The 51,479-nt window shown below is 66.4% G+C and carries 34 protein-coding genes, 1 tRNA gene and 1 pseudogene; 19 read left to right on the forward strand and 17 right to left on the reverse strand.

Annotation, left to right across the window (positions count from 1 at the left end):
- Positions 1-589, forward strand: a 589-nt coding sequence (locus MKW15_RS20840; RefSeq protein WP_240861652.1) for a YybH family protein, incomplete at its 5' end; no start/stop codon positions are given.
- Between the two features lie 3 nt (positions 590-592).
- On the opposite strand, the gene MKW15_RS20845 is transcribed toward MKW15_RS20840, so the two are convergent.
- Both MKW15_RS20845 and MKW15_RS20850 read right to left on the reverse strand, forming a co-directional pair.
- A complete protein-coding gene (locus MKW15_RS20845) occupies positions 593-1,036 on the reverse strand; it encodes an SRPBCC family protein (RefSeq protein ID WP_240861654.1) in 444 nt (147 codons plus the stop codon).
- Between the two features lie 12 nt (positions 1,037-1,048).
- On the reverse strand, positions 1,049-1,660 hold the full coding sequence (locus MKW15_RS20850; RefSeq protein ID WP_240861656.1) for a thymidine kinase: 612 nt from the start codon (positions 1,658-1,660) through the stop codon (positions 1,049-1,051).
- Between the two features lie 179 nt (positions 1,661-1,839).
- On the opposite strand from MKW15_RS20850, the gene MKW15_RS20855 reads away from it, so the two are divergent.
- Complete coding sequence (locus MKW15_RS20855) at positions 1,840-3,543, forward strand: hypothetical protein (RefSeq protein ID WP_240861657.1); 1,704 nt, start codon at positions 1,840-1,842, stop codon at positions 3,541-3,543.
- 1 nt (position 3,544) lies between these two features.
- Here MKW15_RS20855 and MKW15_RS20860 read toward each other — a convergent pair whose 3' ends face one another.
- The gene (locus MKW15_RS20860) at positions 3,545-4,387 is read right to left on the reverse strand and encodes an SDR family oxidoreductase (protein WP_240861659.1); all 843 of its coding nucleotides are present in this window, start codon (positions 4,385-4,387) and stop codon (positions 3,545-3,547) included.
- Positions 4,388-4,589: 202 nt separating this feature from the next.
- Between MKW15_RS20860 and MKW15_RS20865 the strand changes: the two genes are divergently transcribed.
- From MKW15_RS20865 to MKW15_RS20875, 3 genes are read left to right on the forward strand one after another with little or no spacing between them, the layout of a single operon-like run.
- Positions 4,590-6,065, forward strand: a complete 1,476-nt coding sequence (locus MKW15_RS20865) for a flavin monoamine oxidase family protein (protein WP_240861662.1) — start codon at positions 4,590-4,592, stop codon at positions 6,063-6,065.
- Between the two features lie 16 nt (positions 6,066-6,081).
- Positions 6,082-6,735, forward strand: coding sequence for a TetR/AcrR family transcriptional regulator (locus MKW15_RS20870; RefSeq protein ID WP_240861664.1), 654 nt, complete (start codon positions 6,082-6,084; stop codon positions 6,733-6,735).
- Positions 6,719-8,770, forward strand: coding sequence for a neutral/alkaline ceramidase (locus MKW15_RS20875; protein ID WP_240861667.1), 2,052 nt, complete (start codon positions 6,719-6,721; stop codon positions 8,768-8,770). The genes MKW15_RS20870 and MKW15_RS20875 overlap by 17 nt, the downstream gene beginning before the upstream one ends.
- A gap of 94 nt (positions 8,771-8,864) precedes the next feature.
- Here the strand turns inward: MKW15_RS20875 and MKW15_RS20880 are convergent, their stop codons facing one another.
- The 6 genes from MKW15_RS20880 to MKW15_RS20905 form a co-directional block, all read right to left on the reverse strand.
- Positions 8,865-10,370 carry a DUF4185 domain-containing protein gene (locus MKW15_RS20880; RefSeq protein WP_240861669.1) on the reverse strand — a complete coding sequence of 502 codons (1,506 nt, stop codon included), beginning with the start codon at positions 10,368-10,370 and terminating at the stop codon, positions 8,865-8,867.
- A 61-nt stretch (positions 10,371-10,431) separates the two neighbouring features.
- A complete protein-coding gene (locus MKW15_RS20885; protein ID WP_240861671.1) occupies positions 10,432-11,580 on the reverse strand; it encodes an acyl-CoA dehydrogenase family protein in 1,149 nt (382 codons plus the stop codon).
- A 185-nt stretch (positions 11,581-11,765) separates the two neighbouring features.
- Positions 11,766-12,983, reverse strand: a complete 1,218-nt coding sequence (locus MKW15_RS20890; protein ID WP_240861673.1) for a L,D-transpeptidase — start codon at positions 12,981-12,983, stop codon at positions 11,766-11,768.
- Between the two features lie 211 nt (positions 12,984-13,194).
- A tRNA-Lys gene (locus tag MKW15_RS20895) sits at positions 13,195-13,267 on the reverse strand.
- Between the two features lie 65 nt (positions 13,268-13,332).
- Entirely contained in the window at positions 13,333-14,481 is a 1,149-nt protein-coding gene (locus MKW15_RS20900) for a L,D-transpeptidase (protein WP_374247738.1), read from the reverse strand.
- Positions 14,482-14,537: 56 nt separating this feature from the next.
- On the reverse strand, positions 14,538-14,762 hold the full coding sequence (locus MKW15_RS20905; protein ID WP_240861677.1) for a DUF3618 domain-containing protein: 225 nt from the start codon (positions 14,760-14,762) through the stop codon (positions 14,538-14,540).
- 271 nt (positions 14,763-15,033) lie between these two features.
- On the opposite strand from MKW15_RS20905, the gene bcp reads away from it, so the two are divergent.
- Both bcp and MKW15_RS20915 read left to right on the forward strand, forming a co-directional pair.
- A complete protein-coding gene (gene bcp, locus MKW15_RS20910) occupies positions 15,034-15,522 on the forward strand; it encodes a thioredoxin-dependent thiol peroxidase (RefSeq protein ID WP_240861679.1) in 489 nt (162 codons plus the stop codon).
- Between the two features lie 80 nt (positions 15,523-15,602).
- On the forward strand, positions 15,603-16,223 hold the full coding sequence (locus tag MKW15_RS20915) for a TetR family transcriptional regulator (RefSeq protein ID WP_240861681.1): 621 nt from the start codon (positions 15,603-15,605) through the stop codon (positions 16,221-16,223).
- Positions 16,224-17,067: 844 nt separating this feature from the next.
- Here the strand turns inward: MKW15_RS20915 and acpS are convergent.
- Together acpS and MKW15_RS20925 are read right to left on the reverse strand one after the other, a co-directional pair.
- Positions 17,068-17,460 carry a holo-ACP synthase AcpS gene (gene acpS / locus MKW15_RS20920; protein WP_240861684.1) on the reverse strand — a complete coding sequence of 131 codons (393 nt, stop codon included), beginning with the start codon at positions 17,458-17,460 and terminating at the stop codon, positions 17,068-17,070.
- Positions 17,457-26,687 carry a type I polyketide synthase gene (locus MKW15_RS20925; RefSeq protein WP_240861686.1) on the reverse strand — a complete coding sequence of 3,077 codons (9,231 nt, stop codon included), beginning with the start codon at positions 26,685-26,687 and terminating at the stop codon, positions 17,457-17,459. The genes acpS and MKW15_RS20925 overlap by 4 nt, the downstream gene beginning before the upstream one ends.
- Before the next feature lie 500 nt (positions 26,688-27,187).
- Here MKW15_RS20925 and MKW15_RS20930 point away from each other — a divergent pair, with 500 nt between their 5' ends.
- Complete coding sequence (locus MKW15_RS20930; RefSeq protein WP_240861687.1) at positions 27,188-27,610, forward strand: HIT family protein; 423 nt, start codon at positions 27,188-27,190, stop codon at positions 27,608-27,610.
- Positions 27,611-27,620: 10 nt separating this feature from the next.
- Positions 27,621-28,424, forward strand: a complete 804-nt coding sequence (locus MKW15_RS20935) for an SIR2 family NAD-dependent protein deacylase (protein ID WP_240861690.1) — start codon at positions 27,621-27,623, stop codon at positions 28,422-28,424.
- A gap of 632 nt (positions 28,425-29,056) precedes the next feature.
- Here MKW15_RS20935 and MKW15_RS20940 read toward each other — a convergent pair.
- From MKW15_RS20940 to MKW15_RS20950, 3 genes are all read right to left on the reverse strand, one after another.
- Complete coding sequence (locus MKW15_RS20940; RefSeq protein ID WP_240861691.1) at positions 29,057-33,214, reverse strand: AAA domain-containing protein; 4,158 nt, start codon at positions 33,212-33,214, stop codon at positions 29,057-29,059.
- A 76-nt stretch (positions 33,215-33,290) separates the two neighbouring features.
- The gene (locus tag MKW15_RS20945; RefSeq protein WP_240861707.1) at positions 33,291-33,623 is read right to left on the reverse strand and encodes a rhodanese-like domain-containing protein; all 333 of its coding nucleotides are present in this window, start codon (positions 33,621-33,623) and stop codon (positions 33,291-33,293) included.
- 175 nt (positions 33,624-33,798) lie between these two features.
- The gene (locus tag MKW15_RS20950; protein WP_240861710.1) at positions 33,799-35,601 is read right to left on the reverse strand and encodes a DEAD/DEAH box helicase; all 1,803 of its coding nucleotides are present in this window, start codon (positions 35,599-35,601) and stop codon (positions 33,799-33,801) included.
- 243 nt (positions 35,602-35,844) lie between these two features.
- Here MKW15_RS20950 and MKW15_RS20955 point away from each other — a divergent pair, with 243 nt between their 5' ends.
- From MKW15_RS20955 to MKW15_RS20965, 3 genes are all read left to right on the forward strand, one after another.
- Positions 35,845-37,632 carry an AMP-dependent synthetase/ligase gene (locus MKW15_RS20955; RefSeq protein ID WP_240861712.1) on the forward strand — a complete coding sequence of 596 codons (1,788 nt, stop codon included), beginning with the start codon at positions 35,845-35,847 and terminating at the stop codon, positions 37,630-37,632.
- 81 nt (positions 37,633-37,713) lie between these two features.
- On the forward strand, positions 37,714-38,835 hold the full coding sequence (gene opgC / locus MKW15_RS20960; protein WP_240861714.1) for an OpgC domain-containing protein: 1,122 nt from the start codon (positions 37,714-37,716) through the stop codon (positions 38,833-38,835).
- Positions 38,832-39,998: a trans-sulfuration enzyme family protein gene (locus MKW15_RS20965; protein WP_240861716.1), complete on the forward strand. Its 1,167-nt coding sequence runs from the start codon at positions 38,832-38,834 to the stop codon at positions 39,996-39,998. Before opgC ends, MKW15_RS20965 begins: the two co-directional genes overlap by 4 nt.
- Before the next feature lie 199 nt (positions 39,999-40,197).
- Here the strand turns inward: MKW15_RS20965 and MKW15_RS20970 are convergent, their stop codons facing one another.
- Together MKW15_RS20970 and MKW15_RS20975 are read right to left on the reverse strand one after the other, a co-directional pair.
- A complete protein-coding gene (locus tag MKW15_RS20970; protein ID WP_240861719.1) occupies positions 40,198-41,736 on the reverse strand; it encodes a DUF7782 domain-containing protein in 1,539 nt (512 codons plus the stop codon).
- Between the two features lie 19 nt (positions 41,737-41,755).
- Positions 41,756-42,805 (reverse strand): LacI family DNA-binding transcriptional regulator, encoded by a 1,050-nt coding sequence (locus MKW15_RS20975; RefSeq protein WP_240861723.1) that lies wholly within the window; start codon positions 42,803-42,805, stop codon positions 41,756-41,758.
- 120 nt (positions 42,806-42,925) lie between these two features.
- Between MKW15_RS20975 and MKW15_RS20980 the strand changes: the two genes are divergently transcribed.
- The 5 genes from MKW15_RS20980 to MKW15_RS21000 all read left to right on the forward strand — a co-directional run bounded on the left by MKW15_RS20980 (position 42,926) and on the right by MKW15_RS21000 (position 48,743).
- A complete protein-coding gene (locus MKW15_RS20980; protein ID WP_240861725.1) occupies positions 42,926-44,107 on the forward strand; it encodes a Gfo/Idh/MocA family protein in 1,182 nt (393 codons plus the stop codon).
- Between the two features lie 5 nt (positions 44,108-44,112).
- On the forward strand, positions 44,113-45,114 hold the full coding sequence (locus tag MKW15_RS20985) for a Gfo/Idh/MocA family protein (RefSeq protein WP_240861736.1): 1,002 nt from the start codon (positions 44,113-44,115) through the stop codon (positions 45,112-45,114).
- Positions 45,115-45,134: 20 nt separating this feature from the next.
- Entirely contained in the window at positions 45,135-46,040 is a 906-nt protein-coding gene (locus tag MKW15_RS20990) for a sugar phosphate isomerase/epimerase family protein (RefSeq protein ID WP_240861727.1), read from the forward strand.
- Positions 46,041-46,050: 10 nt separating this feature from the next.
- Entirely contained in the window at positions 46,051-46,965 is a 915-nt protein-coding gene (locus MKW15_RS20995) for a sugar phosphate isomerase/epimerase family protein (protein WP_240861729.1), read from the forward strand.
- A gap of 182 nt (positions 46,966-47,147) precedes the next feature.
- The gene (locus MKW15_RS21000) at positions 47,148-48,743 is read left to right on the forward strand and encodes a hypothetical protein (RefSeq protein ID WP_240861730.1); all 1,596 of its coding nucleotides are present in this window, start codon (positions 47,148-47,150) and stop codon (positions 48,741-48,743) included.
- Positions 48,744-49,017: 274 nt separating this feature from the next.
- On the opposite strand, the gene MKW15_RS21005 is transcribed toward MKW15_RS21000, so the two are convergent.
- A complete protein-coding gene (locus MKW15_RS21005) occupies positions 49,018-49,365 on the reverse strand; it encodes a hypothetical protein (RefSeq protein WP_240861732.1) in 348 nt (115 codons plus the stop codon).
- Between the two features lie 347 nt (positions 49,366-49,712).
- Here MKW15_RS21005 and MKW15_RS21010 point away from each other — a divergent pair, with 347 nt between their 5' ends.
- Together MKW15_RS21010 and MKW15_RS21015 are read left to right on the forward strand one after the other, a co-directional pair.
- Positions 49,713-50,777: a cupin domain-containing protein gene (locus MKW15_RS21010; RefSeq protein ID WP_240861734.1), complete on the forward strand. Its 1,065-nt coding sequence runs from the start codon at positions 49,713-49,715 to the stop codon at positions 50,775-50,777.
- 486 nt (positions 50,778-51,263) lie between these two features.
- Positions 51,264-51,449 (forward strand): annotated as a pseudogene (locus MKW15_RS21015) (helix-turn-helix domain-containing protein); the annotation flags it as partial.
- Between the last annotated feature and the right edge of the window lie 30 nt (positions 51,450-51,479).

Raw genomic sequence — 51,479 nt, forward strand, 5'->3', positions numbered from 1 at the left:
TAGCAGGTCGGAGGGCGTTTTCGCCCTCCGACCTTCTGCTTTCGCCCACCAATCACGATCTGGGCCGACCGTCGCCGCGGGCGTATATTCACACCATGGCCACCGGCCAGAATCACACCCGATCACCGACGCCGACCTCGCGGAACTCATCGCCCGCGTGGACGAGGCCGCTGGCGCCTTCATTCGCGGCGATTTCCGCACGTACCTGGCCCTGCTCGAGCACTCCGACGACTACACGTTGATGCCGCCGGGTGGCGGTCCGACCATTCACGGCTTCGACGGCACACCGGAAGACATCGACGCGACCAGCGCCTTCTTCGGAGGCCCGGGCGAAGCAACCTGGGTCACGGAAGCCACGTACGTGTCGGGCGACATGGTCGTGCTGGTCGGCGTGGAACGCCAAAGCGGAGTGATCGACGGTCGTGAGCGGCAAGACTGGTCGCTGCGCCTCACGCTGGTGTCCGACGTCACGCCGACGGCTGGCAGATCATCCACCGCCACGCAGACGCTCTCGTGCACCCAATACCGTTCGACCACGTCGCAGAACTCGCCCGCGGCCTCGACAGCTGATCTCCGCAGCCGAAACTGACTGTCACACAGATGCTTCCGCGACCGCGGCCAAGCGGTCCAAAGACGCGCTCAACTTCTCCGACGTGGTCGCCCGTGCACGCGGAAGCCTCTTCTCATCGGTGAGCCGAGTCCAGTCGTAGGTGTGGGTCACCAGCACCTGATCGTTGGCGGGTTCGAGTTCCCATCGCCACAGATGTCCGGGAGGCGGACCGCCCGGCTCCGACGGACGCCACGCAATCAGACGGCCCTCGTCGAATTCCTCGACGTGATTCTCCCGGACGGCACCCGTGGTGAGGGTCATCGCGAACACGTCACCCACCGCGCGCACCCGTTGTTCAGGAGCCGCCGTGGCGAGATTGTCATTGCCGTCCCATTCGGGTTGCCGCGCCGGATCGGCGATCAACTCGAAAATCACCGCCGCGGGTGCATGGATGACACGTTGCGCACTCACGATCCGATCGATCATGCTCCGATCCAATCACCCGAGCCGGCCCTGCCGATGGTGAAGCCGACATAGTGCCTGGTAGTGGACCTGTGTATCGCCTGAAGCAATCTCCCCCACAACCACATCCCCGACGGCCACGCGATCACCCGAGCGCACCACCACACCGTCGGCCACGCGGGCATTGTGCGTGGCCGGGCGACCACACCAGCACAGCACGATCGCCTGCATGCGGTGCACCTCGTCGGCGACTTCGATGAGCCGTGCCGACCCCGGGAACAGCCGCGCCTGAAAGTCCGTGAGCAGACCGAACGCGAGCACATCCACCCCCGCCTCGTCGACGAGACGCACCAGGGCCTCCACCTGTGACGGCGTCAGGAACTGCGCCTCGTCGCACACCACGTAGTCGAGTTCGCCTGCCGATCCGTCGTCCATGGCAGCGGCGAACACGTCATCGCCCGGCCCGACGATGACTGCGGTGGCAGTCAGACCGATCCGGCTCGTCACCATTGGCGCACCCGACCGGTCCAGAGTGCTGACCAGAACGCCACGGCGCCCCTGCCGACTCTGGTTGAAGTGCGTCTGCAGGGCAAAGGTCGACTTGCCCGCACCCATCGGGCCATGAAAGAAGACGAGCCGCGCGATCATCGCACGTCACCACACCACGAACTCATCGTCCGATGATGCCGCACCGCGGCAGCGCTTGCGCATGACGCCGAACCGCGCATCGTGGATCTCCCGGACGAGTAGCCTCTGGCGAAAGTGTCGTCGGTCACAACTTGGGGGGTCATGCGATGGTGGCGCGTCGGAGAAGTGTCGTGGTGGCCATGGTGTTGTCGACAGCGTTGGCGCTGACGTGGACCGGCGCACCGACGTCGGAGGCCGCGCCCGCTCGATCGGAGACCACCTACGCCTCCACGTCCGCGGTGTCGTCGGTCGTCGCGACCGTCGTTCGGGTACGCATACCGTTGCCGCCGACCGCCGGAAGGCACCCCGAGGCGTGTGACTGGTTGTCGTACTTGCGTTTCCGATCCTCCGCCGGCCCAGGACGGTCGGCCGACGCCGATCGCATCGTGGTGGCTCAACCGGGGATCTTCGAGGGCGCAGGCGCATTCGAAAGCGTTGCGCGCAACACGGTGGCCGCCGCTGCGCGGGCCGGATCGTCGATCGAGTTCTGGGCCCTCGACCGTCGGTCCAACTGCATGGAAGACCACACCGGCATCGACGCCGCGCTGAAGTCTGGCTCCTTCGAGACCGCAGCCGGCTACTACGTGTCCGGGAAGACCGTCAATGGTCGCCGATTCGCTGGATTCCCCGACTTCCCGGCGAACGGCCCGCAGTACGCGTGGTTGCGGCACCAGGGTGTCGAGCAGACCCTCCGCGACGAATACGACCTTCTCCGCGCCGAACTCCCCGACCAGCGACTCCGCAAGCAGAAGGTGATCTGCGGCGGCCATTCGCTCGGCGGCTTCATCACCGGCTTCTTCGCCGAATGGGACTTCGACGGCGATCGACGGACCACGCAGGACGCCGGGTTCAATCAGTGCGCGGGATACGTCGCGCTCGACACCGGTATCACCTCCGACCTCACCGCACTCACCGGTGGGCTGAATCTTCCCACCAGCGTTCGCATTCCGGACATCCCCGCACCGGTGGGCACCGTGCTCGACGCCGCACTCGGAATCGTCGACACCGCACTGCCGGTGCTGGCGCTGCCCGCGGTCATCAATCCGGAGACGATGAACCTGCTCGCCCTCACCGGCCTCGCCGCCCGACTCGACCCCGACGGCGTCGACGACGTCATCACCCACTTGCCCAAGAACCTCAACGTCGACATGACGCTGCGCACGCTGCTGGCCAAGGACTACCCGATGTTCCTCACCGGCCAACCCGACATCCACACCCTGCACGCCACCAACACCGCTGTCCTCGGCGCCATCCTCGACGACAACTCACAACCCTTCGGCTTCCTGCAGACCAGTGTCGGGTTCATCGGCTCCGGTCCGGTCGTCCCCAAGTCATTCCCCTTGCCGGACGCCGTGGCGAAGCGGATTCCCCTGTCGCTCACTTCTTTCGGCGACGCACCGAAGTATGCACCGAGCGGGTTCGCGCCCGACATCGTCTATACCTGGCGCGACTACGACCAGATCGATCCATCCCTGTACCGATACACGACGCCCAGCAACGAGGTCACCTCGATCCACGAACTCGCGCGTAACCTGTCCGAACCGCCGCTCGACTTCACCGAGTGGTACTTCCCCACCGCGCTGCCTGCCGAACTGTCGAACCGCAACGGCGGCGCGGCGGCTCGTCACCGGTTCTATCCCGGCGCCGCCAATCGCGCACCGATGGTGACGTTCATCGCCGCGGGCGGTGTGCAACCCACCCCGGCGGCCAATCCGCGTGGCATCGTCGTCCGCTTGCCCGGCTACAACCACATCGACGTCCTGACCGCTGCCGCGCGCCAGAACAACGGCCGCCCGGAACAGGTGTCGACGCGGCTGGCCGCCTTCGCGATCAACGTGCGCTGAGTCAGTTGCCGCGCGCCATCGCGATCATGCCCTTCAGGTCGAGGCCCGCCTTGGTGCCGCCATCCACCAGGATGTCGGTGCCGGTGAGATACCCGGGTTTCGTGCTCGCCACGAAGGCGAGGATCTCCGCGACCTCGTCGGGTTTACCGAATCGCTTGAGCGCCGCGTAGTCGAGGAGCTTGGCCGACCCGCTCTTCTCTTCCAGCCTGCCCATCGCGGTGTCGAAGCTGCCCGGCGACACCGACACGATGCGTGCACCTTTCGCACCGAAGTCGGCGGCCATCTCGCGGGTGTACCAGATCACGAAGGCCTTGCTGGTGCTGTACGCGGCACCAGCGCGCGCGGAGGCAGGCAAGACTCGGGTGCTACCCACCAACTTGCGTTCCATCGCGCCAACGTCCTTGCGTGCCAACCGGAATGCGCGGGTGGGCTGGAGAAGCCGCGGACTCATATGGCCGGCGATCGACGCGACGTTCACGATCGCGTCGCCTTCGCCCGCGACCCGAAGATAGGACTCGACGACGTTGACCGTACCCACCGCGTTGATTCGCGCGATGAACCTGGCGTCGCCCATCTGTGGACTCACCCCCGCGGTGTGGATCAATGCGCGGACGTGACCACCCCGCTCGGCATCGTCGATCAGCGCATCGACCGAGGCACGGTCGGTGATGTCGCACACTGTGCCCGACGCCTCGATACCGGCAGCGGTCAACTCGTCCACGGCGCGATCGAGTCGGCCGCCGTCGACGTCGGCGAGCACGATCCGGTGATCGACGCCGATGATCCTTGCGGTCGCCAATCCCATGCCGCCGGTTCCCCCGGTGATGATCGCCGTCTGCTGCATGCTCGCTCCGTTTCACTCGATCAGATACCCGCCGCCACCGTCATCCTGCCCGACTGTGCGGCTCTGGTCTTCCCCGTTTTCGGCCAATTCGCCCCGCCATCTCGTTACCTTGGCGTAACTTCAGGTCAAATGACCTAAACATGTCGCCGGTAGTTTCGTTTCGTGATCACGACGCAGGGGTGCGTCGACGAACGGGGGTTTCATGAGTAGCAATGTGTCGCGCCGCCAGTTCCTTGCCGGCAGCGCTGCGGTAGCGGGGACCACGGCGGGAGTGCTCGCGCTCGGGCATCACCCGGCCAACGCGGCACCCCGCGACGGCGTGGTCGACGCGATCGTCGTCGGTGCCGGCCTCTCGGGCCTGGCCGCAGCCAAGACACTCAGCGAGGGCGGCGCGTCGGTCGTCGTCCTGGAGGCACGCGATCGGCCGGGCGGCCGCGTCCACAACATCAAGTCGCCTCGACTCGGCGCCACGCTCGACGCAGGTGCGGAATTCATCGGACCGACGCAGAACCACATCGCCGCCCTCGCGCGCGAGTACGACGTCCGCACCCTGCGCACCTACAACGTCGGCGACAGCATCTTCTTCAATGACGGACGCGCACAACGCATGTCCGCAGCGGTGCCGCTTCCCCTCGTTCCGGACATCGGGGAGGCAGGGCCGGCACTCGCGCGGGCGTCGGCCGATGCCCTGGCCGGATTCCCGGTCGGCGAACCGTGGAAACACCCGAACGCCCGCCACCTCGATTCGCTCACCTGGAAGCAGTACACCGACCAGATGGTCAGCACGCAGACCGCTCGCGACCTGATGCAGGTCGCGATGTCGGCGCCGCTGTCCGTCCGTCCCGACGAGGTCTCGGCTCTGTACTTCCTCAACTACATCGCGGCCTCCGGCGACGAGAACAATCCCGGCACCCTGATTCGCCTCCTGAGCACCGATGGCGGCGCGCAGGAGAAACTCTTCGAGGGTGGTGCCGCGCTCATCCCGTTGCGCATGGCCAAGGCACTCGGTCGTCGCATGGTCTACAACGCACCGGTCCGCACGATCGCGACCTCGGGCGGCATCGCGACCGTCACCAGCGACGCGGGCACCTTCCGCGGACGGAAGGTCATCGTCGCGATGTCGCCGGCCATCAGCGACCAGATCGATTACCGCCCAGGTCTTCCCGCGTCCCGCGTGGGATTGACACGCGGCTACCACATGGGTGCGGTGAGCAAGTTCGCGGCGCTGTATCGGCGACCGTTCTGGCGCGAGAAGGGCCTGTCCGGCCAGGTATATGGCGACGGCCGACCGATCGACGTCACGTTCGAGAGCTATGCCGAGGACCGGCACATCCTCATGGGGTTCATCTCCGCGGATGCGATGCGTCGCCTCGACCGTGCACCCGCGCACCAGATCGTACGCGAGTGCATCGGGAACTTCGTCGACTACTTCGGTCCGGAGGCACGCGACTTCATCGACTACGGCATCTTCAAATGGGATCTCGAGCCCTGGTCTCGTGGTGGTCCGGTCGCGGTGAGTTCACCGGGTACCCTCACCCGATTCGGGCCGGCGCTGCGCGCTCCGGTGGGCCCCATCCACTGGGCAGGGACCGAGACCGCCGACTATTGGACCGGATACATGGACGGTGCCGTTCGTTCCGGCAAGCGCGCGGCCCGCGAAGTTCTCGGGGCCCTGTGACCGGAGGACACCAGCAATGAGAATGCCCGTCGAGACCCGACGAGAACTGTTGCTGGACTCTGCCTTTCACGTCATCGCTCGTAACGGCGTCGACGGCGCAACGACGCGTGCAATCTGCGCCGAAGCGGGTGTCACGCTCTCCACCTTCCACTACGTCTTCGACTCGCGCGAGGCATTGCTCGCCGCGCTCGTGCACCGCGGCATCGAGATGGAACTCGAGGCGATGGCATCTGCACTCGGGCAGGGCGCAACCGTCGGGTCGCGTGGGCGACGCGGCGTCGGGCTGATGTTGAGTGGCGCGCTAACGGCCTATATCGACGGTGTGGAAGCCGATCCCGATCGCGAGCAGGCGATGATCGCGCTCAATCAGTACGCGCGCCAGACCGACGGCCTTCGTGCGTTCGGGGCCCAGATGTATCACTCGTACTACGACGCCATCGCGAACGGCCTCGCGGCGGCCGCAGCAATGGCGGGCGTGACGTGGGACCGTCCGGTACGCGAGCTCTCCCCACTGGTGGTTGCCGCCACGGACGGAATCACGCTCGCCTACCTCAACATTCGCGACCGTTCGGTCTGCGACACGATCGCAATGGCGACCACATCACTGTTGATGACACACATCGTCGACGAGGTCGACTCAGGGGGAGATCTACATGGACATCAGCCGTAGAAAACTACTTCAGACCACAGCTGCGTCCGCAGTCGGGGGCGGTGTCGCGCTGGCCGTGGGAACCACAGTCAGCGCGACACCGAGCGGGGCCACACCCGCTCGCGAGGACAGCACGAACTATCTGGTCGGGTGCGGAATCGCCGACATGACCGGCGCCATCGCCGGTCAGGGAATGATGGGCTATTCCGACGCCAATCAGGTCGCCGAGGGGCTGCTCCAACGCTGTTGGGCCCGGGCCTACATCGTCGTCGACCAGTCCACCGGCGAACGCATCGTCTTCCTCACCGCCGACATCGCGTGCCTGTTCCAGTCCCATCACATGGGCCTGATGCCCAAGTTGCGCAAGCGATTCGGCGCGCTGTACACCGAACGAAACGTCAACCTCAATGCGACGCACACCCATGCGTCCTGTGGCGGGACGGCCTGGGACTACGCCTACTCGCTGGCCGCCTACGGGTTCAAGAAGAACTCCTACCAAGCCGAACTCGACGGACTGTTCAACGCGATCGTGCGCGCGCACGAGAACCTCGCGCCCGGCTCCATCGGCCTCGGTCGGTCCGAACTGCACAACGCGAGCGCCAACCGGTCCAAGGTCGCCTTCGACCTCAATCCCCGCGCCGACCGTCGCCACTTCCCGCATGCCATCGACCCCGCCGTCACGGTCCTGCGATTCCGCCAGGGCGCCAAGGACGTCGGAGCGATCACCTGGTTCTCCACCCACGGCACGTCACTGACCGACAAGAATCACTTGATCGCCGGCGACAACAAGGGGTATGCCAGTTATCGCTGGGAGCGCGACGAACCCGGCATCGTCGCAGCGTTCCCACAGACCAACTCGGGCGACATGACGCCCAACCTCAAACTGAGAAAGATGCGTCCGAGCGGGCCCACCGACGACAACCGCCTCAACTGCGCGATCATCGGCGAACGCCAGTATCAAGCGGGCCGTGTCGCGTTCGCCGGAGCGCAGGGTATGCGACGCGGCGGCGTCGATTCGGCGGTGCGCTACGTCGACATGTCGGCAGTCAGCATCAATCCGGCATTCACCCCGGAAGGGCGGCCGGCACGCACCACGCCGGCGATGATGGGCGCCGCCGCTGCCGCGACAAGCACCGAGGACAACTACTACTCGCAGCTGGGATTTCTGAAAGAGGGTGTCACCAATCCGCTCGTGACAGCTTTCGGCGGTGACAAGCACCCACCGATCGCCCCGTGGATGCGCGACATGCAGGCACCCAAGCTGACGCTGTTCCCCCTCGGTCTGCTTCCGCCGTCTCCGTGGATTCCACACGTGGTGCCGCTGCAGATCATGCGCATCGGTGAACTCGTCCTGGTCGCGATTCCCGCCGAGGTGACCATCGTCGCCGGTCTGCGACTACGACGAGTCGTCGCCGACGCTCTGCACGTGGACATCGATGACGTTCTGATCCAAGGCTATTCGAATGCCTACACCCAGTACGTGACCACGCCGGAGGAGTACGACGCCCAGCAGTACGAGGGCGGCGAAACCCAGTACGGCCGGTGGACCCTGTCGGCCTACATGCAAGAGTTCGCCCGTCTCGCCGCGGCCATGGCGTCCGGCCGCACCCTGGGCCGCGGACCCGCGCCGCTGGACAAGGCGGGACTGCAGCCCGACCTTCTGCCTGCGGTACCGCCGGATCGTCCGATTCCCGGACACCGCTACGGCGACGTTCTCACGCAGCCCCGAAATCGATACCGGCCAGGCCAATTGGTGTCGGCCGAGTTCGTCGGAGCTCATCCCAACAACGATTTCCGGCATGGCCGAACATATCTCGAGATCCAACGGCGCGACGGTCTGCGCTGGCAGGTCGTCGCCGACGACAACGACTGGTCCACCGAATTCCATTGGTCGAGGCCGGCGGGCTCGTCGGACACCTCCAAGGTGCGTATCACCTGGAAGAGCCCGGCCGAGGTTTCGGGAACCTACCGCGTGCGCTACTTCGGAAACAGCAAAGACGCGCAGGGAAAGATCCACGAATTCAGTGGCGTGTCAAGAGAGTTCCGCGTCGGCTGACCACCGCATCCCGTTGAGCGTGCGTCCCAAATCGTTGACTGGGCATTTCGACGCACGGTCAACGAATTTCGACGCACGGTCAACGAGGTGGAGATCAGTACACGCGCGCCCGCATGAGCGACACGTTGTACTGCGCCCATGTCGACATGGTGAAGTACAGATCGTTGCCGCGCGACCACGGGTGCAGGAATCCGCCGTAGAGCTGGGCGTAGCGCTGGGAATGCACCAGCTCTGTCGGCTCCGACCACAGCCCCTGCGGCGCACGCGCCTTGCGCAGGACTATGGAGCCGCGAAGCGCGTCGAGGTAGCTCAGCTGCCACCGCTGGGTCTCGTCGTCGAAGCGTGCCGACAACTCACCGGCGACACCGAAGAACAGCACCGACGCGACGTTCCCGTTGCGGGCGGGCACCCAGCGGCCGTCGCGCCAATACTGGTATGCGGTCTTGTTCAGAACGTCCGACTTGAGCACCCGCGCGAGACCGACCGATCCGATCCGCGAGTTGGGCGTGCCGAACATGTAGACGTAGTCGCCGTGCGGAACCATCGAGGAGACCTGGAACTGGCTTGTCCCGAAGATGTTGTCCCACCGCGCATATCGATCCTTGACCCAGGTGGACCCGCCATCGTCGGAGTAGGCCAGCCCGCCGTAGTTGGTGAGCCACACCCCGGGAAGCGGTGCCCACCACCGCACCGACATGTAACTCATGTACTGGCGGTCACCGATGGCGAACCCGGACGTGGGGATCGTCGTCATCTCGTAGTAGTTGATGTGGCGCGAATCGAGCACCTGTACGGCATGGCATCGGCTGTCCTGCACCATCGTGTCGATCGACATACCGTCGGCGAGATGGGTGTCGGAGGAGAATCCGAGCACGTTGCTCCGCCAGTCTCCGCCGTTCGCGCCCGGCGGCTTGAAGCCCTTGCCGAACGTGTCGCCGAACACGATCGCGACCTGCCCCGGCTTGGACTCCCACATGATGCCGAGATCGGTGCCCTGGATCTGCCAGCGCTTGTCCGTGCGACTCGTCGAGCCCTTGCCGGTGAGCGTGGAGACGAAATTCACCCGTGTCACCCGCGGCGGGGTCGGTTTCGGGGCCACCGGTCCGGCTTCGAATCCGGGCGCCTTGGCCGGTGGTGGTGGCGGGAAGGTCGGCGGATTCGGGTTGGGTACGGGAATCGGGATGTTGATCGGGCGCGGGTCGAGCGTGATCTTCGGGAACTCGATACTCAGCGCCGGCCCATTGGGCTTGGGCTTCTTCGGATCGGTGATGTCAGGGCACGGATCCGAACACGGATCGTGCGGCGGCAGCTGCGAGGGAATCCGCACCGGCTTCACCTGCGGCGCCGGCTCCGGGACCGGGAGAATCCGCGGGTACGGAAGCGGTATACCGATGCGGTCGGGCAGTTTGGGGATGAGGCTGCGCGGATCGAACGGACCACCCTTGGGCTTGGGCGGCAGATCGTTCTCACATCCGGAGCTCGGTAGTTGCCGTTCGGGTGCGCCCGACGCCTGGCTTGCACCGACCACCGACGCCGTACCCGCGACCAGCATCGCGGCGCAGATCGGCGCAAGACCGCGGTACACCCAATCGCCGGCCATCGGTCCCCTCCTCGTGATCGCGCACCGCACGCGATCACGAGGAATCTATCATCGCAGCCGCTCAGAGCGTGCGAGCGATGATCTCCTTCATGATCTCGTTGGTACCGGCGTAGATCTTCTGCACGCGGCCGTCGGCCCACATGCGAGAGATCGGGTATTCGTTCATGTAGCCGTATCCACCGAACAGCTGAAGACACTCGTCGGCCACCACCATCGCCCGGTCGCTGGTCCACCACTTCGCCATCGCGACGGTCGGGATGTCGAGCTTGCCCTCGAGGTGCTTGGTGATGCAGTCGTCGACGAACACACGTGCAATGCGGGTCTCGGTAGCTGCCTCGGCAAGTTTGAACTTGGTGTTCTGGAACCCGAAGATGGGGCGACCGAACGCGGTGCGCTCCTTGGTGTAGGTGATCGTCTGGGCAACTGCGGTTTCCATGCCGGCGACGGAGGCGACCGCGATGATGAGCCGTTCCTGCGGGAGTTGCTGCATCAGCTGGACGAATCCCTGGCCCTCCTGCCCATCGGCGGACAACAGGTTCGACACCGGCACCCGCACACCGTCGAAGAAGAGTTCCGAGGTGTCCTGCCCGCGCTGCCCCACCTTGTCGAGCACGCGGCCACGCCGGAATCCCTCACGGTCGGCTTCGACGAGGACCAGCGAGATCCCCTTCGCGCCCTCGGCGGTGTCGGTCTTGGCCACGACGATGATGAGGTCGGCCTGTCCCCCGTTGGTGATGAACGTCTTGGAGCCGTCGATCACGTACTCGTCGCCCTGACGGATCGCCTTGGTCTTGACGTTCTGCAGGTCCGACCCGGTGCCGGGCTCGGTCATCGCAATCGCACCGACCACCTCGCCGCTGGCCATCTTCGGCAGCCAGGTCTTCTTCTGCTCTTCGGTGCCGTATGCGAGCAGGTAGTGCGCGATGATCCCGTTGTGCAGGCTTCCGCCCCACGATGAATCGACGATCCGGGCCTGCTCCTCGATCAACACCGCCTCGTGCGCGAAGGTCCCGCCGCCACCGCCGTACTCCTCGGGGATCGACATACAGAGCAGCCCGAGTTCGCCTGCCTTGTTCCACAGGTCCCGGTCGACGTGATGCTGCTCGATGAACTTCTCGATGTTCGGCTTGATCTCCTTCTCGCAGAAGCTGCGGGCAAGATCACGCAGAGCAGTCAGGTCGTCGGTTTCCCAGGAAGAGCGATCAGCCATGGTTGTACACCCTCATCGTCGGCGTTATTGTCAGCCGCGATCGTAACAGTGATGAGTGGCAGAGTTGCACCGGGCGCCGGGAGCGGGCCGACCCACCCGCCGACGACAGAGACCTCACCTGCAGTCACGGACCGTCGGCAATCCCGACGGTCTCTGACCAGAAGTGAGGTCTCTGTGTGGAGAAATCAGCCGTTGGCGTTACCGGCCTTCCATTCGGCCCACTTGATGTTCCAGTCACCCAGGCCATCCGTCCCGGGCAGGGTGCCGCCGGTGGTGTTCTTCACCAGCACCGGATCACCCTTGAGGGTGTTGTTCATGATCCACAGTGCGTTGTCGGGGCTCAGATTGAGGCAGCCGTGGCTGGTGTTGGTATTGCCCTGCGCCCACACCGACCACGGAGCCGAGTGGAAGAAGATGCCGCTGTAGGACATCCGGGTCGCGTAGTCCACGGGCGTGCGATAGCCGTTCGACGAGTTCACCGGCACACCGTAGGTGGACGAATCCATGATGATGTTGTCGTGCTTGTCGGCGACCAGATACCAGCCGTTGTCGGTCTCGTCGCCGGGCTTACCCATCGAGGTGGGCATCGTCTTGACGACCCGACCGTCGCGCCTGACGACGACCTGCTTGTTGTTGTCGTCGGCGGTGATGATCATCGACCGGCCGATGGTGAACTGACGCTTGACGTTCTGCTGCCCGAACAGTCCGTTGCCGAGGTCGATGCCCTCGGTGTTCACCGCGACCGTCACCTTGGTGCCCGGCTTCCAGAAGTGCTGCGGACGCCAGCGAACCTCGGTGTCGCTGATCCAGTAGAACGCGCCGTCGACGGGCGGATTTGCGGTGACCTTGATGGCACGCTGCGCGGCCATCCGGTCCGGGATCGGCTCGTCGAACTTCACGGAGACCGGCTGACCGATGCCGACCACCCGATCCTCTGCGGTCGGCGTCACGTATGCCTGCGTCAGGTTGCTCGGTGCGCTGGTCGTGAAGGACACCTGCTTGGTGCTGGCGCCGCCCACGCCGGTCGCGTTGGCCTGCAGGGTGTAGGTCCGGTTGAAGCCGAGCACCTCGCCACTGACCCACTCGGTGCGATCCGCGCTGAACTCGCCACGCACCGGCTGGCCGTTGGACTTCTTGATGACCACATTCGTCAGCGTGCCCTCGCTGGAGCGAACGGTGATCGGTGCGCCCGGCTGGATGCCCACGGACTTGTCACCGAGCGGCTTGTCGGCAATCCCGCTGAATGCCAGCCCGGGTACGAGCATGTCCCCGAGCAGACTCGAGCTCGACACGTCGTCGGAGTATGAGGCGTCCTTGGTTGTGCATGACGTCAACAGGGCCACCACTGCGAGCAGCACTCCACTGACCACCAGCGACGTCCGCCGGCTTCGACCGATCCCCATCGTTTACCAACCTGTCTCTACCGACCCGGTGCCCACCCGGAGTCGCCCTGCCAACTGACAAAAACGGCCACCAGCGCCGCTCTCGCACCGATTGTACGAGAAACCCCGGACATCCGAATTGTCCGAGTCGGCCATTCGTCCGATGCGCCGTGTGGGGTACGGCACAGACGCGACAAGACGCCCCGAAATCTTGGGGCGTCTTGTCATGGAGTGCGCCATCAGGGACTCGAACCCCGAACCCGCTGATTAAGAGTCAGCTGCTCTGCCAATTGAGCTAATGGCGCGTGCCGTTGCGAGATGGAACCTTACATGCCCGCGTCGCAGAAGTGAAATCGCCTGCTACGACCGGTCAGCTCGCGTTCCCGCGTTTCCACACCGACCACGGGACGTTCCAGTCACCGAGTCCGTCGTCGCCCGGAAGCGGCGGCCCGACAGTGTTTTTCGCGATCACGATGTCACCCCGGAGCGCGTGGTTCAGGAACCATTCGGCGTTGTCGGGACTGACGTTGAGGCATCCGTTGCTGACGTCCGAGTTGCCCTGGTCACCGAGCGACCACGGCGCCGAGTGAACGTAGATGCCGCTGAAGGAGATACGGGTCGCGTCGTAGACCACCTCACGGTAGCCACCCGGCGAACTGACCGGGACACCGTAGGTCGAGGAGTCCATGATCACGCTCGGGTCCCGTTCGGCGACGATGTAGATGCCGTTGTTGGTGGGCGTCGAGTCCTTGCCCATCGAGGTCGGCATCGTCTTGACGACCTTGTTGTTGACGTACACCGTGATGATCTTGGTCTTGTCGTCGGCGATCGCCACAAAGCGCCGGCCTACCTTGAACGAGGTGTTGAGGTCGTTGCTGCCGAACACACCGCCGCCCAGGTCGATTCCCTTGAGCCGTGCCGAGACCCGCACCTTGGTTCCGGGCGCCCAGAAATGCTCCGGCCGCCACCGCAGCATGCTGTCGTTGACCCAGTAGAACGCACCGTCGACAGGTGGGTTGGTGGTCACCGAGATGGCACGCTGCGCGTTGAGTTTGTTGGTCACCGGGGTATCGAAGTTGATCACCACCGGCTGGCCGACGCCGACGTTCTCACCGTCGCCGGTGATCGTGGACACCGATGCGAAGGAATCGGCCGACGCGGTGCTGAATTTCACCTGCCGGGCGCCATCGCCTTCGACGCCTCTGGCAGCCGCGGTCAGCGTGTACCGAGCGCCGTAGTCGAGTGCCTCGTCGGTGACCCAGTCGATGCCGTTGGGCGCGATGCGGCCGTCGACCTTGCCGTTGGGCCCGGAAACCACGACGGAGGTCAGATTGCCGAAGTGTGGCGTGACCGTGATTCGCGCTCCCGGCATCACGCCGACCGCTTCGTCCTTCATCGGACGCTGCCCCCAACCGGTGACCGAGATGGTCGGATGGCCCAAGGTGGACGCGGCCGGCGCATCGGTGATCGCGTCGGAATACGTGGGATCGCTTGAGCATCCAGACAATACGGACACCAGAGCGATGATGGAGGCTGCGGCGGTCGCGCCGCGGACGGAGCGGCGACGACCGGCGCTCAACTGACGACTACCTTGCGGATCACGAGGACGAGCACGAGTGCGCCGACACCGGCGAGCGTGTACTTGACCGCGGGGCGATTGAGAGTGGCCAAGGCGGTGGTCTTGGCGTCGTCGGCCAGCCGCTGAGGACTTGTCCGCTCGGCCAGCGCGTCCAGGGTGCTGGCCAGGTCTTCGCGAGCCTTCGCGATTTCCTGCTCGATACGTTCGGTATCCCCGGCCACGCGGCCCTCCCGGCAGTGTCTCGACGTCCATGACTGTGGCCGTCGGCGCCGGACAACCCGGCCGCACGAACGACAACGCTTAGATGCTACGGCATCGATCGGCGCGTTGCGCTCGCCCGTGCCGTGTAATCCCCCGTCGCTACGCTCGCCCCGTGCAATCCCCCGTCGCTACGCTCGCCCCGTGCAATCCCCCGTCGCTACGCTCGCCCCGTGCAATCCCCCGTCGCTACGCTCGCCCCGTGTGGCGCTGGTCATCGACTAGCCTGGCCTCATGTCTGCTAGCACCCAAACGGGGAACAACCGGCTGGCCGTGGGCGACAAGGCACCGGCATTCACCTTGCCCGACGCGCAAGAGTCGCCGGTCTCCCTCTCCGACTACGCCGGTCGCAAGGTCATCGTGTACTTCTATCCCGCCGCGTCGACGCCGGGGTGCACCAAGCAGGCGTGTGATTTTCGCGACAACCTCGCCGAACTGGAGGGTTCCGGCATCGCCGTCATCGGCATCTCCCCCGACAAGCCAACGAAACTGCAGAAATTCGTCGACGCCGAGGGTCTGACCTTCCCGTTGCTGAGCGACCCGGACAAGAAGGTCCTCGCCGAGTGGGGCGCGTTCGGCGAGAAGAAGATGTACGGCAAGACAGTCACCGGTGTGATCCGTTCGACCTTCCTGGTCGACGAGGACGGCATCATCGCGCTGGCCCAGTACAACGTTCGGGCAACCGGCCACGTCGCAAAACTCCGGCGCGATCTGTCGGTGTAGACGGCCCCGACATGTCCGAGTTGTCCGCCTCCAAGGTCTCTCGCAAGAGGTCTGTTCACCGAGAGTCCGGACTCAGGGAAATGCCGCAGCCACTAACGCCCCGCAAGCGGCCCACGCAGGAACGCAGCAAACGCAAGTTCGAGGCGATGCTGGTGGCCGCCCGAGATCTACTCATCGACGTGGGTTTCGAATCGCTCACCTGCGAGGAGATCGCGACGCGCGCCGAGGTTCCGATCGGCACTCTCTATCAGTACTTCGCGAACAAGTACGTGATCGTGTGCGAGCTCGACCGGCAGGACACCGTCGACGTGCGTGAGGAGCTGACCGCCTTCTCCACCGAAGTGCCCTCACTCGAGTGGCCGAGTCTGCTGGAGAAGTTCCTCGACCACCTCGCCGCCCTCTGGCGGACCGATCCGTCGCGTCGCGCCGTGTGGCTCGCCGTGCAATCCACTCCGGCCACCCGGGCAACCGCCTCGCTGAACGAACGTGTCCTCGCCGAGCAAGTGGCACGCATCATCGCCCCACTCACCCCGTCGCAGCGCGAACGCCGCGAAATGATGTCGCAGGTTCTGGTGCACACCGCCTATTCGCTGCTCAGCTTCTCGGTCCAAGACGGTCACGACCACGACGAGACGGTCGCCGAACTCAAGCGCATGCTCGCCGGCTACCTCTTACTCGAGGAATCCACCAGCGACGCTTGATGTTCGACGCGAAGTAACCCCGTCGGATATCTCTACGCCTCAACCCGACCACGTGCACTGTGCACGTGGCCAGCCTCCCAGGTACAGATTTCCGCAGGTCGCCGCGGTGGTCACCCAGTTCGTCGGATCAGCGATCCACCCGTCGCCCGCGGCGGCGCTCATGGAAGCGGGAAGAACGTGGCCACCCATGCGGCTGGGAGCTTCCGCGTGCCAACACCGCGACAACCGGTGCCGAGTTGGAGAACGCGAGTGCTGCAGCACTCGCGTTCTCCAACTCAACTCGAGTTCTCGCCGCTCGACCACGGGCGTGACCAGACACAAGCCCAAGCCGCACCCGACCCGCTCGGTGATGCGCCCTGGGTGCCCTCAGGCCACACCCTGTGCCGAATCGGCTCACCTGTGTGCTGCAGCACACAGATTCTCCAACAGGACACAGAGTGTCCCGGAGCGCCTCCGCTGCATGCTGCATTCCCCAGTTCAGCGCGGTGGTCACCTAACTCTTCGAGTCAGCGACGCACCCGCCGCCTGCGGCGGCGATCGTGGAGGCGGGAAGAGGGCTATGGAGCGCGACGCGGCGACGATGATCCACGAAAAATAGGGGAAGAAACTCGTCCCCTACCCCTGGAGTCCTCCCCGCGAATTTTCTCGCGGACGACTCAACAAGCAGGGGCAGAAAGTAGGGGAAGAACCTTCCCCTACTTTCAGTGGTCCGGTGGCTCGCTGACGTGGCCCGTTCGCCTGCCCTTCGAGGCATCCCTCGGCCGGCGCCTCGGGCACCTCAGAGAGCGGTGGGGTGGTGCACGCTTACGCGCAGGTCAGAGCGCTAGTCACCGAACTCTTCGGATCAGTTGCCCTCGAGGATCGCCACCGCGGCGGCGGTGTCGCCGTCGTGGGTCAACGACACGTGCACAGTGGCTTCGGCCAACAGTTCGCCGATCTCGCCGCCGAGGCGGATCGCCGGCCGTCCCCAGTTGTCGGTGACCACCTCGATGTCGCTATGCCGGATGAGCGGCAACAGCGGCGAGCGCGAGAAGCGGCTCACCGACCACGCCTTCACGACGGCCTCCTTGGCCGCCCACCGGGCCGCGAGATGGCGTGCATCGTCACCGGTTCCGGCGGAGGAGTCCCGACGCTCACCGACCGTGAACCGGTCGGCGAACGTCGTGCCGGGCTGTTTCAGTTGCTCGCCGAACTCCGGGATCGACACGATGTCGATCCCGACTCCCAACACGCTCACCGGACGTTGCCGTAGGTGTCGGCCGCGTCGAGGCGGACTGCCGGATCGAGCAGCAGGCCGGCCTCGGCGTCGTGCTCGTCGTCAGCCTCGTCGAACCGGCGGTTGGCAGGCCGACGATAAGCCGGCTCTCCCCCACACATCGACTCCAGGAAGCGCTGGTTGCCCAGGCGGAGCCGGTCGGCGGCACGGCGGCGGTACTCGTCGCGGTCGGCCTCGTCGAGGGTGGCGACAAACGCCTCCGGATGCACGACGGCGATGAGACCCGACACGTGACCGAAGCCGAGGCTGGTCAGCAGACCGGCCTTGAGCGGGAACCGCTCACCGAGGTGCAGCGTCTCACGCGCCCACACCAGGTGCGGGTACTCCTGCATCTTGTCGTCGACGCAATCGAGGCTGCGGTTCGGCGGGATGACGCCGTCGCGGAGCACCTGGCACAGGCCGATCAGCTGGAAGGCCGCGGCGCCGCCCTTGGCGTGACCGGTCAGCGACTTCTGCGACACCACGAACAGCGGTGCCCCATCACCCCGACCGATCGCCTCGGCCAGCCGCTCGTGCAGCTCGGACTCGTTGGGATCGTTTGCCCGCGTGGATGTGTCGTGCTTGGACACCACCGCGACGTCGTCGGCGCTGACGCCCAGCGAATTCAGCGCGTTGGCCAAGGGCGAGCTCTGCGCGCCACGAGCGGCACCCAGCGCACCGAGACCCGGTGCCGGGATGGAGGTGTGGACACCGTCGCCGAAGCTCTGGGCCCAGGCCACCACACCGAGGACCGGCAGGCCCATCTGTGCGGCCACGTCGCCACGAGCCAGCAGAATCGTTCCGCCACCGGCGGATTCGACGAAGCCGCCGCGTCGGCGATCGTTGGCCCGGGAGAACCGGCGATCGTCGATCCCGCGCGCCGACATCTTGGCCGACTCCGCGGTTGCGGACATGTCGCCGAATCCGACGATCCCCTCGATGCCGAGATCGTCGAAGCCACCGGCGACCGCGAACAGCGCCTTGCCCAGACGGATCTTGTCGGTGCCCTCCTCGACCGACACCGCCGCGGTCGCACAAGCGGCGACCGGGTGGATCATCGCGCCGTAGCTACCGACATACGACTGGACGACATGCGCCGCAACGATATTCGGCAGGGCTTCCTGCAGGATGTCGTTGGCCTTCGCCTCACCGAGCAAGGTGTTGATGTACAGCTCGCGCATGGAGGTCATGCCGCCCATGCCGGTGCCCTGCGTGTTGGCCACGAGACCGGGGTGCACCCAGCGCATCAGTTCACTCGGCGTGAAGCCCGACGACAGGAAGGCGTCGACCGTCGCCACCAGATTCCACAGCGCGACCCGGTCGATGGATTCCGCCATGTCCGGCGTCACGCCCCAGCGGGTGGGGTCGAAGCCGGTCGGGATCTGACCGCCGACCGTGCGGCTGAGCGCGAACTGACGGGGAACGCGGATCTCGGTGCCGGCCAGGCGGGTGACCTGCCAGTCGCCCGAGTCGGCGTTCTGCGCCACTCGCGTCTTCTCGGGATTCGCCGACGCGAACGCACGCGCCTCGGCCTCCGAGTTCACCGTGAAGGTCAGGTCCTCGTCGAGGAACACCGAGGTCAGCAGCGGCGAGGTGTTGTCGACCATCGCGCCCTCGTCGGCGTAGCGACGGATGCCGCAACGGGCGACGACCTCGTCGTGGTAGCGCTCGGCGATCTCGCTCTCCGGCACCGGGTCACCCGACTCGGTGTCGTACCAACCCGGCTTGGGTGCGGTGTCCCAGTGCACCAGCCCGGTGTTCCAGGCGAGCTCGAGAACGCCTGCCGCCGAGAGCTTCTCGTCGACCTCCATCTCGAAGCGGGTGCGTGCCGAACCGTACGGTCCGAGCTCACCCGCACCGACGATGACAACCAGATCCTCCGGTCGCGCATCCAGCGTCGGCCACTGCGGCCGCATACCCTCTGGCGCACGTGCGGGTGCCGGTAGCGCAGCCACGGTCACGACCTCGTCGGCGTCGGCCTCCTCGTCGGTGTCCGCGGCGTCGGCCGCGACCGCGGCCAGCGCCTTGAGATCGATCGTCGCCGGGTCCAGGCCGCCGGTGAAGTCGGCCAGGATCGCAGCCGACCGCGCCTGCTCCTTCTTCTCCGGAGTGCACAGGCCGAGCAACTCGCCGGCCATCTCCTCGGTGCTCCAGGTGCGCACACCTGCTGCTTCGACTGCGGTGACCATCCCGTCGTTGTGTCCCATCAGACCGGTGCCGCGCACCCACCCGATGAGGGCGTGCGCGAGCGTGGTCTTGGCGCCCCACGACTCTTCGGCCGACCAGCGCTGCACCAGAGCGTCGAGCGCGGCCTTGGACTCGCCGTACGCGCCGTCACCGCCGAACATGCCGCGGTTGGGCGAACCCGGGAGCACGACGTGCAGTCGGGCGGCGATGTCGTGGTCGGAGTGCAGATCGCTCAGTCCGGCGATCATCCGCTCGACCGACCAGAGCAGGACCTTCATCTCCAGTTCGGCCCGGCCACCGGCGTCGGTCAGATCACCGGCGACCCGAGGTGCCGCGAACGGGAAGAGCAGCGTCGGCTTCATCGCCGGCTTCACCACTGCCGTTGTGCCGCCGAGGTTCTCGGTCTGCTCGGCACCGATCCACTCGACGAGGTCGTCGACGTCGGTGTAGGACGCCATGTTCGCCGGGGCGACCCACAGCGCCGCGCCACAGCGAGCGTTCTCCCGGTAGAGCTTCTTGTAGAAGCCGAGCCGGTCAGAGTCCAGCCGCGAGGTGGTGGCGATCACCGTCGCACCACCGGCGAGCAGACCCGCGACCACACCGGCCGCGATCGAGTTCTTGGACGCACCGGTCACCACCGCGAGTTCACCCGCGAAGGCTCCGACGCCCGAGCTCTCGGCGGCCGTGGCGATCGCCTCGAAGGTCCGTGCGTGCACGCCGTTGCCGTTGGCCAGCGCCTTGCCCTGCCACCAGGTGGCATGCTGCGCGACCGTGTGGCCCGCGCCTTCGAACCGATTGACGACTCGCTCGAAATCGACGTCGAGGTCCAGCTCGTCGGTGAGCCAGATCCGAACCAGATCCTCTCGGCTGGTGGCCCAACGATCGTCGACGAGAACAACTTTCGCCTCGTCGAAGGCCGGCGCGACGGTGCGCGCCCAATCCGAGCCGAGCTCTGCGCTGACGCGCTGCGCGACCACCGCGTTCTCGTCCTCGACCGCCTCGGCGGTATCGGTCACCTCGGCCAGCCCCAACTTCTCGAGCACCGTGTAGGCGGCCGACGCGAGAGCCCCCGAACGGCCGGTGATCTGCTCGGTGAACTCACCGAGCGCGGCCGCGTCGACCGTTGCACCGCCACCGCTTTCGGCGGCGGGCAGGCTGACCGAGATGCCCTTGGTGGCACCGACCGCGGCAACCGCCCGGTCGATCAGACCGTCCAGTGCATCCGGGCTCGTCAGCGGACCGTCGAGCAGGTTGCCCAGGTCCTCGCCGCGCACGCTGGCACCGTCACGGGTGCCCAGCGCGAGTGCGACGGTGGTGTGCAAGGCCCAACCGGGCCCGAGCTGCCAGGTGTTGGTGACGCGATCGGTGATGTAGTTCTGCCGCTTGCCCACTGGCCCGAGCACCTTGCGGACCTGGTCGGAGACAGCATCGGTCAGCACCGAACCCAGCGGGCGGTAGCCGCGGGCCAGCGTCGACACCGTGGACGAGAGCGCGACCATGTCGGCCTCGGCAGCGCCGTCGATGGCACCGAGTCCGAGTTCGCCACCGATGTCGAGCAGCAACTGGTTGCGGCGCGACGACACTCCGTCACACAGCGCCTCGATGGTGTCGGCCGAACCGATCTGGTCGACGCGCATCTTGGTCCACAGCGCGATCACCGACTTCACCGCGTCGGCGGGGCCGAAGGTGATGTCGTCGGGGCGAGGTCCGCCGGCGGGTGCGGCCGGAGCGGCGGGTGCGGCCGGAGCCGCGGGGGCCGACTCGACCGGGGCGCTCGCCTCGGCTGCAGGCGCCTCGTCGGCGTCGTCCTCGTCGTCGGGCTCCGACCCGGCGTCCTTGGCCAGGATGACGTCGCTGTCGCGTTCGACGTTGACCACCTCGGTGGTTGCCGCGGCATAGTCGTCGAGCTTGAGCGTGTTCGACGCCAGACCGGCCAGCGTCGGGGCGCCCTTGAGACCGATCTCGACAAAGCGCTGCACCGCGAGGCCGCTGCGCTCGGGACCGGCGAACAGCAGTTCCTGGGTTTCGATCCACCGCACCGGGCTGGCGAACTGCCAGGCCAGGAGCTCGATCAACACCACGCGGACAAGCTGACTCGGCTTGTCGGCCCAGCTGTCCCAGTCGGCGAGAACCGCGTCGAGCGGATCCGAGGGAACCAGGGCGGCGATCTCCTCGATGTAGGAGCGATCCAGATTGAACAGGCGCGGAACCAGGTTCGGGATGTAGCGACCGACCAGGATGTCGGGATCGATGTGCTCGGGCAGGAGACCCTCGAGCTTCGAACGGAACTCCGGCACACCCGCACGCAGCACCGTCGAGTGGAACGGGACGTCGATGCCGGGCACCAGGATGAACGAGCGCTTGCCGCCGAATTCGGCACGGCGACGGTCGATCTCGGCCTCGAGATGTTCGAGACCACGGACCGTGCCGGCGATCGCGTACTGCGAGCCCAGCAGATTCAGGTTCACGACCTCGAGGAATTCGCCGATCTCGGCGCCGATGCCCGCGACGAAGTCGGTGACCTCGTCGTCGGCCAGACCGAACTGGCTCGGGCGGATCGCCGCCATCCGATAGTCGCTGCGTCCCAGCTCATCTCGCGGAACCAGATGGTGCATCGCCTCGCCACGCTGGAACACGACCTCCAGGACGGCCTCCAGCGGGAGCACGCCGGCACATGCCGCCAGCGCGTTGTACTCGCCCACCGAGTGGCCGCAGGTGATCGCACCCTCGACGAAGCCACCGGCCTCCTTGAGTTCGGCGATCTGTGCGACACCCAGGGTCGCCATCGCGACCTGCGTGAACTGGGTCAGGTAGAGCACGCCGTCGGGGTGGTTGTAGGTGGTTCCATTGGCCACCAGGGTGGTCGGGTTGTCGCGGACCACCGCGAGGATCGAGAACCCGAGTGCCTGGCGGGTGTGCTTGTCGGCGCGGTCCCAGATCTTGCGGGCCGCCTTCGAGCGGGACCGGGCGTCGAGGCCCATCCCCTTGCTCTGGATGCCCTGACCCGGGAAGGCGTACACGGTCGTCGGCGCGGCCAGCAGACCGGTCGCACTCATGACCAGGTCGTCGCCCACCTTGCAGCTGACCTCCACGACCTCGCGGCCATGGTCGAGGCCGACGCGATCGACCCGGACGGTGATGACGTCACCGGTGCGGACCATGCCCAGGTAGCGCGCAGTCCAGCCGATCAGCGGCCGCGGCGACGGGATCGGATTCTTGGCGTCGGTCGCGGTGACGACCTGCTGTGCAGCCGCCGACAGCCACATGCCGTGCACGATCGGCTCGCCGAGGCCGGCCAGCTTGGCGGCCGAGGCGTCGGTGTGGATCGGGTTACGGTCGCCCGACACCACGGCAAAGCCGTGCATCCGGGCAGGTGCGGTGATCTTGGCCTGCCGCAACAGCTTCCGCGTCGCCGACTGCTCGTCGGAGAGGGCACCGCCGGCACGCGCGGGATCGGCCAGTTCGTCAGCGCCCAGGCGTCCGCGGATGGCGAAGCGCTCCTCGAGGGTCGCGATCGGACCGGCCGGGCCCGCGACATTCACCGACACCTCGACAACGCGGCCGACCTCGGTGTCGTGCACGGCGCCGGTACGCGCGGTGATCGTCAGTTCGGCCGGTTCGGCCGGGATTGCTCCGATGAGCGCAACGGCGTGGTCGAGGTGCACCAGGTCGAGCAGCCCCTCGACGACGGGGTCGCCGGATTCGGTACGCGCGGCACCGATCACACTGAAGACGCTGGGCCAGGAGGCGCCGACCAGGGTGTCGGGCACAGCGAAGCCGCCGGGCTCGGTGGGGGTGGTCGGGCGGAGGTTCGCCGGCAGCGAGAAGCCGGTGACAGCCGCGTGGTCGGCGACCGAATCCGGCTGCCAGGCAACGGTGGTCACCGACGCGCCATCGGCGACGTCGGCGAGGCCGCCACCCGCGGCGACGGTGAGGATCTCGCGCATCGCACCGGACGCCTCGTCCAGTCCGACGAGCGGGTTGCCGCCGTCGAGCAGTGCCGGCGAGACATGGAGCGGGATGCGGACGGATGCCTGCGAGATCGGCACCACCAAGTCGAATCGGTTCTCGTCGACTCGCTCGAGGACCGAACCGGAGGGTGCGTGCTCGGCACGATCACCGCTCACCACCGACCAGCTGTCGCGATCCCCCAGCAGCACAACAGGGTTCGGCACGATTCGACCGGCCCAGTCGACGTCGTCGGCCTCGATGACGGCGCTCAGGGAACCGGCGGACTCCACGAGTCCGGCGCGCTTGCGCGCATCCACGCCGACCGGCGATACGCCGATGGCACTCAAATCGGCCACGACCTGCGCCTCGAAGCGGTCGAGCAGTTCGCCGACCGGCTCGTCGACCCGGGTGATACCGGCCACCGCGACCGGGCCGGGGATGATGCAGACGGCGTCGGCGCCGTAGCGGGGATCGTGTGCCTGCCACAGGGAGTCGCTGCGCCACCAACGACGAACGTCCTTGTCGATGACGGGAACGAAGTTCACCGGCTTGCCGGGGGTGCGGCACAGTTCGAGGAAGAACGCCACGTCGGCCGGGTGCAGGATGTCGGTGTCGATCGACGGGTACACACTGCCCAGCGCGTCGATCGCTGCATGCGGATCGTCGGAGGAGGAAGGCTCGGCGAACATCGTCGGGATCTCGCCGGTGTCTTGCGGATTCATCCGCGCCTCGGTGCGCTGCAGCATGTCGATGAACCGCTGCTGCCAGGTGATGTCGGCCCAGGGCAGACGGTCGGCAGACGCGTCGCCGACGGCGAGTTGGGCGTAGCGGTCGAGCCATGCGCGGTAGGTCATGTCGGGCACGTCGCCGAAGTAGGGCTTGGCGGTGTCGACCATCGCGGCGATGATCTCGTCACGTCGCTGCGCGACCGCATCGGCGTCCCCGGCGACCTCGTCGAGCAGCCGGCCGCACTGCGAGGCCGTGTTGTCGACCTCGTGGATGTCGGCACCGAGTTGCGAACGGCCCGAAGCCATTCCAGCGTTCGCGCGGCCGGCACCGATCCAGGCGTCGCAGCCCTCGGTGTCGACGAGCAGCTGCTTGACCTCGGGCGTGGTGGTCGCCTCGAGCGTCGCCATGGCCGCGGTTCCGATCAGGATGCCGTCCATCGGCATCGTCGGATACCCGTAGGCCTTCGACCACTCACCGGTCAGGTATTCGCTGGCCCGCTCCGGGGTTCCGATACCGCCGCCGACACAGACGACGACGTTGGGGCGCGCACGAAGTTCGCCGTAAGTGGCGAGCAGCAGGTCGTCGAGGTCCTCCCACGAGTGGTGGCCGCCCGCGCGTCCACCCTCGATCTGCACGATGACCGGGTGGTGCGGAACTTCGGCGGCGATCCGCACGACCGAGCGGATCTGCTCGACGGTGCCGGGCTTGAACGCCACGAAACGCAGTCCCGCCTCGACGAATTCGTCGACGAGCGCCACGGCGTCCTCGAGTTCGGGGATACCGGCAGAGACGATCACACCGTCGATCGGTGCGCCCTGCGCGCGGGCCTTCTGCACCAGACGCTTGCCGCCGAGCTGCAGTTTCCACAGGTACGGGTCGAGGAACAGCGCGTTGAACTGTGCTTCGCGGCCGGGCTCGAGGAGATCGGTCAGCTTGGCGATGTTGCGGCTGAAGATGTCCTCGGTGACCTGGCCACCACCGGCGAGTTCGGCCCAGTGGCCGGCATTGGCCGCTGCGGCGACGATTGCCGGGTCGACCGTGGTCGGCGTCATGCCCGCCAGCAGCATCGGCGAACGGCCGGTGAGTCGGGTGAACGCGGTCTCGACCACCTTGCGGCCGTCGGGCAGCTCGGCGAGGGTCGGCGCGAAGGAGGTCCAGGGCGCGGCGACCTCGGGAACACCGCCGGGGCTGAACAGGTTGCGCTGGCCGACGCGCAGCGCGGCCGGCACCAGGCCGACGCCCTGCCCGCGCACCAGCGCGGAGGTCAACCGAGTCGCGAGGTCACTGGGACCGAAGTCGAGAATCCAGGCGGCACCGTCGGCCACCACACCGTCGACGGTCGACACCCAGTCCACCGGCTCGACGAGAATGCTCGCGGCATGCCGGGTCGCGAGGTCGCGGTCGATGCCGCATTCGACCGCCCAGTCGCCCACCAGCTCAACGGCGTCGGCCATCCCCGGATGGTGGAAGGCCACCGACACCTGAAGGTGATCGAACTTCGGCGCAAACGGTTCGCCGCCGGTCACCTTGCGCTTGCGCTCGTCGGCTTCCTGCGCGGCGATGCGCTCACACAGCGCGGTGAACGCGGCGAGGTGCCGCGGCGCACCGGACAGCACCACCGCGCTGCGGCTGTTGCGAATCGAGACGACGGGCGCCGTGGACTGCTCGGGCGCAGCCAGTCCGGCGCGATACTCGACCAGGATCTCTTCGATCCGGGCCGGCGAGATGTTGGTGATCGCGAGCATCGGGGTGCCCTCGGTGGCAACGCCGAGGCCGCGGCGTCGAGCGATCAGCGAGCCCGCAGCACCGATGAGCTGCGCGACGGCCAGCAGCAGACCCTCACCGGATTCGGCTCCGCGACCGTTCATGGCGACCGCGTCGACCGCGATGGAACCCTGCGAGTGTCCGACGACGGAACGCGGCGCGATGGCCGCGGTGTCCAGACCCTGCTTCTTCAGTGCCTCGATCGCCGCGATCTGGGTCAGCAGCACGCCCGGACCGGACAGGGTGAAGTCCGCAAGCGCCACCTCCGACGGTGTGGCCTCACCCGCGTCGAGCGCGCGCACCCAGGTCAACGGGTGGAAGCCCTCGGAACGCGCGACGGTGATCTGGTCGGCCACCGGCTCGACGAGACGTTCTGCCGCCTCGACGATCTTGGCGACCCGATGCTCGAGGTCGGCGTCGACAACCAGTTCGGCAAGTGTCGGCAGCCACGGACCTCCCTGACCACCGAAGCTGATGGCGTACGGCTCACCGGCGGACAGCCGGTCGATGAGGGTGGTCGAAGGGCGCTCTGCGGAAGCTGCGCCTTTGGTGCCGGTGCGGAATTGGTCGACGGTCACGAGGTCTCCTCTGTGGTCGGCGGTGATGCGGTCGGGGGTCGGTGTGGGGGTGGTCGAGGGGTTTCCCCGGCTGGACCGACCCACCCGGTTTCGGGCATGCCACGGGCCGTAGCTGCGCCTGGGCAGTGGGAGTTGCTGGTTGGTGGACTATGTGGGCAAACGCGCCCAACTCTGGGCACGAAAGTCCGAACACGCCTGTTGTGCAACAACATTGACTCATGACGGCTCGGCATCGAGCCCTCGTCGGCGTGAACGTGGAACCAATGATGACACACGAAAGTGAGGGATTCCTCATGTTTGGAACTGACCCTGCGGTATACCCGCCAGTAACCGCGCGGGTAACTTGGCGGCACGTCGACGGTGGGTCACAGGCACCCAGAATCCACACTGATCAGCCCCCGTTTTTTCGGCAAATCCGCAGGCCGAGCGCCCGCTCGGTGCGTCGTTACAAAATCGTGATGTGATCTGAAGCACCGCGCGCGTCACAGTAGGGTTTGGCCATGAGCAGCTGCATCTTCTGCGACATCGTCGCGGGTACCTCACCAGCCCGAATCGTCTACTCCGACGACGACGTGGTGGGCTTTCTCGACATCCGGCCGGTCACCCGAGGCCACACTCTGCTGGTCCCCCGAGTGCATTCCGTCGGGCTGGCCGATCTCGATCCGGACCGGGGTGCCGCGCTCTTCCACGCTGGCCAGCGGGTCGCCGCTGCGATGCGGTCGGGAACCATCGCCGCCGACGGCGTGAACATCGCGCTCAACGACGGACGCGCCGCGTTCCAGACCGTCTTCCACACGCACCTGCACGTCGTCCCGCGCCACAACGGCGACAAACTCAGTTTCGCCAAGGGCCTCGTGATCCGTCGCGACCCCGCCCCGGACGACACCGCGTCGGCCTTGCGCACCGCGCTGAAGTCGGCGTGAGGTCGACGCGGTGACCGAGTCCGAACCGACTGCGAATCCGCCGGAACCCATCCCCCAAGCCGTCGTCGACCTGGTGCGCGACGCGGAATGGATCACCGTCTTCACCGGCGCCGGCATGTCGGCCGAGAGTGGCATCGCCACGTTCCGCGACGCCGACACCGGACTATGGGAGCGTTTTGACCCCGAGACACTCGCCACTCCGGAGGCCTGGGCCGACGACCCCGCATTGGTTTGGGGCTGGTACTCGTGGCGGGCTCGCCAGGTCCGGGCCGCCGAACCCAATGCGGGCCATCAGGCACTGGCCGACCTGGCCCGCGACCGCGTCGTCATGATCGTCACCCAGAACGTCGACGACCTGCACGAGCGCGCCGGCAGCCAGGTCGTCAGCCATCTGCACGGCAGCCTGTTCGCTCCGCGCTGCTCTCGGTGCGGACGCCCGTATCCCGGCGATACCGATCTCGACAGCGACACCCTCGACGGACGGGTGACGCCGCCTGTGTGCCCCTACTGCGGAGGCGACGTCCGGCCCGGCATCGTCTGGTTCGGCGAGGCACTGCCCACCGAACAGTGGGAACGGGCCGAGCAGGCGATACGCGGCAGCGACCTGGTACTGGTGATCGGCACCAGCGGGATCGTCTACCCCGCGGCGAGTCTTCCCGAACACGCCGCTCGCGCCGGGGTTCCGGTCATCGAGTTCAATCCCGAACCGTCCGCGCTCAGCAGCATCGCCCGCCACCGCGTGCCCGTGACCGCGGCCACGGGACTGCCCGAGCTGGTGCGTGCCCTCGGCGACGGTGACCCTCCCGCAGGCTGAGATCCGCGGTCGCCCGAGCGCGGACTCGTCGCAGAAACCGCACTCGTCGCCAGAACCGCAGATGTGGCCAGAAACCGCCGACGCGCCTCGGGTTCCGACCAGACACGCGGTTTCTGAAACCCGCGACACGCCGACGTCGTCGGCGATCGTGGGCCCGGAAGAGCGGAGCCGCCATGCGGCCCGGAGCCTCCGCACGGCCGGCACCCGCGACAACCGGAGCCGAATTGGAGAACGCGAGTGCTGCAGCACTCGCGTTCTCCAACTCAACTCGAGTTCTCGCAGGACGACGCGGGACATGGCCAGACCGAAGCCGAGGCCGCCCTGGGGTGATGTGCCATGGGTGGCCTCAGACCACACCCCTGTGCCGAGTCGGATCAACCGTGTGCTGCAGCACACAAATTCTCCAACAGGACACAGAGTGTCGTCGTCGAGCGGAGGCGCGATCCGCCACAAAACGTCGGGGAAGAAACTTCTTCCCCGACCCTTGGAGTCCTCCCCCAGAAAATTCTCGCGGACGACTACGAACCTCGGGGAAGAAACTCTTCCCCGAGATTTTGCGAGCACGACTCCGACGTATTTTCCCAGGTCAGCGGGGCGGTCACCTAGCTCTTCGGATCAGAGGCGATAGGACGTCAGTCCCCCGCGGTCAGGTCGATGGGCTCCCAGGCATCCGCTTGCCCCGCGACCGCGATCGAGGACACCGACCCCGGCTTGCAGCCCCGTGCGTCGAGTGCCGCGGTGACGCGCGCGATCACACCGTCCGGGTCGAGTTCGAACTCCGATTCCCGCACGCGGGCGAACTCCCAACCGCAGCGACGCAGTTCGCGTTCTCGCTCCAGGTCCGACCGGGCCTGACGACCCGTGGTGCGGAATTGCGCGCCGTCGCATTCGACGGCCATCCGCGCGTCGGCGCCCATCACCACGAGATCGATGACCCGGTTGTTCACGACCACCTTGGGCGTGACGTGATAGCCGAGCGACGCCAGCCGGTTGAACACCCGCTGCTCGAGCAGATTGTCGAAGGGCTCCACACGCTTGTCATCAGGAACATCGTCGGGCATCGGCGAGATCGTCGGTCCCGCGTTGGCCTCGAGGTAGCCGAGCAGCGAGTAGCGAAGATCGTTGCGGCGCAACTCGTCCAGATCGACCGAGTGGAACAGCCACAGCTGATCCATCGCGCGAGACGCCGCGACGTTGAAGCGACGCTGCGACTCGGCCCGGGTGAGCGCGGTGATCGCGGCCGGGTCCGAGACGACCATCGACAGCAAGATGACGGAACGTTCGTCGCCCTGGAAATCCGGTGGGGATCCCACCCGGATGCGACGATCTCGCCAGTGCTCAGGGTCAATGGTATCGCGAAGCGCACGCTCGAGGACGTCGACCTGCTTGGTGCCCTGCAGCGCGATGATGCCGAAATCGGCTCCGTCGTAGGCGGAATCGGCGAGACATGCGGCGACCGTGTCGGCAATGGCCTGCGCCTCGGCCTCGTTGACCAATGCTGCCCCCTGCCCGGAGGCTGTCGCGTCCACCCGCACCGAGCGCAGCGGGTCGAGCCGGTTGGCGCCGAACTGGCGGACCGGGATGAGCGGTGTTCCCTGGTAGAACTGCTGCGAGGAGTATTCGATGATCTCGGGCATACACCGGAAGTGCTCGCGAAGTGTCACCAGGTGACCAAATCTGCTGCGCAGCAACGAGAACAGGCTCGATCGCGGCGTCAAACCATCTCGCAGATATCCGGGCAGGTCGGGTAGTTCGGCGTCGAGTTTGGCAAATGCGTCGTCGAGCGTGGTGCCGGTGAGACCTGTGGGCGCGCACTGCCGATCGTCGCCGACGACGATGACGCGCGGCGCCAGCCACAACAGGAAGACGCTGGTGATGTCGGCCTGACTCGCCTCGTCGACGATCACGACATCGAACGAATTGGCTTTCGGTGGAAGTGTTTGGGCGACTTGACTTGTCGACATGATCCACGCGGGCACGGCGGCGGCTGCCTCGGCCATCGCGGCGCGCGCCGCGATACGAAAACGGTTGGCGTGCTTGCCCGATCCCTTGCCCAGGTTGATCATGTGGTCACGGTAGGACTGCAGCGCCTGCGTCTGTGCCACCGTCGTCCGCTCGATGGAGTACCGCCACGCTCGTGCGGCCGCCAGACGGGTGGTCACCTGGGCGAGGTCGACCTCGATGCCGTCGAGTTCGGCCTGCAGACGCTCCTGCCGTCCCGGATCGTTGTTCTCCGACACCCACGTGTGTGCTCGGCGCCACGACCACGCCGGCGCGAGATCGCGAACCCGCTCGTCCCACTGTGGGTCGTCGGCGGTTGCGGCCACCTCCGCGTACAGCGCAGGCGCCTTGCCGCGCAGCCTCAGGGTGAGCAGGTCGAGCGCGATCTGATCGTCGCGTTCGGCGCGAGCTGCCACGAAAGCCCGTCGCGCGGAGCGAATCGACTCCGCGTCGGCATTCGCCAGCGCCGACACCAGATCGTCACCCTCGGCCGACGGTCCACGTTCGATCTCGGCCGACAAGGCGTAGGCGCAGTCCGCGAGCTCGTGTTCGGCGAGCACCGCGTCGTTGGTGGCCGCGATCAGTCGTGCCTGCCGCGCGACCGCGGCCACCTCGGCAACGCTGCGCGGCCGCGGACCGCCCGGACTGATCGCCTCGAGTTCACGGACGAGCCGATCCCGTCCGGTCACCAGGTCGGAGATCCAGGCCAGCTGATTATCCAGCCGCACAAGCTGATTGAGCTGCGACGACCGCGACCCCGAGGTGTCGACCGGCACGTGGAGGTCTGCGAGGAGCCGGTGTGCCTGATGCACGGCCTCCACCACCGACAGGTGGTCGGCGACCAGCCGCAACGACCGCTCGTCGGAGGGCACCTGGCCGTCGACCGTGGCCCGCACCGACGACTCTTCGACCGCCCGTTGCTCGGCGGATCGCCGCAGCCTGCCACGCCAATGACCGCCGCCCCTCAGGTGATCGGCCGCCGTGTCGAAGAGGGTGGCGCTCCCCGGCCCGGCACCGTCCACGACGACGACATGCGCGCCGAGTTCGCGATCACGCCGCGCGGCGTCGGCGATGATCGGCGACAGGGTGGTCACGCGCGACCACAGATGTGACGCCTGCCCGGCGAGCAGCCGGTCGGCCATGTCGACGATGGGCGCCGGGAAGGTCTGCACTTCGGTGGAGGCAATCGCGAGGTGTTCGCAGAGTTCCTTGATACGGATCAGGCGGTCACTGTCGACGCCGTCGAGTACCGACAGCAGCGACCCGGTCCCGGTCATCGGTTCGTGCGGCCGCGAGGCAATGCGTGCGCAGATCCGGTCCATCACCGCCGGGTCGGGCAGATGGTCGGCGAGGTCCGGGAAACGCTGCGCGAGACGCGCAGTCGAGCCGCCGGTGGCACGAAGCAAGTCGACAAACCGCCCGAACTCGTCGGTATCGAGCGGCGGTACGCCACCGTCGATGGGTCCGGGCAACCACTCGAATCGATCGGCGTCGGCGAGGACCTGCCGAACCACGTCGGCTGCCGTGCCCCGATAGTCACCGGCCACCCAGTCGTGCACGACGGTTTCCGCGGCACGCAGTTCCCACAGCTCGCGCAGCGTGGTCTCGCGGCGGGACATCACGTGCTCGCGACGCGCGACGAGGTCTTCGATCTCGGCGTCGGCAACCGGGGCCGAATAGGCGGACTTGCGTTCGGCCAAGGCCTCGACGCCGCGCACGACAGCGTCGAAACCGTCCTTGCTGACATCGGCGATCGAGACCGTGAGGTCGCGGATCTCGTCGGGCAGCATGTCGCGCAGCACGTGCAGCGCGTGCGACTTCTCGCTGACCACGAGGACAAGCTGCCCTTTGGCCAGCAGTGCCGACATCACGTTCGCGATTGTGTGCGTCTTGCCGGTGCCGGGCGGTCCTTCGACCACAACGCCACTGTCGACGCCGAGCCGACCGAGAACGTCGCGCTGTTCGACGTTGGACGGCAGGCCGAACAATGCGCCGCGCACCAATTCGTCGGCGCTCATCGCACCCGACTCGACGAGGGCGCTCAACCGTTCGTCGGCCTCGATCGGCCGCACCAGTTGGGTCAGGCCCATCGGCACCGGGATGTCGGGGTTTCGGAGGTCGGTCAGGATTGCGTCGTAGAAGGCGAGTGCCGCACCGGTACCCCGTTGACGCAGCACGATGGCGGGCCGCATGTCGAGCGCCACCGACACCTTCTCGGTGTCGACGTCGATCCGGCTCATCCAATCGGCGACGAGATCGGTGACCTTGTTACCCACCACGGTGGGCTGCTCGGTCAGTGCGCGGCGCGCCTTGACTGCGGCGGACAGATCGATGCCGTCGATCGCGGCCAGGAAGTGGGTGTCGTGCACCATCGGGGCAGAACCGGCACCCGGCGTGACGCGGATCGTGTCGTCGTCATCCCGCTCTGCGAGGACCTCCTGGGTGAGCAGGTGCTCGCGGATCAGCGGCGTGGTGTCGTTCTCGTTCTCGACCACCGTGAGCAGCGCATTGGCCAGCACCAACTCAAGGGTCTCCGGGTTCTCGCGGAGTTCCCCGGTGACTCTGGCCAACTCGTCGTAACCCGACTCACCGGGTGCGACCTGCACAACCACCTGCCCCGGACCGGCAGAGGCTCGAACGCCGACACCCGTTCCGGCCCCGATCCAGACGACGCCAGGGGCGGCCTCGACATCGGAGATCGACTCCGATCGTGATCGAACCAGCTCACGGAGGAACCCCACCAAGCGCGTGACCTGGTCGCGAAGCGGCTCGCTCGTGCCGTCCTCCATGCGTCGTCCTCCTGCGTCTGCCCGGCTACGCTACCAAGCCGCTGGTCAGACGCCGAACGCTCAAGAGAACGAGCCGTCAGGAGCCAGGCGTCGAACGCAGGGCGGAATAGCCGCCGTCGACGTAGCGGACGTTGGTGTAGCCCAGGTCGGCGATCTGCTCGGCGATGCGCGGAGCCTGCGAACGGACGGAGACCACGGCGATCTCGGTGTCGGGGTTGCGCACCACCGGGAAGGTTCCCGACGGGGTCGGCGTGAAGCGTGCCGACACATCGACCGGGTCGACGACCACTGCGCCGGGGAGACTGCCCTGATGCCGCATGACCTGCGGGCGGGCGTCCACCATCACGGCCTCGCCGTGACTGCTGTGATCGATTGCGTCTTCTGCTGAGATCGAATTCACCACTGACACTGGTGACTCACCATTCCTGTAACTCGTGTGTGTTGTCGCGCTGGGGATTACAGCGTTCAGGGGGTATGTCGTTCCCCCACCCCAAAAGGTTACGGAAATATCTCGATCTGACAAGTTCCGTCCCACGCGACCAGAAGGGCTCACACGTCACCACACGGCGAAGTGAGGACCACGCTCAGCCGTTGCGTCGACCCGCGACACGTGGATTGCCCCGCTTGCCCCAGCTGTCGCCGCGTTTTCCATGACCGTCACGTCCGCCGCCGCGAGGCCCCTGAGCACCACGTTTGGCACCACCTCGCGTCCGCGGGGGACCAAAGTCCTTGCGCAGATCGATCGGGTTCTTGCCGATGCGGGTGTCGCGCAGCGCCGACAGCGTCTCGTTGTCGAGGTCGTCAGGCAGCTCGACGAGGCTGAAATCGTCGCGGATGCTGATGTTGCCGAAATCACCCCGAGTGAGTCCGCCTTCGTTGGCGATGGCGCCGACGATGGCGCCCGGCGACACCTTGTGCTTGCGGCCGACGGCGATCCGGTAGGTGGCGAAACTCCCGCCCGATCGTCGCGGCGCACGTTCCTTGCGCGCCGGACGCTCACCTTCGGGCGGATCCGGTGCCATCAGGAAACCGCCGTCGCGGGTCTCGAGTGCCAGCGCAGCTGCGATGTCGGCCATCGCCACGTCGTTGTCCTGCGCATAGTTCTCGATGAGCTTGCGGAACATGTCGAGATTGTCCGACGCCAGGTTCTCGGTGATCGAGTCGGCGAACCTCGCGACGCGCTGCGCGTTCACGTCTTCGACGCTGGGCAAGCCGATCTCGGTGAGCGTCTGGCGGGTGGCCCGCTCGATCGAGCGCAGCAGGTGCCGTTCACGCGGTGAGACGAACAGCAACGCGTTGCCCGACCGCCCCGCCCGGCCGGTGCGGCCGATGCGATGCACGTAGGACTCGGTGTCGTGCGGGATGTCGAAGTTGACCACGTGGGAGATGCGGTCCACGTCGAGTCCACGCGCGGCGACGTCGGTGGCGACGAGGATGTCGATGCCGCCGCTCTTGAGCTGGTTGATCGTGCGTTCACGTTGCGCTTGCGCCATGTCGCCGTTGATCGCGACCGCAGAGAATCCGCGCGAGCGCAGTTTTTCCGCAAGCTCCTCGGTGCCCTGCTTGGTGCGCACGAACACGATCATGGCGTCGAAGGTCTCGACCTCGAGGAACCTGGTGAGCGCATCGAGCTTGCGCTGATGAGACACCTGCAAGTACCGCTGGTTGATGTTCTGCGCGGTCGCGGTCTTGGCCTTGACCGTGATCTCCTGCGGATCGTGCAGATATCGCTGCGCGAGCCGGCGGATCGCACTGGGCATGGTCGCCGAGAACAACGCAACCTGCTTGTCGTCCGGCGTTTCGGCGAGGATGCGTTCGACGTCCTCGGCGAAACCCATCGTGAGCATCTCGTCGGCCTCGTCGAGCACCAGGAAGCGAAGCTCGGAGATGTCGAGGGTGCCGCGGTCGAGGTGATCGATCACCCGGCCCGGCGTACCGACGATGACCTGCGCGCCACGGCGGAGTCCGGACAACTGAACGCCGTAACTCTGGCCGCCGTAGATGGGCAGCACCCGCACCTCGGGCATGTGTGCCGAATACCGGCCGAAGGCCTCCGCCACCTGCAGCGCGAGTTCGCGCGTCGGAGCCAGGACCAGTGCCTGCGGCTTACGCGGGCCCGACCCGTCGCCGGCACCCTCGAGCCGGGACAGAATCGGTATCGCGAATGCGGCAGTCTTGCCGGTGCCGGTCTGGGCGAGTCCGACGACGTCACGGCCGGCCATGAGTGGCGGGATGGTCGCGGCCTGGATGGGCGACGGGGTCTCGTAACCGACGTCGGTGATGGCCGACCGAACCCGTGAATCGATGTCCAGGTCGTCAAAGGTTCCGACGGCGGGTCCGGGTGGGGTGCCGTCGGAGGACGCAGCGTTGTCTGGCGAGGTACTCATGCGCTGGTGGTCTCGTTCATCACGTCAACTCTAATCGGCGCGACCCCGAGAGGTGGCATCGCGCGCAATGTGTCCCGCGATTGGCACAGATTGCCGCCGTGATCAGCGGATTCGGTCATTCCGACCACTGTGTGATCAACCACACGGATACTGGTACTGTCGGTTCCACTCACACGCCGAGGCGGCCGCCGATGCGGGTCGCGCGGTGTCCGTTTTGTCCAGGTTTCCCGTCTCAGGAGCGCCATGCAGCAGCAATACGCCACCCCGTCGGATCTCACCGTCGACGACAAGGCGACGACCGTCGACGCCATCCTCCGGTATCGGGCCGAACGGCCGACGATGCCGTTGTTCAAGCGGCGTTCCAACGGCCAGTGGATCACCGTGACGGCCAAGCACTTCACCGACGAGGTCGACGCCGTCGCCAAGGGCCTCATCGCCTCGGGTGTGGAGCCGGGCGATCGCGTCGCCATCCTGTCGTCCACCCGCTACGAGTGGACCGTGCTGGATTACGCCATCTGGCGTGCGGGCGCGACCACTGTCGCGATCTACGAGACCTCCGCGCCCGACCAGGTCCAGTGGATCCTCGAGGACTCCGCGACCAAACTGCTGTTCGTCGAGAATCATCCGCAGTACACCCGGCACATCCGGGTGATCGACGAGGCGCCCGCCCTCGGCGAGACCCTCGTGATCGACGATCACGCACTCGCGACCATCACCAAGCGCGGTGCGAAACTCGGCGACGAGGAACTCGACAACCGGCACGCCAATGCCCTGTCCTCGGACGCCGCGACACTCATCTACACCTCGGGCACCACCGGCCGCCCCAAGGGTGTCGTCCTCACCCACGCCAACTTCATTGCCGAGTGCGCGGCCACCCGCGATGCGGTGGGCGCCGGGCTCGCCGAGGGTAAATCGACACTGCTGTTCCTGCCGCTGGCCCACGTGTTCGCGCGCGTGGTCGCCGTCGGCTGCGTCGAGAACGGCGTGATCCTGGGGCACACCAACGACATCCCGAATCTCATCGACGACCTCGGAACGTTCAAGCCGAACTACGTGCTGTCGGTGCCGCGCGTGTTCGAGAAGGTGTACAACTCCGCGAAGCAGAAGGCCTACGACGGCGGCAAGGGCAAGATCTTCGACAAGGCTGCCGACACCGCGATCGAGTACAGCAAGGCCATGGAGGCGGGCAGCATCGGGCTCGGCCTCAAACTGCGCCACGCACTGTTCGATCGGCTGGTCTACGGCAAGCTGCGTGCGGCTCTCGGCGGCAACTGCGAGGGCGCCATCTCCGGCGGCGCACCTCTCGGCGCCCGCCTCGGCCACTTCTTCCGCGGCGTCGGCATTCCGGTGTACGAGGGCTACGGCCTCTCGGAGACCACCGCAGCGGTGACCGCCAACAACGAGGACCATCAGCGCGTCGGATCGGTTGGACGTCCAGTTCCCGGCGTCACCGTCGCGATCTCCGACGACGGCGAGGTCCTGCTCAAGGGACCGGTGGTGTTCGGCGGCTATTGGCAGAATGCCGAGGCGACGGCCGACTCCATCAAGGACGGCTGGTTCCACACCGGCGACATCGGCAAGTTGGAGGACGGCTTCCTCTACATCACCGGTCGCAAGAAGGAACTGATCGTCACCGCAGGCGGCAAGAACGTCTCACCCGCGCAACTCGAGGACACGATCCGCGCACACCCGATGATCAGCCAATGCCTCGTTGTCGGCGACAACAAGCCGTTCATCGGTGCGCTGATCACCATCGACCCCGAGGCCGTCCCCGGGTGGCTGGAGCGGCACAACCTACCCGCCGACACGCCGATCTCGGACCTCGTGGACAACGCCGATCTCCGTGCCGAGATCGACACGGCCGTCAAGGACGCCAACGCCAAGGTCTCCAACGCCGAGGCGATCAAGAAGTTCACCATCCTCGATACCGACTTCACCATCGAGTCGGGTGAACTGACCCCGACGATGAAGCTGAAGCGCAATGTGATTCACGACGCCTACAAGACCGCCATCGCGGACCTGTACAGCTGACAAGAATCAGTCGGCCCCGTATCCCCGTGGGGTACGGGGCCGTCCGCATTCTCCGGGCGAAATGCCATATGCTGCGGGGCGATGAAACGGGACCTGGCGATCGACGCCACGCGCGGGCTCGCGATCTGGAGCATGATCGCGGCCCATTTCGCGGGGGCCACCCCGATTGCCGAGCCGACGCACGCCTTCCCCTACGTCGATGGCATGTCGGCGTTCGTGCTGTTGTCCGGGATCGTCCTGGGCATCGTCTACCAACGCTGGATCGACCGCCACACGCTGCGCTACGCCTACGTGCGTCTGGCCAAACGGCTGGCAGTGCTCTACCTCTGCCAGCTGACGATCGCCCTCGTCGCTGTCGGCGCGGCGATGGCCGGGCACCGCTGGCTCACGTGGCTGCTGCCGATCGACAGCTGGGCGCAGGGCATCTGGCTCGCGGTCACCATGCAGTACTTGCCCGCCGGCGGCAACATCCTGCTGCTGTACATGGTGCTGATGGCGTCGGCATTCGCGCTGTTCCCGATGCTCATGCGCGGGTGGTGGATGTGGATCCTTCTCGGTTCCATTGCGCTGTACGCCCTTTCACAAGTCGCGAGTCCCGACCCGTTCTACGTCACGTCCTACATGCCGTCGCCGCGTACCGAGAACTGGGCCGGGTGGCAGATACTCTTCGTGCCCGCCGTCGTCGTCGGCTGGAACTGGGATCGCTGGCGTGTCGCCGAGAGGATCGACCAGTTCCTGTTCCCGCTTCTCGTCGGGGCGGTCGCGCTGGCGGTGGCCATTCACCTCATCGTCGGCTACGACCCGTGGACGCTCCCCGACCCACCGCTCGCCGACAAACGAGACTTCGGGCCGGCCCGCGCGATCTGCGCGTGGATCGCCATTCCCGCGGTCTACGGGTTCTTTCGGCTGCTGCTGCGGTGGTGGCATCGCGACTGGCTGCGTCCGCTGGTGATGACGGGTTCGCGAAGCCTGGATTCCTATGTCATCCAGGCGATTGCGCTTGTCGTGGTGCCCATCCACATCGCTCATCGCCCGTGGGCCTCGATCACCACCTGCTCGGCTGCGTTGCTCGTCTTCGGGGTCTGTTGGGGGTGGGCGGAGTTCCGTAGCTCAGCACGCATCGACAAGCTGCACCGCGCTCCGATGATCCTGCTTTCGCAGCAACCCGACCGACGATCCGAGAAAGTAGGGGCACCGACATGACCGGCGACATGACCGTCAGCGTGCACAGCGGCAACGACACGAGCGGCCCGGCGATCCGCACGCCGATCACCATGGCCAACTCGTATCGCTTGCCCGACGACCCCGCGTCGCTGGATTGGTCGGGCACCGACCAGCTGTTCTACACCCGTAACACCGGCGCGAATCAGATTGCGCTGCAAACAAAACTGGCGACCATGGAACACGCCGAGGACGCCGTCACACTGGCCTCCGGGGTGGCGGCATTGCACGCGGTGTTCTTCACCTTCCTACGGACCGGCGACCACGTCGTCGTATCCGACACGACCTACGAGGCGACCTGGAAGTTGTGGTCGCACCTGCTGCCGCAGAAGCACGGCATCGAGGCGACCTTTGTCGACATCGCCGACGCCGACGCGGTGGCCGCTGCGTTCACACCGCGGACCCGGATGCTGGTCGCCGAGACGATCGCCAATCCGACGACCAAGGTCGCCGACATCGCTGCGTTGGCGGCATTGGCGCATGACGCCGATGCACTGCTGCTCATCGACTCCACATTTACTCCCCCGCCGCTGTATCGGCCGTTGGACGCGGGCGCCGACCTGGTGGTGCATTCGCTCACGAAGTACATCAACGGCCACGGTGACGCGATGGGCGGAGCGGTGCTCGGCAGGTCTGACCTCATCGATCGCATTCGTGCGGAGGCGATGGTCGACGTCGGTGGCGTCATCTCGCCGTTCAACGCGTGGCTGATCGCGCGGGGTGCGATCACGTTGCCACTGCGCCTGCAACAGCACCAGCGCACCGCCGCTCACTTGGCGCAGGTTCTGCACGACGATCCGAGGGTCGCCTTCGTCGCCTACCCCGGGCTGCCGTCGCATCCCCAACACGCGCTTGCGGCAAAGCAATTCGACGGTCGGGGGTTCGGCGCGATGATGGCGTTCGCCGTGCGCGGCGACGCGGCCACCCAGAACCGCTTCGTCTCGTCCCTGAAGATCATCACGTCGGCGGTGTCGCTCGGTCACGACGAATCCCTGATCGTCCACGTCGGCCCCGACGGTCCGCGGGTCGCCGCCTACCCGGAAGACTTCCGCCGCTGGGGACACCTGCGATTCTCGGTGGGACTCGAAGACGCCGACGACCTCGCGACCGATCTCACCTCCGCGCTCGACGCGACGTTCGGCTGACGCGACCTCCGCTCGGTTGCCCCACCACCCGCTCGGTGGCCCACCACCGCGCCGTGAGGGCGCCCTTCTCCCGATGGCTGAGGTGCGAGCCTGCGAGCCTCGAAGCCCCTGGTGAGACGACATTGTTGTCTCACCAGGGGTCTCGACACGACGCCTCGCCTGGGGGCTCGGAGTCGGCTCGACCAGCGAGGGTTCGCACCTAGCCAGCGGCAGGTGCAGCGTTGGAGACCTCGAACAGAATCCCCCGACCAATCGCCTCTCGCACAACCGGGAGCGCAGCAGCGGCCAGCGCGTCGGCGTCGACGTCGTGGAAGTCCGCGAGCAACTCGATCAGTGCCCCCAGCGGAACCTCACCCCGACAACCGGCGAGCAGGGCTCGCGACACCTCGTCGACGCCGAGAACCGCGCCGGGACCGCCGGGTCTGCGGACCGTGGCCGACACCTGCTGCCAGCCTTCCTCACCCGGTAGTGACTGCTCCTCGAGGAAGACCGGTGCGGTCGACAACCGCCGTCGCAGCAACTCCTCGTCGGTGCTGGTGCGCAGATAGGTACGGCGCGCGAGGAAGGCCTGCGCCTCCGGGCCGGTCACCTCTTCACCGGCACCGGCGATCTCCTCGATCACGACGTCGGCGGCACGGTGCTGACCCGACGCGGGCGCGCGCAACGTGATCACACCCATGCCGATCGCGGAGATGCCCGACTCGGCGAACCACTGTAGCCATTCCGCGCCGCGTCGGGCCGCCTCCTCCGGCCGCTCCCCCGCGTCCGACAGCCACAACGAGATGTAGTCGACCGGATCGGCGGCCTCACGTTGCACCACCCACGCGTCGAGTCCGGTGTCGCGCACCCAGCCACCCACCCGCTCACGCCAGTCGGCACCGTCGGCAATCATCCAGTTGGCCAACAACTGCGCCGTGCCACCGGGTTCGAGGTGATCGGGGATCTGGCGGATGAGACTCTCGCACAGCGCATCTCCCGCCATCCCGGAATCCCGATAGATGTAGTCGCGATCGCCGGCCCCGACGACGAACGGCGGATTCGACACGATGAGATCGAAGCGTTCACCCGCAACCGGCTCGAACAGACTGCCCGCACGCAGATCCCAACGCATGCCGTTGATCGCAGCGGTGGCCGCCGCGAGCGCGAGGGCGCGCGGATTGGTGTCGGTGGCAACGATCTCGTCGCAGTGCGCATTCAGATGCAGCGCCTGGATTCCGCATCCCGTGCCGATGTCCAGGGCTCGAGCAACGGGTTCACGAATGATCGCACGCGCCAACGAGATCGACGCGCCACCGATGCCGAGCACGTGGTCGTGGGACACCGGCGCGGCGCGCATGGCCGCGTCCTGATCGGAGATCACCAGGAACTCGTGGGCCTCGTCGCCGTGCGGCCGGATGTCGAGAGCCGCCCGCAGCCGCCCGGTCGCCGTTCGGTCGATCACCCTGTTGACCCACAGCGCATGCCAGCCGTTTGACGGAAATGCCTGCGCCACCGACTCTTCGGCCTCATCGGCACCGAGGATGAACAATCGGACGATGGTCGCAAGACGAGCCTGTGCCGGTGGTGCGGCATCGGCCGCTCGCAGGGCGGGCCACCACACTCCCCGACCAAGAGCAGCATTTGCCTCCTCGCCCAGCAGATCCGCGACACCGTCGGTGGTGTATCCGGCCGACCTGAGGTCGGCGCCGAGCCGTTCGATGACGGCGGTGTCGGACAGTGGCAAGTCGCTGGGTGGCACGGTGACAGCGTATCGAGTGTTATCGCGGTGCCGCGGTGGTGCGGCGCACCATGAGTCCCGGGGCGTGTCGATATATCCGTTGCGGCGCGCTTGGACGCTCCATCCGCTGGATCAGGAACTTCGCGGCCTGGGCACCCACCGTGAAGTTGCCGTTGTCGACCGACGTCAGCGAGATGTGCCGCAGCCGCGCGAGCTGGGTGTCGTCGTAACCGATGAGCGACAGGTCACCGGGCACGGAGAGCCCCCGCTCGTCGGCCGCCGACAACGCGCCGAGTGCGGTCATGTCGTTGAAGGCAAAGATCGCGGTCGGCGGCGTTGGTGAATCCAGCAGTCGCGCAGTTGCCGAATGGCCGCCCTCCTCGGTCATGCCCGCAAACTCGACCACCTGGTCGACCGACGCGCCTTGGGCGGTCCCGAACTCGGCGATCGCGTCCTCGAAGCCCGTACGACGCAAGGTGCCGACCTTGGCCGGACCCTGCAGGTGAGCCAACCGCCGATGACCCAGTTCGAGCAGATGTGTCGTGGCAAGTCGCGAACCGGCCAGGTCATCGTCGACGGAGATGTCGACGGTGGGCAGGTCCGGCTCGAGGGTGCCGGCCAAGACCACCGGGACCGACTCGGCAGCCCGCTCCACCGCGACTCGGGCATCGGTGGTTCCGACCACCACGATCCCGTCGACCTGCCGGGACAGCAGAGTTTCGACGGTGTCGCGGCCGACCCGATGGTCCAATCGCGCGTCGACCAACAGCGGTGCGATGTCGACCGCGTCGAATGAGGTCGCGAGACCTTCGAGCAGGCTGACGTACCAGGGGTTGCGCAGATCGTTGATGATGACGCCCACCGTCCCGCTCCGTGACTGCGAGAGTCCGCGAGCGATCGAGTTGGGCCGATACCCGAGTTCGGCCATCGCCTCGCGCACGCGGGCGCGACGTTCGTCGCTCACGTTGGGCTCGTCGCGCAGAACGCGCGACACCAGCGATTTCGACACCCCGGCGTGCACCGCGACATCTCTGATGGTTGCCGCCCGACGTACCTCGCCGGCGCTGTCGGTGAGTTCACTGTCCGCCACGATCGACCATCCTATTGCTCTTGTGACCCGTACCACGTACGGTGATTGGGACCGGTCCCATTACTGTCCCACACGAGACCGCGCACCACGTCACATTCGGGACACGAAAGGTAGAACCAGATGACCGAGACACCGAGCCCGCGCCTGCGGGCCGGCATGGTCGGCGGCGGTGAAGGCGCCGACATCGGCAAGACACACCGGGCGGGCATGAACCTCGACGGCCGCTACGAGCTCACCGCCGGCGTCTTCGGTCGCGACCACACTGCGTCGTCACGCATGGGTGCCGATCTCGGCGTACCGGCCGACCGCATCTACCGCGATCACGAGGACATGGCCGCGGGCGAGTCCTCTCGGCCCGACGGCATCGACGTGGCCGTGGTGGTCACCCCCAACGACAGCCACTTTGACGTCACGCGGGCATTCCTGTCGCGTGGCATTTCGGTGGTCTGCGAGAAGCCGCTCACCCTCCACGCCGACGACGCCCGCGAACTGGTCCGTATCGCTGCCGACAACGACGCGATACTGGCTGTCCCACACTGCTACTCGGCCTACGCGATGGTGCGCGAGGCCGCTCACCGGGTACGCGGCGGTGAACTCGGTGACATCCGGTTCGTGTCGGTCGAGCACGCGTCGGGCTGGGCGGCACGTCCCCTCGAGCAGGGCGAACACCGGCAGGCGCGCTGGCGCACCGATCCGGACATCGGCGGGTCGGCCAGTGTCGTCGCCGACCTCGGCACCCACGCCCTGCATCTCCTTCGTTTCGTCACCGGGCAGGAACCCACCGCGGTGTCGGCACAGCTGGACACCCTCGTCCCGGATCGGGCGGTCTTCGACAACGCCACCATGCGCGTGGCGCTGACCGGTGGCGCGCAGGCATCGCTCTGGGCGAGCATGGCGGCGACCGGTAATCCCCACGGACTGCGTATCCGGGTCTTCGGGTCACGAGCAGCCCTCGAGTGGGATCACCACGATCCGACCCGCCTGCGTATTCGTGACCACGACGGCGTCGAGACAGTGCTCAACCAGGGGTCACCGCGGCTGTCGATCGAAGCCGGGCGCCTCACCCGGGCCGGACTCGGCCACCCGGAAGGCTTCCTGGAGGCGTTCGCCAACTTCTACGCCGACCTCGCCGATGCACTGACCGCCCACCGCGACGGACTCGACGCACCGGTGCGCGAATTGTCCTTCCCCACCGGACGCGACGGCCTCATCGGCGTCGAATTCGTTGCTGCCGTGCTTGATTCACATGACAGGGCCGGGGCACCGGTCGCCACCACCAACCTCACAGGAGTACCCGCGTGATTCGCATGACCCTCATCGGCGCCGGTTTCATCGGCGCCGTCCACGCCACCAACCTCGCCGCCCACCCAGGCGTCGAGTTCGTGGGTGTCGCCGACATCGACGCCGACCGCGCCCGAGCGCTTGCCGACCGGCACGGAACCCAGGTCCTCGACCTTGCCGACGCCATGAACCCGGCCGACCTCGACGCGGTGCTGATCGCGTCGTCGACCGACACGCACGCGCAGCATCTGCGCACGGCGGCCGCCGCCGGGCTGGCCTGCCTGTGCGAGAAGCCGATCGACCTGGATCTGGCGCACGCCGCCGAGGTCGTCGCCGAGGTCGGTGGTGAGCGTCCGATGATGGTCGACTTCAACCGGCGGTTCGACCGCGACTACGCCGAACTGCACCGACTGGCCACCTCGGGCGAACTCGGCACCGTCGAACTCGTCGGGATGACCACCCGCGGTCCGGCTCTGCCGCCGCTGGACTACATCGCGGTGTCGGGCGGGCAGATGCGCGATCAGACCGTGCACTTCTTCGATCTCGCACGCTGGATCACCGGCGAAGACCCGGAGTCGGTGTACGCCGCGGGTTCGGTGTTCACCGACCCCCGGATGAGCGACCTCGGCGACGTCGACACGTCGGTGGTCACCCTGCGCATGCCCAGCGGCACCCTGGTCCAGATCGACAGCGTCCGCCGCACCGGTTACGGCTACGACGAACGCATCGAGGTGCTCGGCTCCGACGGTATGGCCGAGTCCGACCGGCAGCGCACCGGCGCGGTCACCCGCTATGGCCGCGCAAGCGTGACCCTGGACGGCCTGCACCCAGGTTGGTTCGAACGCGTCGCGCCCACCTACCGCAGCGCCCTGGATCACTTCGTCGCCGCTGTGTCCACCGGAACACCCATCGGCCCAACGCTTTCGGAAGCCCTGAAAGCTCAGGCGATCGCGGAGGCGGCGACACGCTCGCTGTCCACCGGCAACGCCGAGACCATCGTCTACCCCACCCTCACCCCCGCATCCTGAAAGCACGAAAGGCACACATCATGAGCAGCATCATCGTCGGCTCCGCACCCGACTCCTGGGGAGTCTGGTTTCCCGATGACCCACAGCAGACCCCGTACACGCGTTTCCTCGACGAGGTGTCGTCGTCGGGCTACGAGTGGATCGAACTCGGCCCGTACGGCTACCTCCCCACCGATCCGGAGAAGCTGCTCGACGAGCTCGGTACCCGTGGCCTGAAGCTCTCGGCGGGAACGGTTTTCGAACATCTGCATCAAGACGACTCGTGGGATGCGGTGTGGACGCAGATCGAGGACGTCGCCAGGTTGACCGCCGCGGTCGGCGGCAAGCACGTCGTGGTGATCCCGGAGATGTGGCGCGATCCCGCGTCCGGAGCGGTCCTCGAGGATCGCGTGCTCACCGACGAGCAGTGGCGCAAGAAGACCGAGGGCATGAACGAACTTGGCCGGGCGATGTTCGAGAAGTACGGCGTCCGTGCGCAATACCACCCGCACGCGGACAGCCACGTCGACACCGAGGAGAACATCTACCGCTTCCTGGAGAACACCGACAGCGAGTTCGTGAACCTCTGCCTCGACACCGGGCATGTGAGCTATTGCGGCGGAGACAATCTCGCCATCATCACCAAGCACCCGGACCGCATCGGGTACCTGCACCTCAAGCAGGTCGACGAGGAGGTGCGCGCCAAGGTCGCCGCCGACGACCTGCCCTTCGGCGAGGCCGTCAAGCTGGGCGCGATGACCGAACCACCGCGCGGCATCCCCGAGATGCCACCGCTGCTCGACGCGGTGGCCGGACTCGACATCGACATCTTCGCGATCGTCGAACAGGACATGTACCCGTGCTCGGTCGACGCACCTCTGCCGATCGCCCAGCGAACCCGAAAGTATCTGGGCGGCTGTGGCATTCCCGCGGTCCGATTCAGCTGAAGGAGCAATCATGAAGGTCGCACTCGATCCGACCCCCTTCCACCACGACTACTCGCTGCTGGAACTGCCCGGCGTCGTCGCCGAATTGGGATATGAATACCTGCAGTTGACGCCGCACGTCGACATGATCCCGTTCTTCAATCACCCCAAGGCCGACGACGCCCTGGTGGCCAAGTTTCGGAGAGCGTGCGACGACGCCGGCGTCGGCATCGCGTCGGTGCTGCCGGTGTTGCGGTGGTCGGGACCCGACGAGGACGCCCGCGAGGCGGCCGTGCGGTATTGGAAGCGGGCCATCCAGATCACCGTCGACCTCGGGGTGAACGTGATGAACACCGAGTTCTCCGGCCGCCCGGAGAAGGCCGAGGAGTCCGAGCGCGCCTTCTACCGGTCGATGGAGGAGCTGTTGCCGATCATCGAGCGCGAAGGCATCGACGTTCGCATCGATCCGCACCCGGACGACTTCGTCGAAGACGGATTGGCGGCGCTCCGGGTGATCCGCGGGGTCAACTCACGCAATATCGGGATGGTCTTCGTGGCCTGCCACAGCTTTCATATGGCGCCGGGAGCGGAGCGAGCGGGCCAATCGAGTGCCGGCGGGAACATGCGCGAGATCATGACCGCTGCTGGTGACATGCTGCGCCTGGTCCACGTCGCCGACACCATGGATCACCATGCGTCACATGGGCTTCGGTACATCACCAATCCGCCGGGAAATGCTGTGCGCGTGCATCAGCATCTGAAGATCGGCGACGGCGACGTCGACTGGGATGAGTTCTTCTCGACGCTCGGCGAGATCGGCTTCTATGACCGCGACGACTCGGTGATGGTCTCGAGCGTGTTCGCCGAGAACGAGAGCGCTCACGAGGTGTCGAGGTACCAGCTCGCCACGATGAACGAGTACGTGAACAAGTACCGCGGCGGGTGACCCACTGCACACTGACGCGGGACTCACTCAGGCTATGCTAAGTCCGAATTTCGGGGCTGCTCGTCTGACAGGGTGAGTGAGAGCGCGGGGTACACAGAGTGCAGGTGGAACGCCAGGCGGTCGGGCGGCGGCGGAGGTGGTTCGTCCGAGTCACGGCAACAGCAACACTGTGCGCATTCTGTATGGCGACTGCCACGGCCAACGGGTCGGCCGCGGTGGTCACCGGGACGCCGTACTCGGGGCTGACCAGCACCGTCGCGCGCGCCGAGAAGACTCCGGCCCAGCGCAAGGCGGAAACCTACCAGGAGCGTCAGGACCGGATCGCGGAGTCCAAGCGGTCGCTGTTGAAGCCGCTGACCGAGAACGAGGGCAAGGCCACCGTCTGCGTCAGCGGCGAGTTCACCACGCTGGCGGTCGTCTACGACTCGCTGTTCGAGTCGATCTACCCCACCCTCCCGCCCCAGCTCAAGGCCGCGGCCAACGCGCAGCGCGCCCAGGCACATCGGGACATGAAGCGGATCGGGGTGTCGACGCTCGCCGTGTCCGAGGATCCGCAGTCGCTCGGTGCCGACCGGGACGACAAGGCGCTCAAATACCGGGCACCCATCTCGCAGTTGATCATCTCGAACCTGCTGAAGATCCGCGACGGCCGGCAGGGCGAGGCGATCGAACTCGGCGACATCACCGTGAGCCAGGCCGTGGAGACGGCCTTCATCTACCTGTTCGCGACGGTGATCGCTCCCGCCCGCGTCGGCGCGGGTTTGGTGCCGTTCCTGGGCAGCCCACTGACGGGCACTGCGCTCGAGTCGTTCGCGGGCTACATCACCTACAACACCCTCATCAGCATCGTCACGCTGGGCGGTCAGCTCGGAGCGCTCCGGCTCTATCAGGCGATCTCGAGTTCCCTCGTCAATCAGTGCGTCGCGCGGGTGACCGCCGAGCAGCGGGACCAGGCGGGACGACCCAGCAAGAACCTCCGCTTCGACGTTCCGATCGCACCGATCATCCAAGAGACCGCCAATCAGCTCGCCCTCACCGACGAAGAGACCTGCCACCCCATCAGCGATCTCACGTTGAGCCGAATCCTTGCGCGCACCACCGATTACGCACAGCGCATGGTCCGCACCGATGCGGAGCGCAGCGCGATCCGATCGGCCGGCAACCGCATCATGGCGACGATGCGCACGACGCAGATCCCGCTCAACATCATTCCCGCCGATCCGGCCGACTTCAGCGCCGCCGAGGTGATCGTCGACTATATCGGCGCCCTGGTGCCCTACATCGGTGGTGCACCGCTCGAAGTCGTCATCGGCCTCAATCACAACATTGCGCAGGGTGACAATCTCGCCGCGACCGTGCCCCTGGCGGATCTGACCGTCACGAAGTCACTCACCGCGGCGTACTACAGCTACTACCTGTCGTTGTGGCTGTTCAGCACGGTGGGCGGGCTCGTCGAGGGTCAAGTCTTGGGCACCCCGACGGTCGGCTTTCTGTCGCCCACCAAGGTCATCGCCGTCTTCGCCGGACTCCCCCTCACCTACGGCCTGGTGAACTATCACAACGTCGTGCGGTCGATGTGTCTGCGCGAGGACGACGCCACCGGAACCGGTCGTGGCGCCGAGGCCAATCGCGATCGCGCCACCCTGCCCAGCCCGACCATCGCGTCGACGCCGAGTCCGCGCCCATCGCGTGCGCCCGCGCCGCGGCGTTCCGCGGAACGTCGCACCCCCGCGCCGTTGCTTCCGCAGATCCCTGGCCTGACCGTCCCGGCGCGCTGACCCGAAAGTCTCCACCCGCTCCCTGAGATGCGAGGAGCCTCGTATCCGCTCCCTGAGGTGCGAGGAGCCTCCTATCCGCTCCCTGAGGTGCGAGGAGCCTCCTATCCGCTCCCTGAGGTGCGAGGAGCCTCCTATCCGCTCCCTGAGGTGCGAGGAGCGCAAGCGACGAGCCTCGAAGGGCCTGGCGAGACGACAATGTCCTCTCACCAGGTGCTTCGAAGCTCGCCCATCCGTTTGAAGTTGGGGCCGACTTCCGGCCCCAACTTCATACGGATCACGCCCCGCAGAGTCCCGCGTTGTTACCTGCCCGAGTGCACCAGTACACACCCGGCAGTCGGTCGAACTCGAGCACTGTGTAGCCCCGGACCCGCTTGAGCGAGCCGTACCACTTGGTGCCTCGGTGGATACCCGCCCCCACATCGCCGGCGCTCTCGGTGCGTCGGACGAACGTCACGACGATGCCGCGGCCGGCGGGTCGCCAGCGGGCATCCCACTTCTCATAGTTGGAGGCGCCCGACGCGACCGAGACCTTCGCGAAACCGTTGGCGTAGATGTTGATACCGCGGCCGTGCCCACCCCAGGTGCCAACGTACGGCGAGGCAACGTCCTGCCGACCCGGCACATGGCTGAGAATCCCTGCCGAGACAGAACCCTCGTCGACCGGTCGAGGCGCCGCCGTCGCCTGCCCCGGTGCCACGAGCGCGGTCCCGATCCCCGCCCCCAGTAGTAACGCTCCAACTCCGGCTCGAAACGCCGCTCTGCTTGCCCATCTGTTCCAACCCATGTCGGCTCCTGTCGTGTCTGTTGAACTTTGCGGGTGGACTTCCGTCGGAATCGTCACACGTGCGCCGGACATGCAGCGCTGCTTCGCACAGGGTTCTCCCGTTCGACGGACGCCGATCCGCGCTCCCACCGTGACCGATTGATCTACTGTGTGGCCCAACCCCTCTCGCAGAATCGGAGCCGATCATGGCAGCACCCACCCGGCACGGCACCCACGCGACGTCGCTGCTCGACGGCGACCTCGTCGAAGAGTCCGATTTCGGTTCGATCCGACGCATCACCGCCGACGAGTTCCCCATCCTGCGCGGGCTGTCGATCAAGCGCATCGTCATCAATCCCGGCGCGATGCGTACTCCACACTGGCATGCGAACTGCAACGAACTCACCTACTGCGTCTCGGGTACCTCACTCGTGTCGGTTCTCGACGACCACAGTTCGTTCTCCAGTTTCACCGTGACCGCGGGCGAGATGTTCCACATCGATTCCGGCGCACTGCATCACATCGAGAACATCGGCGACGAGCCGGCCGAGTTCGTGCTCGCATTCCGTAGCGAGCGGCCCGAAGACTTTGGGTTGGGTGCCGCGTTCGGCGCGATGACCGACGCGGTACTCGGCAACACCTACGATCTCCCCGCAAGCGACTTCGCAAAGATTCGACGCAGCACCGTCGACCGCAAACTCGCTGCGCGCGTGGGTGATCCGGTCATTCCGTCGAACGCCGGATTCAACGATCCGCACAAGCTGGACCTGGAAGGCCTCGGCGCAGCCGTCGACGCCGGATTCGGCTCGGCACACACCGCACGCAAACAGTTCTGGCCGGCCCTCACGGATCTGTCGATGTACTCACTGCGCATCCGCGAGGATGGCATGCGCGAGCCGCACTGGCATCCGGTCACCGCCGAGATGGGCTACGTCCACTCCGGCTCCGCACGCATGACGATCATGAATCCCGACGGCACCCTCGACACCTGGTATCTCCAGCGCGGCGACGTCTACTTCGTCCCACGCGCCTATCCCCACCACATCGAGGTGGTCGACGCACCCGACCTCCACTTCCTGATCTTCTTCGACCAACCCACGCCGGGCGACATCGGATACCGGGCGTCGATCAGCGCCTACTCCCGCGAAGTGCTGGCCGCGACGTTCGACACCCACATCGACGATCTGCCGGACTTTCCGTTCACCAACCAGGACCCGCTGATCGTGCGTCGCATCAATCCGGTGGACGAGCACGCTGTGGGCGAGGTCTGAGGTCGCGGAGCCAGTCCCCAGATGCAGTGGTGCGCGAGAGGGCTACTTGAACCTCCGTAGTACTGGAACCTAAATCCAGTACACGACCACTGTTAGCGCTCTCGCACACATCCCTGACCTGCGGCGGGGTCAACAGCGGTCACACCGTGTCACGGGGCTTGTGACACCGCCGTGACACCTGTGCACAGCGCTCACCACCTCTTGTTAGCACAGACTCGATATAGCCAATATAAAGGTTACAATTGACATTTCACTGCCGGATTTTCACCTCAGTAATGCACACCAATCACACCTGCCACACGCGCCGATCAAAGATCGATAACGTACTACCACAGAACCTGCTAATTGTTTAACGCTGCAAATAGCGTGGCGATTGCCGCCTACGTACCAATAGAAGCTGTTAAGTTCCCCTGGGGCGACACCCTTCGCACGCTGGGCCCGGGACAACGATGGTTGAGTACGTTGAAGGTCGTCGATGACCAATCTTCCCTACCGCTTACGACTCGCGAACGAGAGGTTGTAGACCTCGTGAAAGCGGGAAAGTCCACAAATGAAATCGCGGACATCTTGACAGTATCGATTCGCACTGTCGAGGGGCATATCTATCGCGCATGCATGAAGCTCGACGTTGTTGACCGCGACGATCTCAAAAACATCGAGTTGGACGACTAGGCAGCCGAGTTTCCATACTCCCTCCAAAGT

The organism is Gordonia gummivorans, from assembly GCF_022513585.1.
Taxonomy (GTDB): Bacteria; Actinomycetota; Actinomycetes; order Mycobacteriales; family Mycobacteriaceae; genus Gordonia.

Excerpts from the sequence above, each read along its gene's own strand:
- MKW15_RS21010 (WP_240861734.1), top strand. The coding sequence starts at position 49,713 with ATGGCAGCACCCACCCGGCACGGCACCCACGCGACGTCGCTGCTCGAC.
- MKW15_RS20875 (WP_240861667.1), top strand. The coding sequence starts at position 6,719 with ATGGACATCAGCCGTAGAAAACTACTTCAGACCACAGCTGCGTCCGCA.
- MKW15_RS20890 (WP_240861673.1), bottom strand. The coding sequence starts at position 12,983 with ATGGGGATCGGTCGAAGCCGGCGGACGTCGCTGGTGGTCAGTGGAGTG.
- MKW15_RS20980 (WP_240861725.1), top strand. The coding sequence starts at position 42,926 with ATGACCGAGACACCGAGCCCGCGCCTGCGGGCCGGCATGGTCGGCGGC.
- MKW15_RS20885 (WP_240861671.1), bottom strand. The coding sequence starts at position 11,580 with ATGGCTGATCGCTCTTCCTGGGAAACCGACGACCTGACTGCTCTGCGT.
- MKW15_RS20855 (WP_240861657.1), top strand. The coding sequence starts at position 1,840 with ATGGTGTTGTCGACAGCGTTGGCGCTGACGTGGACCGGCGCACCGACG.
- MKW15_RS20930 (WP_240861687.1), top strand. The coding sequence starts at position 27,188 with ATGAGCAGCTGCATCTTCTGCGACATCGTCGCGGGTACCTCACCAGCC.
- bcp (WP_240861679.1), top strand. The coding sequence starts at position 15,034 with ATGTCTGCTAGCACCCAAACGGGGAACAACCGGCTGGCCGTGGGCGAC.
- MKW15_RS20995 (WP_240861729.1), top strand. The coding sequence starts at position 46,051 with ATGAAGGTCGCACTCGATCCGACCCCCTTCCACCACGACTACTCGCTG.
- MKW15_RS20990 (WP_240861727.1), top strand. The coding sequence starts at position 45,135 with ATGAGCAGCATCATCGTCGGCTCCGCACCCGACTCCTGGGGAGTCTGG.
- MKW15_RS20870 (WP_240861664.1), top strand. The coding sequence starts at position 6,082 with ATGAGAATGCCCGTCGAGACCCGACGAGAACTGTTGCTGGACTCTGCC.
- MKW15_RS20850 (WP_240861656.1), bottom strand. The coding sequence starts at position 1,660 with ATGATCGCGCGGCTCGTCTTCTTTCATGGCCCGATGGGTGCGGGCAAG.
- MKW15_RS20950 (WP_240861710.1), bottom strand. The coding sequence starts at position 35,601 with ATGAGTACCTCGCCAGACAACGCTGCGTCCTCCGACGGCACCCCACCC.
- MKW15_RS20940 (WP_240861691.1), bottom strand. The coding sequence starts at position 33,214 with ATGGAGGACGGCACGAGCGAGCCGCTTCGCGACCAGGTCACGCGCTTG.
- MKW15_RS20915 (WP_240861681.1), top strand. The coding sequence starts at position 15,603 with ATGCCGCAGCCACTAACGCCCCGCAAGCGGCCCACGCAGGAACGCAGC.
- MKW15_RS20880 (WP_240861669.1), bottom strand. The coding sequence starts at position 10,370 with ATGGCCGGCGATTGGGTGTACCGCGGTCTTGCGCCGATCTGCGCCGCG.
- opgC (WP_240861714.1), top strand. The coding sequence starts at position 37,714 with ATGAAACGGGACCTGGCGATCGACGCCACGCGCGGGCTCGCGATCTGG.
- MKW15_RS21000 (WP_240861730.1), top strand. The coding sequence starts at position 47,148 with ATGGCGACTGCCACGGCCAACGGGTCGGCCGCGGTGGTCACCGGGACG.
- MKW15_RS20955 (WP_240861712.1), top strand. The coding sequence starts at position 35,845 with ATGCAGCAGCAATACGCCACCCCGTCGGATCTCACCGTCGACGACAAG.
- MKW15_RS20985 (WP_240861736.1), top strand. The coding sequence starts at position 44,113 with ATGACCCTCATCGGCGCCGGTTTCATCGGCGCCGTCCACGCCACCAAC.
- MKW15_RS20965 (WP_240861716.1), top strand. The coding sequence starts at position 38,832 with ATGACCGGCGACATGACCGTCAGCGTGCACAGCGGCAACGACACGAGC.
- MKW15_RS20865 (WP_240861662.1), top strand. The coding sequence starts at position 4,590 with ATGAGTAGCAATGTGTCGCGCCGCCAGTTCCTTGCCGGCAGCGCTGCG.
- MKW15_RS20845 (WP_240861654.1), bottom strand. The coding sequence starts at position 1,036 with ATGATCGATCGGATCGTGAGTGCGCAACGTGTCATCCATGCACCCGCG.
- MKW15_RS20860 (WP_240861659.1), bottom strand. The coding sequence starts at position 4,387 with ATGCAGCAGACGGCGATCATCACCGGGGGAACCGGCGGCATGGGATTG.